Raw genomic sequence first — 55547 nt, 5'->3', positions numbered from 1 at the left:
ACTGACGGACGATGAGCACAGGCAACGAAATTGCGCGCAGCGATTCCGAAGATCCATGCGACGTGCAGATCTTCTCCGCGCGGCTGACGCCGCACCGCTCGCTGAACCGCACCGGCTTTCTCGCCGTGATGCTGTTCCTGAGCGTCGTGAGCTTCGTCACCGGCTTGGCTTTCCTGATGATGGGCGCCTGGCCGGTGTTCGGTTTTTTCGGCCTCGACGTGCTGGTGATCTGGTGGGCCTTCAAGGTCAATTTCCGCGCAGCGCGGGCCAGCGAGGAGATCGTGGTTACACCATCGGAACTTCGGGTGCGGCGCGTCAGCCATCGTGGCCAGGTTGCCGAATGGACATTCAATCCGCTCTGGGTCCGGCTCGACCAGGAGGTCGACGAGGAATACGGCATCGAGCACCTCTATCTGATCTCGCGCGGCCGCCGGCTGCTTATCGCCGGCTTCCTCGGGCCTGAGGAAAAAGCAAGCTTTTACAATGCATTGGTTGGAGCCTTGAACGCCGCCCGGCGTGGCCCGACATATAATCCGGTGACCTGAGCACAGTCGGAAATCGGGTGGTTTCGAGCCAACCCTTCTCCTACATTTGCGCTCATGATGACCCTCGCGATACACGACCAGCGCCTGGCCAAGCCGGGCACCCAGAACGCCGCGTTGCGCGACTATGATTCGGTGCGCCGGGCGATCGCCTTCATCTCGGCGAACTGGCGCGCGCAGCCGACCATCGAGGCGATGGCGGATGCCGCCGGCGTCACGCCAGACGAGCTGCACCATCTGTTCCGCCGCTGGGCCTCGATCACGCCGAAGGCCTTCATGCAGGCGCTCACCCTCGACCACGCCAAGAACCTGCTCAGGGATTCCGCCAGCATCCTCGACGCGGCGCTCGACTCAGGCCTGTCGGGGCCGGGCCGGCTGCACGATCTCTTCGTCACCCACGAAGCGATGTCACCGGGCGAATGGAAGAACGGCGGTGCCGGCCTCACCCTGCGCTACGGCTTCCATTCCTCGCCGTTCGGCACCGCGATCGTGATCGCCACCGATCGCGGCCTGTCAGGTCTTGCGTTCGCCGATCACGGCGAGGAGCAGATCGCACTCGCCGACATGACGCGGCGCTGGCCGAACGCCACTTATGTGGAAGATCACGAAGGCACCGCACCACTCGCAGCGCGCGTCTTCGACCCCAAGCTGTGGCGGCCGGACCAGCCGCTGCGCGTGGTCCTGATCGGCACCGATTTCGAGGTGCGGGTGTGGGAGACGCTGTTGAAAATTCCGATGGGACGCGCGGTGTCCTATTCCGACATCGCCTGCAACATCAAGAGTCCGAAGGCCTCGCGCGCCGTCGGCGCTGCCGTCGGCAAGAACCCGGTCTCCTTCGTCGTGCCCTGCCATCGCGCGCTCGGCAAGAGCGGCACGCTCACCGGCTATCATTGGGGCATCACCCGCAAGCAGGCGATGCTGGGTTGGGAAGCCGGGCAGCTGGGGATACAGTAGTTCTTCTGCCTCTCCCCGCACGCGGGGAGAGGGAGAAATCAGCCCGCCAGATCGAGCTTCGAGGCTACCGTCGAATCCGCGTTGAGCCGGTAGATGATCGGCACGCCGGTGGCGAGCTCGCGCTTGAGGATGCCTTCGGGCGAGAGCTTCTCCAGCACCATGATCAGCGCGCGCAGCGAGTTGCCATGGGCGGCGACCAGCGTGCGCTTGCCGTTGAGCACGGCGGGCAGGATCTCCTGCACGTAGTACGGCAGCGCGCGCGCGAGCGTATCCTTCAGGCTTTCGCCGCCCGGCGGCGGCACGTCGTAGGAACGACGCCAGATCAGCACCTGGTCCTCGCCCCATTTCTTGCGCGCATCGTCCTTGTTGAGACCGGAGAGATCGCCGTAATCGCGCTCGTTCAACGCGAGGTTCTTCGAGGTCGGCAGACCGGTCTGGCCGAGCTCGGCGAGGATGAGATCCAGCGTGTGCTGCGCGCGCGTCAGGACCGAGGTGAAGGCGACGTCGAACACGAGACCCTGTGCCTTCAGCTTGCGGCCGGCTTCCTTGGCTTCGTTCACACCGAGCTCTGTGAGATCAGGGTCCTTCCAACCCGTGAACAGGTTCTTCAGATTCCATTCGCTCTGGCCGTGGCGCACGAGCACGAGAAGACGTTCGCTCATTGACTGCTTTCCGTTAGGTTCGCTCAGATGTCGGAGAGGCCGAGCACGTCGGCCATGGAGTAGTGCCCTGGCTTTTTGCCGTGCGCCCACAGCGACGCCTTCAGCGCGCCATGGGCGAAGAGCATGCGGTCCTCGGCCTGATGCGACAGAGTCAGGCGCTCGAACGGGCCGAGGAAGCTGACGCTGTGATCGCCGGCCACGGTGCCGCCGCGCAAGGACGCGAAGCCGATATTGCCCGGCCTGCGCGCGCCGGTGATGCCGTCGCGCCCGCGCTCGGAATGGTCGTCGAGGGTGACACCGCGGCCGCTGGCTGCGGCCTGGCCCAGCATCAGCGCTGTGCCCGAGGGCGCGTCGACCTTCATGCGATGATGGGTTTCGACGATCTCGATATCGAAGCTCTGGTCGAGCGCCTTGGCGACGCGCTTGACCACGGCGGCGAGCAGATTGACGCCGAGGCTCATATTGCCCGATTGCACCACGACGGCGCGATTGGTGACGCTCTTGATCACGGCGTTGTCGGAGCCGGACAGCCCGGTCGTGCCGATGACGTGGACGATGCCGCGCTCGGCGGCAATCGCGACATTGGCGATGGTCGCCGCCGGGACGGTGAAATCGAGGATGCCGTCGGCATCCTTGGACATTGCCCAGAGATCGGCGGAGAGCTTGATGCCGTTGGCCGGCAGGCCTGCGAGCACGCCGGCATCCTTGCCGAGCAGCTCGGAGCCCGGCGCCTCCAGCGCGCCCGCCAGCACCGCGCCCTTGCTCTCGGCAATCGCCCGCGTCAGCGCCCGGCCCATCCGGCCTCCGGCTCCTGCAACAATCAAGCGCATGTCGGACATGGTGCGATCCTTTCCATGGCCCTAATACCGGTCGCGGGCGGTTTGAGCAACCGATGGAACTGCCGGGATGCGCGGACGAGGAGTTTTAGCGACGGGCGGCCAATTGCCGTCCCTCCGCAGACCAAAGGAAAACATCAGATCAACGCGATTGAACCGGGAGTTCCCAGAGTTCTCTCAAGACGACCTGGCCGGCCTGCTCAACGGTATATTCCGCCTTGTAGGTGCCCGGATCCCAGCCATTGGCGGGGCGCTTTCGACCCGTGAATAGAAAAGCTTGCGCTTTATTGTGCTCGACGGGCGCGGCGTTGTTCTCGGCAATCATCTTGCCGGACGGACTGCTGACGACGAGTCGCTGAAGGTCGCCTGATTTCAAACCGATGACACGGACAAAAGCGACAATTGCTGCCGATGTCGCCGATGGCAATTCCGCATCCATTCTTCCATCCTCGATGAATTCCATCGTCACCGGGGCACTCGCAAAACCCGTGTTCAGAACGGCCCGTTCTTGATAGCGGAGCCGCGCCTGTAGTGCGGGATCCCAGAGCATCTCTCCTCCACCGCACGACTCCGCGCTCGAGCCGTAAGCGAAAGGATCTATGATCGAACCGTTGTGCCGGACCGTGAAGTGGAGGTGAGGATATTCGGTCAGACCCGATAGACCTACTCGACCGAGCGGCTGCCCTCGTGTGACGGAATCGCCGGGCTTCACCCGAAGACTGCCCGTTGCCAGATGACAATATTGCGTCTCCCAATGGTCTTCGTGTTCGATCAAAGCGCCATTGCCACATTCGACATCACGAACAGCCTCGCGCGCGGACTTGTGAAACGCACCGTCCGGCAGATTTTCCCGCGTTCGAACAACGCGTCCGCTTGCGGAGGCGAGAACGTCAACGCCAATCCGTTGGGCCTGCAGCGAGGGGAGCCGAAAGTCAGTTCCGTTGTGCCCATCGTATGTCAGCGTGCCACACTTGTAGTCCCTTGCTGCCGGAGATGAGTCTCGATCCGTATAATTCTGAATGTAGCACGTCTTGCCGGGCTCGCAGGCGATCGGCATCCCCAGTTGGATGCTTTCGGCAAGGGCATTTCCAGGGACTGCGAGCACAAGGACCACAATCACAGGCGAAAGAAGAAAAGAGATTGCTGCGAGCGGACAGGTTGGTTTCATCATGAACGCTTCGAACATCGATCTTGAAGTCGTCGATAAGGCCTCTCCAAGTATTGCACCTATCCGCTCAACCGAGAGGCGGACCCAAGACCGCGGACCGACTTCTCGCGCAGGCCCGAGCCGAACGGCGATTGCGTGAGATGATGAAGCACAAAGAACTCGGATTGCCGGTTGATTCCCAATTTGAGCATTATGCGCTTGGTGTAGGTTCTCACAGTTGCTTCGGTTAGCCGGAGGTCAGCACCGATCTTTCGCGGACACTTGCCTTGAAGGATCCGAGTGACAATCCGCTCCTCCGCGCAATTCAAACCAAAAGCTTCGGCAATCCGGCGCGCTCCCGATACCTCGTCGAATTGCGGCACGATGACAAGCGCTTTTCGGGGATCAAAAGGCGGCGGCGCAGCTCCGATTCTGGCAAAGGCAAACCGCTCGCGCTCGGTTGAAAGAGCCACGGTTGTATCCAGCCACTCCCGATCGGCGCGCGAACTCAATGATTCGCGTATCGCCTCCCTCAAAGCGGCCGTCACCGAACTGTTATGCCCGGCCAACTTGTCTCCATTCACCTTGAGGAGTTCGCCCTTGGCCATCAGCGATTGCGCGCTGCCGTTGATTTCGTGAACGCGAAGCCCTTCGTCAACGATGAGGGCAGGAAATGCCAAGACTCCAAGCCAGGCCGCCGCATCTTGTTGGCGTTGCTGTGATCGCGCAAGATCGTGCGCAGTCTCCCAGATCGCACGCACCGCGCGCACCAGGCATGGAACCTCAGCCCGGGTGAGTCCCGCTTGACGCCATCCCGCGACAAAGACGACGGTTACGCCGTCGCAAGCGGCGAACCTCCCTATCACAGAATGACCTTTCAAATCCGGCTCGGGTCCGATCAGCTTTCGCACGAAAGTCGTACGCATATGGACGGGTTCGAGCAGCGTACAACCTGTACTAGCGCCCTTGCGAGCAATTCGCGCTACCATGGCCGCACACGAATGATCGATGGTCGCTTGCCCGATCCGCGCCTGTAGCAGTTGTTGACCGGAAGCTCGATGCGTCGCCGCTGCAACATAGCAGCTGCGGCATTCGAGGAGCTTTGCAATCCCCCGACCAAAATACTCCATCGTAAGGTGGCCGACGCTCTGGTCGGCAGGCTTCGCAAATTGCTCGACCAGACCCTCGGCATCGATCGTCGAGCGTGTGCTGTCGGTGCGGTAGAAACTAACTTTGTTCTGCCAATGGGGCAGTACCTTGCCATCCTCGTGCAAGCACTCCTCCCGCAATATCGATGCAGCCGGCTTTACGCCAGCAGCCTAACTCTCTCTGAAAGCGCGGTGGATGCGCAGCACCATAGGCTGCAGCAAATACTCCGCAAAGGTTCTTTCTCCCGTCTCGACGAACACCTCGACGGGCATTCCGGGCAATAACGACGAAAGGTAGTGTGCTGTCTGCGTTGTGGTACCTAGCTCGAGTTCCGCCATATAGGTGGCCGCGCCCGTCTTCGGATCATTCAGAGCATCTGCGGCAACTGCAACGACCTTCGCATCCAGCATCGGTATTCGCCGGATGTTCAACGCGAGGACGCGCACACGTGCGCTCTGCCCCACGTAAACCTCTTGCCGATCCGTCGGCTTCAGCGTTGCCTCGATGACAAGCCGATCTTGGAGGGGGACGATTTCCAGAAGAGTTTCTCTAGGTGCAAGCACGGCACTGAGGTCCCTGCTGTTGAGGCCGACGACTTTTCCACTTTCGGGTGCACGCAACTCGGATCGAACAAGCTGATCGCGCAACGCGGCAATTCGATGTCGAAGATCGCCAATCTCTTCGCTGGTGGCATGCAACTGCTTGGCGATGTCCTGCTTCTGATTCAACTCCAACTGCCGACGCCTATCGTCCAATTCGGCGATCTTTGTTCGTGCCTGCGAGATTGATGCTGCATTGCGGGCCATTTGCCCTTCCGTTTCAGCCTGACTTCGTTGCAGAGCCAGTAAACGCGGCTTGCGCGCGAGGCCCTTCGCGAGCAAGGCGCTCGTGTCCGCGATTTCTTCCTTCAGAAGGGCAAGTTGCTGCTCTGCCCCATTCGTGTCGCCCTGCAGGCCACGAATAGTATCCTCCGATTGCAACATCTGCTGATCGATCTGCTTTCGCTCACCCTCGATCGCGGTCAACCGCGCCGCAAATTCCGCTTGCTGGGTTTGGACGGCAACGCCCGCGGCCGCAGCAGAGCTCGTTCGCAGTTCGTCCGGAAATCGTATTGCTTTTCTGCCGGCCTGTTCAGCGGTCAATCGCGCTTCCATCGCCAGGTCCGCGAATAATTTCGTTTCAAGCGAGCCGAGCATCGCCTCGATCTGCGTGGTGTCGAGCCGCGCAATAACTTGACCAGCCTGGACATGATCATTTTCTCTGACCAGGATGGACTTTATGATACCTCCCTCGAGATGCTGCACAGCTTTGCGCTTCGAGTGCACTTTGATGAAGCCGGACGCCACGACGGCGCTGCGGAGCGGAACGGTGGTCGCCCAGACGCCGATGCAGCAGAACTGCAGAATGAGCAACACACACCCCCACGTCACGATGCGCCTCATGTCGGAGCGTGGTTCGCTGAATGCTGCCCACCGATCGCCGGTCACCACTTGGCGGGGCATTACGATGTTGCGACCATGGTCTTGCGACGTCATCGGCCTGCTCCTCCGGTTCGAAGCACGCGGGACTCTGCTTCGCGGTGGAGGTCGTTCGGCTTTGGGATCGGTGTGACGTCAGATAGACGGAGCGGCAGAACCGTGCCGGGCGGACCAAACGCGAGCTGCATGCCATCTCTGAGCAGCAGTACGGCATCGGCGATCGTCAGGAGGCGCGGCCTGTGCGTCACGATGACCAGCGTTGCGCCTCGCGCCTTGACTTGCAAAGCCGCAGAGCAGAGCGCTTCCTCGCCCTCCGGGTCGAGGTTGGCATTCGGCTCGTCCAGCAGCATCAACTTGCGGTCGCCGTAGAAGGCTCGCGCAAGACCAATCCGCTGGCGCTGGCCACCTGAGAGCTTGCTGCCGTCGCGCCCGATCTCGGTCTGATAGCCAGATTGCAGGGACAGGATCATGTCATGCGCTTGCGCGAGCATCGCTGCCGCGGTGATGTCTTCGTCGCGCGCGCTTTCGTCGAATCCGGCGATCGCTTCTGCCACGGTGCCGCCAACGAGCTGCACGTCCTGGGGAAGATATCCGACGAACTTGCCGAGTTGATCGGAATCCCAATTGTGGAGTGCGGCGCGATCCAGTCGGATTGTGCCGCTACTCGGCGGCTCGAGAGCCGCCATCAGCCGCAGCAGGGTCGATTTTCCAGCACCCGTTGGACCTATGACAACCACAATTTGTGAGGGTCGGCACTCAAAGCTTATACCTGCGAGAATGGGGCGTTTGGCTCCAGCGGGCCGGTAAGCCACGCGATCGATGACCAGCCAGCCGGACGGCATCGGAAGCAAGGTCTTTCTGTTCCGCGCCAACACCGGCGCGGCGGCGGCCTGGACCTGCGTCCAAGCCTCCTGCGCGGATGCGAGCGCGCGCCATGCCGAGATCAGGCTTTCCATGGGCTGGAGAGTGCGTGCGACCAGGAGTGAACTGGCAATCAGGCTGCCCGACAGCACCTCATTTTGAAGCACCAGCCAAGCGCCCGCTCCGATCGCGGCAATCTGCAGGACCGTTCTGACCATGCGCGCGGCAGCGCCAATCGCATAGACACGTTCACTGGCTCGTACAACGGGCGACAGTGCGTGATCGTTGAGCCGCATGAATTCGCGAACTGCGCCGAGAGTCCACCCCATCGCGCGCACGAGACTGGCATTTCGGACGATCCCATCCAGGGTGGCCTGCGTCCGCAAGGCGGCGCCCGAGGCGTCGGCCATTTCAGTGCGCGCGATCCGCCAGCTGATGATGCCCATCACCAGCAGAATTGCCGTCCCGACCAGAGCGATGGCGCCGTACCAGGCGTGGAGGAAGAATAGAATGAGAATGAAAGCAGGGAGGAAAGGCGCATCGATGAGCGTTGTAACGGTGCCGCTTGACAGAAAGTTCCTTAGCTCGCGGACTTTGACAAGATCGTGCGTCTTCCCGTCGCCGCGACTTGCCGAGTCCACGATGGTGCCTTCGAGAACAATTGGTGCGACGCACCGCTCGAAGCCAACTGCGAACCGACTGAGGAGTCGGTTACGCAAGATATCGAAAGCGGCGCTAAAGACGAGAGCCACTGCAGCGATCATCGTAAGACCGACGAGCGTTTCAACGCTACCGCTGCTGATCACTCGATCGAACACCTCGATCGAATAGAACGGAACGACCAGAAGAAGCAGGTTCACCGAGATGCTGAAGGCCACGACCCACACGATTGCGGACCGCCCCGGAATCAATCCGAGCAGCGATCTCTTACCAGTCGCGGGGCTCTCAGGCGGACGCAAATACATGACCGGCAGGCAATGTTACCGACTGACTAATACAGATTGCAGAAATGCAACGGGCGGGGCGGACCGGTAGCCGCCCCGCCGAACGCGCCTCACACCACTTCGATGACCGTGGCTCCCGCAGCCACATTGATGTCGTCGATCGTCGTGAACGGCGTAGCGCCTCCCGTGACGCCGTCGAGTTGAATCGTTCCGAAGCCGAAGTCGAGCACGGTATTGGTGCCATCGTCGTCGACGACGATCGAGTTCGGATCGAATCCCGGTGCAGCATCAACTTGTATCAGGTCACCATCGGTGAGACTGAGATCCGTTATCTCGTCATTGCCGAAGTTGGTGGCGGTGTTGTCACCGAAATTATAGGTATCGGCGCCCGCACCACCTGTCAGCACGTCGTCTCCCGTACCCCCGTTGAGGACGTCGTTGCCGTTACCGCCATTCAGCTCGTCATCGCCTGCGCCGCCGGCGAGCGTATCGTTGCCATTTCCGCCCGCGAGCGTGTCGGCTCCGTCTCCGCCGTTTAGCGTATCGTTGTTGTCGCCGCCGGCAAGCGTATCGTCGCCCGCGTCGCCGTTCAGCGTATCATTGCCCGTGCCGCCGCTGAGCTCGTCCGCGCCGTCACCACCATTCACAGTGTCATCCCCGGCTCCGCCCGACATGGTGTCGTCTCCGGCGTCGCCGAACATCGTGTCGTTACCGGCACCGCCATCCATAAGGTCGGCTCCGGCGTTTCCATGCATGGTGTCGTTGCCAGCATCGCCGTTCAGCGTGTCATTGCCAGCGCCTCCATTCAAGACGTCGTCATCTGCGCCGCCGTTCAGCGTGTCGTTTCCGAGGCCGCCGTTCAGCGTGTCATTGCCCTCGTTGCCGTTGAGGACATCGTCGCCGATACCTCCGTTCAACGTGTCGTTTCCGAGACCGCCGTTCAGGGTGTCATTGCCGGCATCGCCACTCAGCGTGTCATTGCCCGCGTCTCCCGAAAGGGTGTCGGCTCCAGCGCCGCCGTGGATGGCATCATCGCCATCTCCGCCGCTTATGGAATCGTCGCCTGCGTCGCCAAAGAGCTGATCGTTGCCCAGGCCACCATCAATCGTGTCATTGCCTGCGTTGCCGTGGATCGTGTCGAGGCCAGCATTGCCCGAAAGATTGTCGTCTCCGGCACCGCCGCTGATGGTATCGTCACCGTCGCCACCGGTGATCGTATCCACACCAGCGTTGCCATTCAGAGTATCGTTGCCAGCGCCGCCATCGATGTTGTCGTCACCCGCGCCTCCGCTCACGAGGTCGTTGCCGTCCAACCCTGTGATCGTATCGTTGCCTGCCAGCCCGTTGATTTCGTCGTCAGCTGCTGTTCCAGGAATAATGTCGTCGCCTGCCGTTCCGTTGATGAGTGCCATGACTTCCGCTCCTTGATTCAAGGTTTTCGTGATGCGGGGTAGGCTGATCTCCGATGAGGGACGTGGTGCCTTGCTTGGGCTGACCTCCCATCGTCCCTGTTGTACAGTTCAAGCAAAGCAACCTTGAATGAAGATTGGGCAGCGTCGCAATCCCCATTTGGGGACAAAAGAATCGTTGCGAAGATGCTGAGTGATTGGCGCCACGGGGCAGGTGCAAGGCGAATCTCCCCTTCAGGCAAGGTCCTGGAACCGCTCGGCAGCACCCGGCGGGGATTTGCCCCGCCGCCGATCTCGCCACAATTTGGCGAGCCGGCGGCTCAGGCGAGGACGGTCGCTGATCAGGTGCCTACACTGACGAGTAGCAGATGACCGCGGCGTTCCCTTTTACGACGGCTGCGGGCCGTCATAGCCTTCGATGATGATGAGGTCGGCGACCGAGTGCGGCTGGCGCACCTTGATGTTCGCCTGGTACTCCGGCGAGTTGTAGCACGCGAGCGCGGTCTCGTAGTCCGGAAATTCGATCACGACGTTGCGGGTGCGGCTGGCGCCTTCGACGGTGGTGAACTTCCCGGCGCGAACGACGAAGCGGCCGCCCCATTTCTTGAAGATCGGACCGTTGGCGACGGCGTAGGGCTTGTAGCCCTCGTCACTGCTCACATCGACACGCCCGATCCAGTAGCCCTTTGCCATTGTTCTCTCCCTTGTTGATTAGCTGAGCGCTTGCACGATCTCGGCCTGGATTGCATCGGCCGCCGCCTTGGGATCGGACGCATCGAGTATCGGCCGTCCGACGACGAGATAGTCGGCGCCCGCAGCGATCGCACGCGCCGGCGTCATGACGCGCTTCTGGTCGCCGGTCGGTGCGCCCGCCGGACGGATCCCAGGCGTGACGATGCTCATCTGATGGCCGACGATCTTGCGCAAGGCACCCACCTCTTCCGGCGAGCAGACGAGTCCATCGATGCCGAGCACCTGGGCCTGCTGCGCGCGCGCTTCGACCAGCTCGGAAACGCCGAGCCGATACCCGGCCGCGTGCAGATCGTCGTCGTTGTACGAGGTCAGCACTGTGACCGCGAGAATCTTCAAGCTCGATCCGCCACGCCCTATGACCGCCGCCTTCATGGTCTGCGGATAAGCGTGGACGGTGAGGAAAGTCGCCCCGAGCTTGGCGACACTCTCGACACCGCGCATCACGGTGTTGCCGATGTCGTGCATCTTGAGATCAGCAAACACCTTCTTGCCCCTGTCGGCGAGCTTGCCGATCAGCGGCAGGCCGCCGGCATAGGCGAGCTGATAGCCGATCTTGTAGAACGTGACGCTGTCCCCGAGCCTTGCGACCATCGCCTCCGCAGCCTCCGGGCTCGAAACATCGAGCGGAACGATCAGGCGGTCCTTGGGGGCGATCTCGGCTGGCGTCATATCACCTCACATCATGCGTTGGGAAACGTCGATCAACTGCGCTACCAGCTCCTTCAACGCGGCGGTATCGCCCTCATTCTTCAGTCTGTCCATATCGTCATAGGCCTGGTCGGCAAAGGCGAGCGTGAGCTGGCTGGCAATCACATTGGCGTGGCAGGAGGCGAGAATCAGCCGCAAGGCCTGGAGCGCCCGGGCCGCGCCAAGGCGGCTCTGCGAAGCGCCGGCGAGCGCGAAGACGCGATTGCGGAACACCTGCCCGCGCGCTTCGTGCAGCTCGTGCACGCGGCTGACCCAGTCGATCGCGTTCTTGAGCAGCGGCGGCACCGAGGCGTTGTATTCGGGCGAGACGATGAGCACGCCGTGATGGGCGCCGATCATGCGCTTGAGATTGATCGCGTGCTTGGGAACGCCGGATTTGGCCTGGAGATCGCCGTCATAGATCGGCAGCGGGAAGTCAGCGAGCGAGATGCGGGTGACGTCGACGCCGGCCCGGGCGAATTCATAGGCGGCGACCGCGGCCAGCTTCGCATTATGCGAGCCGGTGCGCAGCGAGCCGGGAATGATCAGGATTTTGGGCGCGGACATCCAATCCCATGCGTTCGGCGAAACGGGCCCGCCGCGCAAAAGGAAGAGCCGGCGGAATTAGTCCTTGCGATACACCCAGACGCGAGCCGGCGGAAGGTTCATCCAGATCCGTTCCGAAGCCTCTGTGGACACGCCGGGCAGCGATTTCGGGATCGGCGGCACCACCGCATAGGTGAACTGGATGAACGGCGCACCGGGCGCGAGCGCGTTGAAGGCGTCACGGATGAGCCGCAGCCGCGTCAGCATCGGTTTTGTGACGAGCGGCAGGCCCGAGACTACTGCGCTGGCCGGCGCGCTCAAGACATTCCAGAGCGTGTCGCGAAGGCGATAGGCATCGCCCTGCACCACCTTGGCTTGTGGGTAGCGGTCGCGCAGCAGCGCGCAGAATCCGGGATTGTATTCGACGAGGACGAGACGCTTCTGATCCACGCCGCGCTCGATCAAGGCCGAGGTGATGGCGCCGGTCCCGGGCCCGAGCTCGACCACGGGCGCGTCCGAATCGACATCGACGTAATGGGCCATGGTCCGGGCCAGCAGCTTGCCCGACGGCATCACAGCGCCCATGTGCAGCGGCTTTTCGATCCACGATCTGAGAAAGCGCACCTCGTCGTCAAGACGAGGCTTCTTCAACGCACGCGCGGACGATGGCAATGGCATGTCGGGACCGGACGGGACCGCGGGAGCGGCGTGTCAGAAAATGGTCATAAAGACGTATAGGCCGAAGGCGGCACGGTCAAGCCGAGTCAACTCGCCCGATTACCGAAGAAATCCTTGACCTTGGCGAAGAAGCCATCGGATTCCGGCTGGGTGTTGCCGGAGGAAAGCTTTTCAAACTCGGCCAACAATTCCTGCTGCTTCTTGGTGAGGTTCTGCGGCGTCTCGACCACGACCTGGACATACATGTCGCCGGTCTGGCGGGAGCGGAGCACCGGCATGCCTTTTGATGCAATGCGAAATCGGCGGCCCGACTGGGTTCCGGCCGGCACCTTCACCTTGGCCTTGCTCTTCTCGATCGTCGGCACCTCGAATTCGCCTCCGAGAGCGGCGGTGACCATCGAGATCGGCACACGGCAATGCAGATCGGCACCGTCGCGCTGGAAGAACTGATGCTGGGCCAGCGAGAGGAAGATGTAGAGGTCGCCGGGCGGGCCGCCGCGGACCCCGGCCTCTCCCTCGCCGGCGAGCCTGATCCGTGTGCCATCCTCGACGCCTTGCGGAATGTTGACTGACAGCGTGCGCTCGCGGGTGACCCGGCCCTGGCCAGCGCAGGCCGGGCAGGCGTCCTCGATCATCTGACCGCGCCCCTGGCAGCCGGGACAGGTCCGCTCCAGCGTGAAGAAGCCCTGCGACTGCCGCACGCGGCCGGCGCCGCCGCAGGTCGAGCAGGTCTTCGGCTTGGTGCCGGCCTTGGCACCGATGCCCGAACAGGCCTCGCAGGTGACCGAGACCGGAATCTCGATCTGCGCGGTCTTTCCGCCGAACGCTTCCTCGAGGGTGATTTCCATGTTGTAGCGCAGGTCGGCCCCACGCTCGCGGCCGCCGCGACCGCGCTGGCCGGCCATGCCGAACAGGTCTTCGAAAATGTCGGAGAACGAGGAGGCGAAGCCCGCGCCGAAACCGGCACCGCCGCCGAAACCGCCGCCCTGCTCGAAGGCGGCGTGGCCGTAACGGTCATAGGCGGCGCGCTTGTCCTTGTCCTTCAGGACCTCGTAGGCCTCGTTGATTTCCTTGAACTTGACTTCGCTGGTCTCATCCCCGGGATTGCGATCGGGATGGAATTTCATCGCCAGCTTGCGGAACGACGATTTCAGCTTGCCTTCGTCGGCGTCGCGTTCGACTTCCAGGGTCTCGTAGTAGCAGCGCTTGGTGGACGTGGACATGATGAGCTCGGTCTATCCAATCGCGATTCAAGTTGGCGCGAAACAACGCTGACACATGGCGATATAGGCGCCCCTCGACCTTGCGGCAGAGGGCAGCATGGCAGCGCTGAGAATAACGGCTGGGAATTGATCGATCGTAGCGGGAGCGTGCCCCGGCGACCTCGACACGACAGCCTCCCCCGCGAAGGGGGAGGCCGAAGAAGCGTGTGGGGTCCAAGCCGCCCGCATCATCACCCTCTCGGGGTTCAGGCGGACTTCTTGTTGTTCTTGTCGTCGTCGACCTCGGTGAACTCCGCATCGACGACGTCGTCCTTGGCCGCATCCTTCTTGGCGTCGGCCTCGGCCTGCTGCTTGTACATGGCCTCGCCGAGCTTCATCGAAGCCTGCGCCAGCGTCTGCGTCTTGGCCTTGATCGCCTCGGCATCGTCGCCCTTCAGCGCTTCCTTGAGGTCGCTGACGGCATCCTCGATGGCGCGGCGCTCGCTCTCGGCGACCTTCGAACCGTGCTCCGCCAGCGCCTTCTCGGTCGAATGCACCAGGCCATCGGCCTCGTTCTTGGCGGTCACGGCCTCGCGGCGCTTCTTGTCCGCCTCGGCATTGGCCTCGGCGTCCTTGACCATCTTCTCGATGTCGGCTTCCGACAGACCACCCGAGGCCTGGATGCGGATCTGCTGCTCCTTGCCCGTGGCCTTGTCCTTGGCCGAGACGTTGACGATGCCGTTGGCGTCGATGTCGAAGGTCACCTCGATCTGCGGCATGCCGCGCGGAGCCGGCGGGATGCCCATCAGGTCGAACTGGCCGAGCATCTTGTTGTCGGCCGCCATTTCACGCTCGCCCTGGAAGACGCGGATGGTGACGGCATTCTGATTGTCTTCAGCCGTCGAGAACACCTGGCTCTTCTTGGTCGGGATCGTGGTGTTGCGGTCGATGATGCGGGTGAACACGCCGCCCAGCGTCTCGATGCCCAGCGACAGCGGGGTCACGTCGAGCAGCAGCACGTCCTTGACGTCGCCCTGGAGCACGCCGGCCTGGATCGCGGCGCCGATCGCCACGACTTCGTCCGGGTTGACGCCCTTGTGCGGCTCCTTGCCGAACAGCTGCTTCACGACTTCCTGGACCTTCGGCATGCGCGACATGCCGCCGACCAGAACGACTTCGCCGATTTCACCGGCGGTGACGCCGGCATCCTTCAGCGCCTTGCGGCAGGGCTCGACGGTCTTCTGGATGAGGTCGTCGACCAGCGCCTCGAACTTGGCGCGGGTGAGCTTCATCGTCAGATGCTTCGGACCGGTCTGGTCCGCGGTGATGAACGGCAGGTTGATCTCGGTCTGCGTCGTCGAGGACAGTTCGATCTTGGCCTTTTCAGCGGCTTCCTTCAGGCGCTGCAACGCGAGCTTGTCGTTGCGCAGGTTGATGCCCTGCTCCTTCTGGAACTCATCGGCCAGATAACCCACGAGGCGCATGTCGAAGTCTTCGCCGCCGAGGAAGGTGTCGCCGTTGGTCGACTTCACCTCGAACACGCCGTCGCCGATCTCGAGAATGGAGATATCGAAGGTGCCGCCGCCGAGGTCGTACACGGCGATGGTGCCGGCCTTGGTCTTGTCGAGGCCATAGGCGAGCGCGGCCGCGGTCGGCTCGTTGATGATGCGCAGCACTTCGAGGCCCGCAATCTTGCCGGCGTCCTTGGTCGCCTGGCGCTGGGCGTCGTTGAAGTAGGCGGGAACGGTGATGACGGCCTGGTCGACCTTCTGGCCGAGATGGGCTTCCGCGGTCTCCTTCATCTTCTGCAAGATGAACGCCGAGACCTGCGAGGGCGAATAGGTCTGGCCGTCGGCCTCGACCCAGGCGTCGCCGTTGGAGGCTTTCACGATCTTGTACGGGACGAGCTTCTTGTCCTTCTCGACCATCGGGTCGTCGTAGCGGCGGCCGATGAGGCGCTTCACTGCGAAGAAGGTGCGCTCGGGATTGGTGACGGCCTGGCGCTTGGCCGGCTGGCCGACGAGGCGCTCGCCGTCGTCAGTCACGGCGACGATCGAAGGCGTCGTGCGCATGCCTTCGGAATTCTCGATGACTTTGGCGTTCTTGCCATCCATTACGGCGACGCACGAATTCGTGGTGCCGAGATCGATCCCAATGACCTTTCCCATGGTCCTGATACCCTTCTTTTTGCGGCAGGTTGGCTGGGCCCAGAAGGCACCCGAACCGAAACCCCCTAAGATCAAACATCCGCGATATTGCGATGATTGAGGCTCATATAGGAGGGGGGGAGGAGCCCGCAAGGACCGAAGCTACGTTTCTGCCGCGAAAACATTGGGTTTTGGAAGATGATGTCCGGGCCCCACCGCCCTTGCGGGAGAGGAATTATTAACAGGTTCGGGCTTCGGCAAGCCTCCGTTACCGCAACGGGCCCGCCCTGTTGCGGCAAGGCCAAACCCGCTAAAAGGCGGACCGGCCGGACAGCCGGCGCCACTGCTTCACGCGACAAAGCGGCCCGGTGGCCGACCATCGAACGGCCTCAATGTGAACCAATCAGAGTGCCCATGAAGCTGATCCGCCCCCTCGCCGCGCTCGCCCTCCTCGCCGCCTCCGCGTGTCCGGCCTTCGCCGCCGACGCCGTCTTCCCCCCGGGCTTGCGTCTCGGCATGGTGCCGTTGATCGGCCTCAGCACGGCCAAGACCTTTCCGGGCTTCGAGAGCGAGGATGGCAGCGTCAAGGTGCTGGTCACCGAGCTGCCGCCGGCGGCCTATGGCGAGGTCGCGAGCGCCTTCAATTCCAATCCCGCCGGGACCAACGGCGTCACGCAGGACAAGATCGAGACCCCCGCGGGCCTCGCCTATTTCACCACCGAAAGCGGCAAGGCCGGCGATACCCCGGTGAAGCGCTATTCGATGATCGTGCCCGGCGCCGGCTTCTCCGGCTATGTCGCGGTGCAGATCCCGGAGAATGCGACCAAGATCTACACGGATGAAGCGGTGCGGCAGATGTTTGCGAGCACCGTCACCCGCAGGCAGGTCTCGGCTGAAGAGCAGATCGCGCTGATGCCGTTCAAGATCACCGATCTCGCCGACTTCAAGGACATCCGAACGCTCGCGCCGGGCAGCAGCATCATCCTCGCCGACGGCGATGAGAGCACGGGTTACGAGTCGAAGCCGTTCATGATTCTCGGCGTGATCGGCGCCACCCCGCAAGCCGCCGACGACCGCGCCCGCTTCGCCCAGGAGGCGGCGCTCCAGATTCCCGGCGTGCGCGAGTCGCGCATCACCATGTCCGAGCCGATTCGCATCAACGGCCAGCAGGGCTTCGAGACCCGGATCGACGGCGTCAGTGGCAAGGACAAGATCCCCGTGACCGTGGTGCAGTGGATCCGCTTCTCGACTGGCGGCGCATCATTGCGCATCATCGCCAGCGCCCCACGCGACCAGTGGCTGCCCGCCTTCACCCGCTTCCGCGCCGTCCGCGACGGCATCCAGCCGAAGGGCTAGCCTGCATCCGCAAGCGCAACGCGCGTCCTTCCTCGCTCGAGGAGTACGCTTGTTCGCGCACGCCTCGGAGGGTGAAGGTCGAGCCGCAACTGCGGGGGCCTACATGGTTCGAGACGGCGCTTGGCGCCTCCTCACCATCAGGTTCGATCAGTTCGGCGCGCTGTTCGATTCATTGTTGTTGGCGGCGGGGGCTGCCTTCGCACCGCCCTTGGCGACACCGACCAGCGCCGGGCGCAGCACGCGCTCGCCGATGGTGTAGCCGGCCTGCATGACCTGCACCACGGTGCCCGAGGGCACCGACGCGTCAGGCACTTCGTACATAGCCTGGTGGAAGTTCGGGTCGAACTTCTGACCCTGCGGATCGAGCTTCTTCACGCCATGCTTCTCGAGCGCGCTGTGCAGCGAGCGTTCGGTCAACTCGACACCCTCGATCAGCGCCGTAAGGCCGGGATCGGCCGCGGCACGCGCTTCCGCCGGAACGGCATCGAGCGCGCGCTGGAGATTGTCGGCGATGTCGAGCACATCGCGAGCAAAGCCGGTGATGCCATAGAGCCTCGCGTCGGCGACCTCCTTGCTGGTGCGCTTGCGCAGATTCTCCATCTCGGCCAGCGTCCGCAGCATGCGGTCGCGCGCCTCGGCGGCTTCCTTCTGCAACGTCTCGGCCGAGCCGGGCTCGGGATCGTCAGGCATGATGTAGGGCTTTGACACCACGGGCTCGCCGGTCGCTGCAGCCGTGTCTTGAGGTTGCCGGTCTTGCTCGGTCATCGGCTCTAATCTCGAACTCGTTTCCAGGGATTGTTGGCCCGGATATCGTGCCTAAGCTCGCGAAAATCAAGCGCCCGTGATCGGCGGAAACGCCGGTCAGCCCCCCAGAAGGCGGCTGACGATACGGGCAGCGTAGTCCACGGTCGTGATCACGCGGGCATAATTCAGCCGCGTCGGGCCGATCACACCGAGAACGCCGACGATGTGGCCGGCGGCATCCCGATAGGGCGAGATGATGGTGGAGGACCCCGACAGCGAGAACAGCTTGTTCTCGCTGCCGATGAAGATGCGCACGCCCTCCGCCGTCTCGGCGCGGCCGAGCAGGTCGATCACGCCGCGCTTGGTCTCGAGATCGTCGAACAACAGGCGAACGCGCTCCAGATCCTCCAGCGCATGCAGATCTTCAAGCAGATTGGCATGGCCGCGGACGATCAGCTGGCGATCCTCGTTCTCGCCGCCGGACCAGCTGGCGATGCCGGCCGAGATCACCTTTTGCGTCAGCTGATCGAGCTCGGCACGGGCCTCTCCAAGTGCCGTCTCGAGCTCGAGCCGCGCCTCGGCCAGCGTGCGGCCGCGGATCCGCGCATTGAGGAAATTGCCGGCTTCGGTGAGCGCAGAGGAGGGAACTCCAGGCGGCAGCGTCAGCACGCGGTTTTCGACCTGGCCGTCCTCGCCGACGAGGATCACCAGAGCCTTCTCCGGTTCCAGCCGGACGAATTCGATGTGCTTTAGCCGCGCATTGGATTTTGGCGTCAACACCACAGCGGCGGCCCGGGTCAGGCCGGAAAGCCGCATCAGGGCCTGGTCCAGCGCCGCCTCGACCGACTGCGCCTCGCCCACCGAGGCGAGCTGGCTCTGGATCGACTGCCGCTCAGCCTCGTTGAGGTCACCGACCTGCATCAGGGCATCGACGAAGAAGCGCAGGCCGAGTTCCGTCGGCAACCGGCCGGCGGAGGTGTGCGGGGCATAGATCAGGCCGAGCTGCTCCAGATCGGCCATGACGTTACGGACCGACGCCGGCGACAGCGGCATGGCGATCAGGCGGGAAATGTTGCGCGAGCCGACAGGCTCGCCGGTCGTCAGATAGCTTTCGACAATTTGACGAAAAATGTCGCGGGAACGCTCGTTGAGCTGGGCAAGGCCTGCGCGCGGCGCGATCAGATGGATCGGATCGTGATGGGCCACAGACGGTAACTCCTCTCAGATACTCGTAATTTGTCTATCCCGGGCGCTTCTGACAAGCGTGGCGTTTGCGGCCGCGAAATCAGCGGGTGAAAAAACCTTGCCGCCCATCCCCGCCCCACCTACAAGCACCGCGAGCAGCCTTTTCCCGTGAGTTTTGGAGGATTTCCCATGCGGCCAAGCCGCCGTGCGCCTGACGAATTGCGCCCCGTGACGCTGGAGCGCGGCGTGGTGAAATATGCGGAAGGTTCCTGCCTGGTGAAATTCGGCGACACGCACGTGCTGGTCACCGCCACGCTGGAGGACCGCCTGCCGCCGTGGCTGAAGGGCCAGGGCCGCGGCTGGGTCACCGCCGAATACGGCATGCTGCCGCGCGCCACGTCGGAACGGACCCGCCGCGAGGCCTCCGCCGGCAAGCAGAGCGGCCGCACCGTCGAGATCCAGCGCCTGATCGGCCGCTCGCTTCGCACCATCATCAATCTCGAGGCGCTCGGCGAGCGCCAGATCACGGTCGATTGCGACGTGCTCCAGGCCGACGGCGGCACGCGCACGGCATCGATCACGGGCGCCTGGGTCGCCCTCGCCGACTGCGTCAACTGGATGAAGGCGCGGAACATGGTCAAGGCCAACGTGCTGCGCGACAACGTCGCCGCGATCTCCTGCGGCATCTACAACGGCACGCCGGTGCTCGATCTCGACTATGCCGAGGATTCCGAGGCCGAGACCGACGCCAATTTCGTCATGACCGGCGACGGCCGCATCATCGAGGTGCAGGGCACCGCGGAACGCGAGCCGTTCACGGAAGCCGAGCTCCTGGCGCTGATGGCGCTGGCCCGCAAGGGTGTCGCGCGCCTGGTGGACTTGCAGAAACTGGCTGTGGCGTAGTCAATAGGCCATGCACCGCCGAATCACGGACAAGCTGGTCATCGCGACCCACAATCCCGGCAAGCTCGCCGAGATGCGGGAGCTGCTTGCGCCGTACGGCATCGAAGCGGTGTCGGCGGGAGCGCTCGGCCTGTCCGAGCCGGAGGAAACCGGCAGCGATTTCCGCAGCAACGCCGCCATCAAGGCGATCGCGGCGGCGCAGGCGACCGGGCTTGCCGCCTTCGCCGATGATTCCGGCATCGTCGTCGATGCGCTCGACGGCGCGCCCGGCATCTACAGCGCGCGCTGGGCCGGCCCCTCCAAGGATTTCAACGCGGCGATGGCGCAGATCGAGCGCCTGTTGCAGGAGCGTGGCGCCAGCACGCCGGACAAGCGCAAGGCGCACTTCGTCTCCGCGCTGTGCGTCGCCTGGCCCGACGATCATCTCGAAGAGGTCGAGGCGCGCGTCGACGGCACGCTGGTCTGGCCGCCGCGCGGGACTGCCGGCTTCGGCTACGACCCGATGTTCCTGCCCGATGGCCACACCCGCACCTTCGGCGAGATGGAGAGCATCGAGAAGCACGGCCTGCCGCCGCTTGGCCTCGGCCTGTCGCACCGCGCCCGCGCCTTCGTGAAACTGGCGGAGATCTGCCTTGAGCCGCGCTAGAGCGTTTTCGAGCGAAGTGGACACCGGTTCGCGCCGGGAAAACGCGTCAAAACAAGAATCCGAAGCCTTCGGCGTCTACGTGCACTGGCCGTTCTGCCTGTCGAAGTGCCCCTATTGCGACTTCAACAGCCACGTTCGACACGCCGCGATCGACGAGGCGCGCTTCGCTTCGGCCTTTGCGCGCGAGATCGCTGCGACCGCCGCGCGCGTCCCCGGACGTGAGGTCACCTCGATCTTCCTCGGTGGCGGCACGCCGTCCCTGATGCAGCCCGCAACCGTCGGCGCCGTGCTCGATGCGATCGGCAAGCACTGGTCCGTCGCGGGCGACGTCGAAGTCACGCTGGAAGCGAACCCGACCAGCGTCGAAGCCACGCGCTTCGCCGGCTATCGCACCGCCGGCGTCAACCGCGTCTCGCTCGGCGTGCAGGCGCTCGACGATGCCTCGCTGAAGGCGCTCGGCCGCATGCACAGCGCGCGCGAGGCACTCGATGCCGTCGCCATCGCCCGCCGCTCGTTCGACCGCTATTCGTTCGACCTGATCTACGCCCGTCCCGACCAGACGCCGGCGATGTGGGCCGACGAGCTGCGTCTTGCGATCGATGAAGCGGCCGAGCATCTGTCACTCTATCAATTGACGATCGAGGAAGGCACGCCGTTCTTCGGCCTGCACCAGGCCGGCAAATTGAAGACGCCGGATGAAGCGGTTGCGCGCGCTCTTTATGATGTCACGCAGGAGACCTGCGACAGGCTGGGTCTGCCCGCCTACGAGATCTCCAATCACGCCCGGCGCGGCGCCGAGTGTCGGCACAATCTGGTGTACTGGCGCGGCGAGGAATATGCCGGCATCGGCCCCGGCGCGCACGGCCGCCTCGATATCGATGGCGTGCGCCACGCCACCGCCACCGAGAAGCGTCCGGAGGCCTGGCTGCTGCGCGTCGAGACCGACGGCCACGGCGTCGTCACCGACGAGCTCCTCAACAGCGAGGAGCGCGCCGACGAATTCCTGCTGATGGGATTGCGCCTTGCCGAGGGCATCGACCCCGAGCGGTACAAGGCACTCGCGGGCCGCCCGCTCGACCCCCGCCGCATCGCGCTCTTGCGCGAGGAAGGCGCGATCACGGTGGACCCGACGGGCCGCCTGCGCGTGACCAACAGCGGCTTCCCGGTGCTGGATGCGGTGGTCGCGGATCTCGCGGCCTGAGTCGGAACCAAAACCGCGCTGCGCTCCCTCGCCCGCTTGCAAGCGGGAGGTGAACCGTCACGCCCCAAAACTCTTCGGCGAGCCCGCGACCGCGACGCCGCCACCCTGCGTCACCTTCATCACCGCGAGACCCCGTTCATTCGTGCCGTCGGCGCGGAAGCGGAACAGGCCGTCGATGCCGGCAAAGCCGGAAGGGTTCGTGAGCACGTCGGACGAGAAGCGCGTGGGACCTTGCGTGCGCGCGAGCGCTGCGACCAGGGCGACCGCGTCATAGGCGAGCGTGGCGGTCCGCACCGGATCGCCGCCATATTTGGTGCGATAGCGGCCGGAGAAGGCGCGGAAGCCGGCCGGATCGGGCGCGGCGTAAAGGCCGCCTTGCAGGTTCGGACTGGCATAGACGCGCGGATTGTCCCACAGGCCGGTGCCGAGCAGCTGGATGTTGCGCAGATTCGCGCCTGCGGCCGTCATCGCATCCGCCACTGAGACCACCGCATCGCCGTCATCGGCAATGAACAGCGCATCCGCGCCGCCGAGCTGCTGCGCCACGGTGCGAGCCGGCGTGGCGCGATCGGCGCCGTATTTCTCGAAGGCGATGATGCGCCCGCCGCGCCGCGGCACCGCGGCCTTCACCGCCGCTTCGACGACATTGCCATAGGCATTGTCGGGCACCAGCACGGCGACGGAGCGCTTTCCGATGCTGGCGGAATATTCGACGATGCGGTTGACGTCGGACTCCGGCAGGAACGAGAGCAGATAGACGCCGCGGCCGGCGATGCTGGAATCGGTCGAGAAGGCGATGACGGAAATGCCGCGCGTGCGCGCGACCTGCGCCACCGCCGGCACCGACTGCGCGAACAGCGGCCCGAGGATGATCTCGGCGCCTTCGTCGACCGCCTGCTGGGCGCCGGTTTGCGCGCCTTGCGGGCTGCCATTGTCGTCCTTGATCAGGAGCTGGATGTTCGGATTCTGGAACTCGGCCAGCGCCATCTCGGCGGCGTTGCGCATGGATTGCGCGGCAAGGCCGGCATTGCCGGCGGCCGAAAGCGGCAGAATCAGACCGACCTTCACGCCGCCGGTGCCGGCGGTCGTGGCCTGTTGCTGGGGACCTGCCGGCTGAGCCGGCGGTGCGGAGCTCGAGAACGGGTTGGAGAACTGGCTGAGACTTTGCTGCACGCCGGCGCAGGCCGACAGCACGGGCGCACCGAGCAGCAGGCCGAGCGCACTCCGGCGGGTCGCCCCCGACGATCGGAACACCGGAACCGGAGAGTTTGGATGACGCGGGCCCACCATGGCAGCTTCTCTTCTGACTGGCCGTCGCCGGCCCGTCACGACATTCCTTCCGCGACACAGGCCGCGGATTCAGGCATATAGTCGGCAAACAGTTAACCAAAACAAAAGGATAACAGCCGCTTAACGCGACCGCCTTCCCGTTCCGGCAGCCGTTCGCCGTCGCTCTTCCAGCATCAAGGCGGCGTTTCCGTCGTGAATATGGCGCGAAGGCCCCTCATTCCCACTCAAGGTGATCCCGGCCGATCACATTCCCGTCCGTTCCTCGCCCCCCATCTGGGCACGATCTTGGGCACGATCTTTTTCGACCAGAAGGTTCCCAGCCCTGCGGATCGTGCCTAAGTTGACTTCATTATGCGCGCAAAGCCGGCCCCGATAAATACGCCTGAAGCTCAAGACACCGCCTCGCGCGGTTTCTCCATCGATGCCCATCGGCTCGCGGCGCCGAAGGCTGCGCCGGGTCTCTATCTGGTCGCGACACCCATTGGCAATCTCGGCGACATCACCCTGCGGGCGCTTCAGACGCTCGCCGGCGTCGATATCATCGCCTGCGAGGACACCCGCATCACGCGCCGCTTGACCGAGCGCTATGCGATCGCAGCAGCGCTCAAGCAATATCACGAGCACAATGCGGAAGCGGCGCGCCCGAAGCTTCTGGAGGCGCTGGCGCAAGGCGGCTCGGTCGCGCTGGTGTCGGACGCCGGTACGCCGCTGATCTCCGATCCCGGCTTCAAGCTGGTGCGCGAGGTCTGCGCCGCCGGCCATCCGGTGTATGCGCTGCCGGGCCCGTCCTCGGTGCTGGCAGCGCTGTCGGTCGCCGCGCTGCCGACCGACCGCTTCTTCTTCGAGGGTTTCCTGCCGGCGAAATCCGCGGCGCGCCGCGCGCGCCTCGCCGAGCTTGCGCGCATCGACGCGACGCTGGTGATGTTCGAATCGGGCAACCGTATGCAGGCCACCTTGGACGATCTCGCGGAGATCATGGGCGCACGCGAGGCCGCGGTCTGCCGCGAGCTGACGAAGCTGCACGAGGAGGTCAGGCGTGCGCCGCTCGCCGAGCTCGCGCGGCAGGCCGACGCACCGGAGACGCGCGGCGAGTTCGTTCTGGTGATCGGCCCGCCCGCAGCGGACGCCGACGTGCTGGCATCGGACGCGCTCGACGGGCTCTTGCGCGAGCAGCTTGCCGCGAACAGCGTCAAGGATGCCGTGGCGCATGCGGTCGCACTGTCGGGCCGGCCGCGCCGCGAGGTCTATGCCCGTGCGCTGGAGCTCGCAAAGGATCTGCGAGGCGGCGATGGCGAAGACTGAGATCCCTAGGGAGCCGAAGGTCGCCTCGCCCGAGCGCGTCGCCGCGTTCCGCACCGGCATTTCCGCGGAGAGCCGCGCCGCGGCCTATCTGATGGCCAAGGGCTATCGCATCCTCGCCAAGCGCTACCGCACCCCGCATGGCGAGATCGACATCGTGGCGCGCCGCCGCAACCTGATCGCTTTCGTCGAGGTCAAGGCGCGGGCGAGCCTGGATGACGCCGCTTTCGCCGTGACGCCGCGCCAGCAGCAGCGCATCATCGACGCCGCACAAGGCTGGCTCGTAGCGCATCCCGAGCATGCCGAATTCGAATTGCGATTCGACGCCATGCTGATTGCGCCGCGCTCGCTTCCGCGCCATGTGTTGGCGGCATTCGACGCCTCGACCTGAAAGGCAGACCATGAAACTCAATGTCGCCGTCCAGATGGATCCCATCGCCCGCATCAACATCAAGGGCGATTCCACCTTTGCGCTGCTTCTGGAAGCGCAGAAGCGCGGCCATGGCCTGTCCTATTACACGCCCGACAAGCTCTCGATGGTCGGCGAAGAGCTGGTCGCGCCGGTTCAGCTCCTGACCGTGCGCGACGAGCCCGGCGACCACTTCACCTTGGGCGAGCCCAGGCGCGAAGCGCTGAACGGCTTTGACGTGGTGCTGCTCCGCCAGGACCCGCCGTTCGACCTCGCCTACATCACCTCGACGCATTTCCTGGAGCGCATCCATCCGAAGACGCTGGTGGTCAACGATCCCGCCTCGGTGCGCAACGCACCGGAAAAGCTGTTCGTGATGAACTTTCCGCAGCTGATGCCGCCGACGCTGATCTCGCGCGACCTGGACGAGATCAACGCGTTTCGCGACAGGCACGGCGCCGTCGTCATGAAGCCGCTGCACGGCCATGGCGGCGCGGCGGTGTTCCGCGTGATGCCGCAGGACATGAATTTCGGGTCGCTGTTCGACATGTTCTCGGTGACGTTCAGGGAGCCCTGGGTGATCCAGCAATTCATCCCCGAGGTGAAGCACGGCGACAAGCGCATCATCCTGGTCGACGGCGAGTTCGCCGGCGCGGTGAACCGCGTGCCGGCCGCCGACGACCTCCGCTCAAACATGGTGCGCGGCGGCGCGGCCCAGGAGACGGAGCTCACCCCGCGCGAGCGCGAGATCTGCGCCACCGTCGGCCCGGCGTTGCGCGCGCGCGGCCTCCTGTTCGTCGGCATCGACGTCATCAACGGCAACCTCACCGAGATCAACGTCACCTCGCCGACCGGCATCCGCGCCATCGCGCGGCTCGGCGGCCCTGACGTCGCAGCGAGGATCTGGAACGTGATCGAGCAGAAGCGGAAGAAGTAACGCTTTGCAACGATTGCGTTGGGGAGCGCACGAACTCTCCTCAACGTCGTCCCGGCGAACGCCGGGACGACACCGATGTTGCGGGGAGCGTGGCTGCGATCCGTTGGCACCCATCACGCGCGCATCGCTAACCACGCGTTCACCATGAAGCCGCCCGCGTTCGTTCGAGCGCAGGGGCGCGCTTACGTGAAACTACGGAGCCGCTGGCGGATCGAATAACGCCACGTTCACCATCTGCCGAAAACCAGCATCGCGGCCGGTCATCGCATTCGGCCTCGCAACACCCCTTATACTTTTGCTCCCTACTCATCGACGCGGGGGAACACGCAAGGTGCGGTTCGAGTGCCCCGCGTAAGAGTAGAGGCGCATGAACACCGCACGCATCGTCGTTCTCGTCATCGCGCTGGGCGCCGGCGGCGTCGCTGCGTATCTGGCGAGCGGCTTCGACAACAAGCCCGCGCCTGCCCTTCCCGTCGCCGAGAAGCTGCCGACGGTCGAGGTGCTCGTCGCGAAGAACGATATCCAGCTCGGCCAGGCCGTAAAGCCCGACGACCTGCAATGGCAGGCCTGGCCGGCCGCCACTGCCAGCAGCGCCTTCATCCGCCGCGACGGCAGGCCCGACGCGCAGACCCAGATCGCCGGCTCGATCGCACGCGTGCCGTTGATGCAGGGCGAGCCGATCCGCGAGCAGAAGCTGGTCAGGGCCGAAGGCTCCGGCTTCATGGCCGCGATCCTGCCGTCCGGGATGCGCGCCGTCTCCACCGAGATTTCAGCCGAAACGGGAGCCGGCGGCTTCATCCTTCCGAATGACCGCGTCGACATCGTCCTGACCCGCCGCCTGAAGAATCCCGACGGCAACAACGACGGCCCGACCGGCGGCAACGACCTCGTCCTGTCCGAGGTGATTCTCATGAACATCCGCGTGCTCGCGATCGACCAGGCGCCGAAGGAAAAGGACGGCCAGAACGCCGTGATCGGCAAGACCGTCACGCTCGAGCTCAGGCCCGACCAGGTCGCAGTACTTTCGGCCGCACGCCAGGGCGGCACGCTGACGCTCGCGCTGCGCAGCATCGTCGATGCCAATGCCATCGACGGCACGCCCGAGGACCAGGCGATCAGGCGCCCGGGCGGCGTGAACGTGATTCGTTACGGCGTGCAGGCACGACAACTGACGTCACAGAAGTGATGGGGATAGCATGAGCTACGGGGGCGATCGGACGGGCCTGCGCATTCGGGGGAAGCGCGCGCGCTCGTTCCTGGCGGGGACGATGTTGATGCTGGGGCTGCTCGCAGCCTCCGAGGCCGTCAGCGCCGCGGATGCGCCGGTCGGCGACCAGACGCCGATGCAAGCGCCTGAGCTCGGCGTGTCGCCGGTCTCGACGGTTACGCCCGCGAGAACGCGATTCCTGTCGCTCGGCGTCGGCAAGTCGGTCGTCATCGACCTGCCGCGCGAGGTCAAGGACGTGCTCGTGGCCGATCCCAAGATCGCCAACGCGGTGATCCGCTCGGCGCAGCGCGCCTATATCATCGGCGGCCAGGTCGGCCAGACCAACGTCGTGTTCTTCACCGCCGACGGCCAGCAGGTCGCCTCCTACGACATCGCCGTGAAGCGCGATCTCAACGGCATGCGCGCGGCGCTGCGCCAGTCCTTGCCGGGCGTGCAGATCGAAGGCGTCGGCGACAGCGTGATGCTGACCGGCTCGGTGTCGAGCCCGGTCGAGGCCCAGCAGGCCGGCGACGTCGCCGCCAAGCTCGTCGGCGGCTCGGACAAGATCGTCAACAACATCGTCGTGCGCGGCCGCGACCAGGTGATGCTCAAGGTCGTGGTCGGCGAAGTGCGCCGCGACATCGTCAAGCAGCTCGGCGTCGATCTCAGCGCCAGCCTGAATGCCGGCACCGCGGTGGTGAATTTCAACAACTCCAACCCGTTCTCGGTCTCCGGCGGCCCGCTCGTCAGCAGCAACGGGCTCGGTGTCACGGGACTCGCGAAAGGCGTGGCCACGGTCAACGCCACGATGCGCGCGATGGAAAGCGCCGGCGTGATGCGGACCCTGGCCGAGCCCAGCCTGACGGCGATCTCCGGCGAGTCCGCCACTTTCATCGCCGGCGGCGAATTCCCGATCCCTGCGGGCTACTCCTGCGATCCGGTCACCCATGTCTGCACCACCCAGATCACCTACAAGAAATTCGGCATCTCCCTGAACTTCACGCCGGTCGTGCTCAGCGAGGGACGTATCAGCCTGCGCGTGATGACCGAAGTCTCGGAGCTGTCGAGTCAGAACGCCATCTCCGTGACGCAAGCGGTGTCCGCGGGCCAGACCAGCTCGATCACCATCCCGTCGATCCAGACCCGCCGCGCCGAGACCACGCTGGAGATTCCCTCGGGCGGCTCGATGGCGATGGCCGGCCTGATCCAGCAGCAGACCAAGCAGGCGATCAACGGCCTGCCCGGCGTCGACCAGCTGCCGATCATCGGCGCGCTGTTCCGCAGCCAGGACTTCGTCAACAACGAGACCGAGCTGATGGTGATCGTGACGCCCTATGTGGTGCGCGCGGTCGCCCAGAAGGAATTGTCGCGGCCCGACGACGGCTTTGCGCCGGCCTCGGATGCGCAGACGGCGCTGCTCGGCCGCATGAACCGCCTCTACGGCATCGCGCGCCGCGTCGATCCGATCGGCGGCACGCCGGGTGATTTCGGCTTCATCATCGACTGAGACGAACGCGCGGCGTGGGGATCGGTGCAGGAATTGGGGCAGCAGGGGATGAGGCGATGACGAAGACGACAGCCAATCGACGTCGCAATCTGCGCGTGGTGCTGGCACTGGCGGGGATCTCCGTCATGCTGGGCGCCTGCAACACCACCGGCGAGATCGTCACCCAGACGGTGCCGACCGATTATCGCCAGCGTCACCCGATCGCAGTGCAGGAGGGCAAGCGCTCGATCGTGATCTTCGTCGGCAAGGCGAGAGGCGGCCTCTCGCCGGCGCAGCATTCGGACGTCGCGGGCATCGCGCGGGACTGGACGCGCGAAGGCACCGGCTCCGTCATCGTGGACGTGCCTGTCGACACCGCCAATTCGCGCGCGGCAGCCGCGACCTACCAGGAGATCCGGTCCGTGCTCGCGTCCGGCGGCGTGCCGTCGCGTGCCATCGTCCAGCATCCCTATCGCTCTGAGGATCCCGGGCTGCTGCCCACCATCCGCCTGAGTTACTCGAAAATCGCGGCGGTCGCCGGCCCCTGCGGACTGTGGCCGGAAGACATCGGCCCCTCGATCCTCGATCCCGGCTACAACGAGAACCGGCCCTATTTCAATCTGGGCTGCGCCAGCCAGCGCAATCTCGCGGCCATGATCGACAACCCGGCCGATCTCGAGCAGCCGCGCGCCGAAACGCCGGCCTATACCGCACGGCGCAACATCGCGTTCGAACGCTATCGCAAGGGCACGACGACCGCGACTCCCTACCCCGAATCCGACAAGGCCAAACTCAGCGACACCGGCAAATGACAAGCTTCGACCACGAAGAAGCGGACGATCCGCGGCACCCCGAGGAACACATTGCACCGGTTCCTCGCATTTCCGTGCAAGCCTTTTGCGAGACCGAGCAGACGCTCAAGGCGGTGTCCGCGGCGGGCGAGGATCGCCGGCTCGCCAAGGCCCACCTCACCGTCAAGGACGGCGGCCTCGCCGCGGCCATCGAGGTCTACGAATCGATGCCGACGCCGAACGTGATCGTCATCGAGTCCGACGGCACGCGCGACATCCTCGAGGGCCTGGACGACCTCGCCGGCGTCTGCGATCCCGGCACCCGCGTGGTCGTGATCGGCAGCCCCAGCGACACCGCGCCCTATCGCGAGCTGGTGCGCCGCGGCGTCAACGACTACGTGGTCGGCCCGGTCGAAACCCTCGACGTCGTCCGCTCGATCTGCAGCCTGTTCTCGGCCTCCGAAGCCATCATCACCGGCCGCGTCATCGCCGTGGTCGGCGCCAAGGGCGGCGTCGGTGCGTCCACCGTCGCGCACAATGTGGCCTGGACCATCGCCCGAGACCTCGCGCTCGATTCCGTCGTGATCGATCTCGACCTCGCCTTCGGCACGGCGGGCCTCGACTACAACCAGGATCCGATACAGGGCATCGCCAATGCGGTGCTGTCGCAGGACCGGCCGGACACGGCACTGATGGAGCGCCTGCTCGCCAAATGCACCGATCGCCTCAGCCTGCTGGCGGCGCCGGCTACGCTCGACCGCGTCTACGATTTCGGTGCCGAAGCTTTCGATGCGGTGTTCGACACGCTGCGCATGACCACGCCCTGCATCGTGCTCGACGTTCCCCATCAATGGTCCGGCTGGACGCGGCGCGCGCTGGTGAACGCCGACGACATCGTGATCGTGGCCGAGCCCGATCTCGCCAACTTGCGCAACACCAAGAACATGCTGACCGTGCTGACAGCGGCACGCCCCAACGATCGCCCGCCGCTGTACTGCCTCAACCAGGTCGGCATGCACAAGCGCGCGGAGATCGATGTCAAGGCGTTCGCCAAGACGATGGAGAGCCAGCCGATCGCGGTGATCCCGTTCGATTCGAAGCTGTTCTCGACCGCAGCCAACAACGGCCAGATGATCGCCGAGGTCTCCAGGACCCACCGCACCACCCTTCTGTTCCAGAACCTGGCGAACCGCCTCGCCGGCCGCGGCGAGGTGAAGAAGCCGAAGCGCTCGCTGCTCGAGCCGCTGTTGAAGAAGCTCAAGGGCAGGCCGGGGCGCGGGTCAGCCCCGCATCGCAAGGCGTCGTAGCGGCAGGCGCCTTTTCGCGCGAAGCGGATCCCGGTTCGCGTCACGACGCGTCGAAACAGGAACCTGGAAAGGGCGGCTACTTGTCCGCCCGCTGCTGCTTCTTCGCCAGCAGCTGCCGCAGCGCCGCGACCTTTTCCGCCGCCTGATCGGGCGGCAAATCGGCCTTCACGAGTATTTCGGCTTCGGACTCGCGGCCCTGCAATCCCAGCACGAGCGCGAGATTGGCGCGGACCCGCGCATCGTTCTGATTGCCCTGGTAAGCGCGGCCGAGCACCTGTTCGGCCTTCGGCAGATTGTTTTGCAGCATATAGGACAGACCGAGATTGGACAGCACGGTCGGCTCGTTCGGCACGATCTTCAACGCCGCGGCGTAATATTGCTGCGCCTCCTCGTTGCGGCCGAGCTGATCGAGCGCGGCGCCCTGCGCCGACAGGATGCGCCAGTCCGGATCCTCAGGCGAATGCGCGCGGCCGAGGACGTCGAAGGCTTGCTGGAAATTGCCGTTGTCGGCGAGCGCTCGGCCATAGCCGGCGAGCAGCGCCTTGTTGCTGGGATGGCCGAGCACGGCCTGCTCCAGCACTGCGACGGCCTGTGCGCGCTGACCGGTCTCGCGCAGCGCCTTGCCGTAGGCGAGCGCAACGCCGGGATCGCCGGGCCTGGCGCGATAGCGCTCGCGCAAGGCGGCCATATCCGGCTTGGCGTCAGCTTTGCTGGCCGGTTCCGATCTGACGCCGAGCGCGCCGGTCACGTCTTCGATGCCGGCGGTCTGGCAGCCGCCGAGGCCGAGCACCAGGAACGCGGGAAGCAGGAATCTCGCCGGTGAGGCGAGCAACGAACGCTTGGACATACTCTGATCACTCGGCAACTGATCAGAGATGCTGACCCATTAACGCTAAAGTCCCGTTAAAGAGCGCGGCCCTTGCGGCCTAGTCGACGAACTCGGCGCCGAACTCGCAGCCGATGCGCCAGCGCAGGCGACATTGGCGGGAATAGTCGGGCGCGAAGATGATGGTGAATTCCGGCGGCACTTCCAAGAATTCCGCCACCACTTTCACACCGCCGTCCGAAATATCCGTGATCGTGCAGTCCCGCGGCAGCGAGCCCGCGCCAAGATGAATCTTGGCGAGCCGGCTGCATACCCGACGTTCGCTTCTCCGGCGATTTGCAAGCATCTTGCTTCTTCACTTGTTAGATCACGGCCCATCCCGCAGCCTCAGAAGTAATGGACATTCGTTGGAATGTGCTGAGGACAGAAGGGAGCTTTTGAGACGTAGTCTCCGTGTCGCGTTTACGACTGGTTAGGACTGGCGCGGCGCCGGGGAATGTTCCCGTATTGTTCTTGCGCAGGCGGCCGCGCTCTGCTACCCCTAATTGCGCGAAAGGGGCAGGCTGGTTCGAGCATGGTTCAGCGGGTTTCTACCGTCGCCTTTGAGGGGATCGAGGCCCGCGCGGTCGACGTGCAGGTGCAGGTCGCCCCCGGCCTGCCGGCCTTCGCCATTGTCGGCCTGCCGGACAAGGCGGTGTCCGAGGCGCGCGAACGGGTGCGCTCGGCGCTGATCGCCTCGGGACTGGCGCTGCCGGCGCGGCGGATCATCGTCAATCTGGCGCCGGCCGACGTCCCGAAGGAAGGCAGCCATTACGACCTGCCGATCGCGCTCGGGCTGATGGCGGCGATCGGCGCGATCCCGCCGGATGCGCTGACCGGCTTCACCGTTCTCGGCGAGCTCGGCCTCGACGGCTCGATCGCCCCAGTGGCCGGCGTTCTTCCCGCCGCGATCGGCGCCAATATGCGCGAGGAAGGGCTGATCTGCCCGGCGGCCTGCGGCTCCGAAGCGGCCTGGGCGAGCCCCGACATCCAGATCATCGCAGCGAGTTCGCTGATCCAGATCGCCAATCACTTCAAGGGCACGCAGGTGCTGTCGCGGCCCTCGCCGAAGGTGCACGAGGCCGCCGCCTCCACGCTCGACCTGCGCGACATCAAGGGCCAGGAAAGCGCCAAGCGCGCGCTGGAGATCGCGGCCGCTGGCGGGCATCATTTGCTCATGGTCGGTGCGCCCGGCGCCGGCAAATCGATGCTGGCCGCGCGCCTGCCCTCGATCCTGCCGCCGTTGTCGCCGGGCGAGCTGCTCGAGGTCTCGATGATCGCGTCCGTCGCCGGCGAGATCGAGGGCGGTGCGCTGACGGCGCGGCGCCCGTTCCGCTCGCCGCATCATTCCGCCAGCATGGCCGCGCTCACCGGCGGCGGCATGCGCGCCAGGCCCGGCGAGATCTCGCTGGCGCATCAGGGCGTGCTGTTCCTCGACGAGCTGCCGGAGTTCGATCCGCGCGTGCTGGATTCGCTGCGCCAGCCGCTGGAGAACGGCGAGGTCGCGGTGTCGCGCGCCAATCACCGCGTCACCTACCCTGCCCGCTTCATGCTGGTCGCGGCGATGAATCCCTGCCGCTGCGGCAATGCGTTCGAGCCCGGCTATGCCTGCAAGCGCGGCCGCATCGACCGCTGCACCGGCGACTACCAGGCGCGCATCTCCGGTCCCCTCATGGACCGCATCGATCTGCGCATCGAGGTGCCGGCCGTGACCGCGGCGGACCTGATCCTGCCGCCGCCGGCGGAGGGATCGGCCGAGGTCGCCGCACGCGTGGCGGCGGCGCGCGACATCCAGCTCGCGCGCTATGCGGATGCCGGCCTGCCAAAGGTCCGCACCAATGCCGAGGCGCCCGCCTCCGTGCTGGAGGAAATCGCAAAGCCGGATGCGCAAGGCGCCAAGCTGCTGCGGGATGCCGCCGAGACCATGCGGCTGTCGGCGCGCGGCTATCACCGCGTGCTGCGGGTGGCGCGCACGCTCGCCGACCTCGACCACGCCGACAAGATCGGCCGGCTGCATCTGGCCGAAGCGCTGTCCTACCGCGCACTCGCGGAGGATGTGCGGCAGATGGCGTGATCGCGCCCTCGCATCAACCCGGCGGTAACGACTTTCCTTTACGCTCTGCAAACCATAAGGCCCGCGCGTTTCGGTTGTGAGTTCCAGAAGGGCCCGGCGAGTAGAGTGTCATGTTGCGTTTCAAGATCCTGGCCTCGGTTGTTCCCCTGCTGGCGGCTGCGGTGTTCGCCCGTGCCGAGATCGGATCGGTCTCGCATCCCTGCATCGCGCTCGGCGACACCTCGGTCGAGCTCACATCCCTGTTCTGGACCGCCAACGTGCATGTCGCCTTCACCGACGATCCCGCGCGGGCCACGGTGCGGGTCCAGATCACCGATGACGCGGACGCCGCGGACTTCACGGTGGTGGACGACGGCCTCGGCTCCGAGCCGGACTCCTGCCAGGCCAGCCCCGCGACACGGCTGATCTCGATTGCCGCGCAGCCGGTCGACGGCGGGCCGGTGGTCTATCTCTCCAGCGATGGACCGGCGGATTACCGCATCTATGTGCGCTCAAAGACGTTCTCGCAGCGCGAAGCGGCGGCCCTGATCGTGGGTGCCCGCGGCGGCCACCGCCAGCTCCAGGCCGCCTCGCTCTGAGCCGTTAACACCTCGTCAACCCTGTTTGGAGGCAGAACCAGGGCCTCAAGCTGTTCGCAAGGTCGGCGGGCCATGGTCGCACGCGGCGGCGGGGCCTCGAGCGAGAGAGTCGGGTCGGTGGTGATGGGTCGGACGTTCCGGATCAAGGTACGCATGCGCCGCTTCAAGCGGCAGCACCCCCGCATTGCCTTCGCGATCCGCTCCTTCATGATCTTCTCGGCGACCTTCGGCGGCGCCTATGGTTTCGTGTCCGGCAGCCGGTCCGAGACTTCCGGCTACGATCCCCACGCCTTTGCGATCGGCGCGAGCTTCCTGTTCGCGCTCGCCTGCCTCGGCCTTGCGACGCTGAGCATGCGCCTGCGCTTCGTGGGCAAGCGGCTGCGCACCCTCGCCGTCCACAATGAGGCGTTGATCGACCGCAATTGGGAGCTGAAGGAAGCGGAAGAGCGCGCCCGCAGCCTGTTCGAACAGCAGGGTGACCTCATCGTGCTGCGCGACACCGAGGGCCGCATCACCTTTGCCAACGACGCCTATTGCGCACTCGCAGGACAGGCGCGCAGCGCGCTGGTCGGCACGCGCTTCGATTTCGACGTGCTGGAGCAGGGCGACAATGCCCGCGAGAGCAACGGCACGCGCATCCACGACCAGAAGATCGCAACCCCGCTCGGGCCGCGCTGGATCGCCTGGCGCGAAGGCTATGTCCGGCTCGATGCCGGACAGCCCGCCGAGCTGCAGAGCGTCGGACGCGACGTCACCGACCGCACCGAGACCGAACGCGCCTTGTCCGACGCGCGCGACCAGGCCGATGCCGCCAACCGCGCCAAGTCGCGCTTCCTCGCGATGGCCTCGCACGAGATCCGAACGCCGCTCAACGGCATCATCGGCATGGGCGGCCTCCTGCTCGACACCAATCTGACGCCGGAGCAGGCGACCTATGCCAGGGCGGTGAAGACCTCGGGCGAAGCCTTGATGGCGCTGATCGAGGAATTGCTGGACTATTCCAAGATCGAAGCCGGCAAGCTCGACCTCGATCAGCGTCCCTTCGCGCTCTCGACCCTGGTCGAGGAGATCACCGAGCTGCTCGCGCCGCGCGCGCAGGCGAAGACGCTCGAGATCGCCGCCTATGTCGACGAGCGCCTGCCGCTCGAGGTGCTCGGCGACGCCGCGCGGCTGCGGCAGGTGCTGCTCAACCTCGCCGGCAACGCCATCAAGTTCACGAGCAACGGCGGCGTTGCACTGATCGTCGAGCCCGGCATCTGGCCGAACGAGATCAGCTTCCTGGTCCGCGATACCGGCATCGGCATCGCAGCCGAAGCCCAGCAGCGCATCTTCCGCGAGTTCGAGCAGGCCGACGAGCGCGTTGCCCGCACCTATGGCGGCACCGGACTCGGCCTTGCCATCAGCGAACGCATCGTCAAGCGCATGGGTGGCCGGATCACGCTCACGAGCGAGCCGGGCAGGGGCTCGACCTTCGAGGTCGCAGTGCCGCTTCCGCCGTCGCAGGCCGGCGCCGGACAGACGGCATTTCCGAGCCCCGATCTCACCGACAAGTCGATGCTCCTCGTCGCCGACGGCCTCGAGGCCTCGTTGATCGCGCGGCGCCTTGCGCGCTGGGGCGGCCAGACCTGCCTGGTTGCGGATGCGGCGGTTGCCGAAGCCCTGCTGCCGGAACGCTCCTGGCACGCGGTGTTGATCGATCGTGCGATCGGTCCTGCCATTGCCGACCATCTGGGTGACGCCGCCCGCGCGCATGCAGTGCAGCGCCTCGTGCTGCTGACGTCGAGCTCGCGCCACGAGAAGCTGTCGCCGGCCTTCACCGGCTTTCTGATGAAGCCGCTGCGGACGGCTTCGCTCGCCGCACGCCTCGCCCTGACGCCGGAGGTCATCTCGCCCGATCTCGCGCCGGAGCCGCCGGCTGCATCCGCCGGCCCAGCGCCGGCGAAGGGCCTGTCGATCCTCGTCGCCGAAGACAACGAGATCAACGCATTGTTGATGCGCTCGCTGCTGACCAAGCTCGGCCACCGCGTCGTCATCGCCGTCCACGGCGAGGCCGCGCTGGAATCCTGGCTCGCCGCCTCATCCGCCGGCACGCCCTACGATCTCGTGCTGATGGACATTCAGATGCCGCAGCTCGACGGCATCGAGGCGACGAAACGCATCCGCGCCCAAGAGGCCGCCACGGGTGGTCCCCACACGCCAATCCTGGCGCTCACCGCCAACACGCTGGTGGAGGATCGCTATGCCTGCTTCGAGGCGGGCATGAACGGATTTCTGATCAAGCCGCTCGACCGGGAGAAGCTCGACGAGGCGCTGGCCGGGCTGGCCGCATCCCGGCATCTGACCGTGGCGAATCCTGCGGGAACCTGATCCCGCCCGGCAATCGCGAATTGAAATCGAGCGAGTTGCGCGTCACCATCCTCCGGGGGCCTTTGCAAGAGAGGGTTTTGCGCATGAACGTGCTTTGCCGCCTCGCACTTATTGCTCTCCTCGCTGGAATCTCCCGACCCGCCGCAGCCGATACGCCGGAACTCATCTCCTCGCTCAAGCAAGGCGGCTACGTCCTGATCTTCCGGCACACCGCGACCGACGACAGCCAGAAGGACGTCTACCCGTTCAAGTTCGACGACATGAGCGCCCAGCGTCAGCTCAGTGACAAGGGCAGGGACATGGCGCGCCAGATCGGGGCAGCGATCAGGGAGCAGGCGATCCCGATCGGCGATGTCTACACCAGCAGGCTGAACCGCGCGGTCGAGGCCGGCAAGCTCATCTCCGGCCATGAGGTCAAGCCGGTCGATGCGCTCACGGACAGCAGCAATGCCAGCGCATCGGGAATGGCAAACCCGACCGGCGCCAATGCAAAGGCCGGACAGGCCATGCGTCAGCTCGTCGATGCGCCGCCGAAGGCAGGTACCAACACGTTCCTGGTCACCCACAAGACGAACATCGCCGATGCCTTCGGCAAGGAGGCCGGAGACGTCCAGGAAGGCGAGGCCTTCGTCTACAAGGCCAATGGCTCCGGCCCCGCCACCTTCGCGGGGCGCATCAAGCTTGCGGACTGGAACGCGAAAGCAGGCAGGTGAGGGGCCCGGCATCCAGCCGTGACTTGCCGCTCCGCCACGATGTTGTGATACGGAGGACTCGTGACGAGCGACTGAAAGGCTGGCGAATACGTGAGAACATCAGAAGACCGCTCATTCCTCATCTTGCTTGCCGCGATCTCCGTTGTGTTCGGGTGGGTGCTTTGGCCATTCTCCGGCGCATTGTTGTGGGCCATCCTGCTGGCCATCATCTTCGCACCGCTCTATCGGCGCGCCCTAAAAACCGTCCCGGGAAAGCCCAACCTCGCCGCATTGTTCACTGTCGTCGTCGTGATCGTCATGGTCCTGATCCCGGTGGCGGTCGTCATCGCTTCGCTCGTCGACCAGGGCGGGGAGCTGTATCAGCGCGTTCAGAGCGGAGAGATCAGTTTCGCTCATCCCCTGGAGAAATTGAGATCCGCACTGCCTGGCTGGGCTGCTTCGCTGTCAGATCGCCTGGCCCGCATGGATCTTTCGGCCCTGAGGGAACGCCTGTCGGGCCTGGTCGTCCCAGCCGGCCAACAGCTGGCCGGACATGCGATCAACATCGGCCAGCTGACGCTGGAGTTCGTCGCAAGCCTGCTCGTGATGCTGTACCTGCTGTTCTTCCTGCTGCGCGACGGTGAGGAGCTCAGCGCACGCATTCGCGACGCACTCCCGCTGCGCCCGAGCCAGACCGCCGAGATTCTCGATGCGTTCACCCTGGCGGTTCGCGGAACCATCAAAGGGATCGTTCTCGTCGCGCTGATACAGGGGGCGCTTGGCGGGCTCATCTTCTGGCTGCTCGGCTTGACTGCGCCGCTGCTGGCGGGCGCGCTGATGGCGCTGGTTTCGCTGCTGCCCGTGCTGGGCTCCGCCCTGATTTGGGTCCCGGCCGCGATTTATTTGCTTGTGGCGGGCGCAGTCACGAAGGGCCTCATTCTGCTCGCTTTCGGCACCTTCGTGATTGGCCTCGCCGACAATTTTCTCCGCCCGATCCTGGTCGGCCAGTCGATCCAGATGCCGAGCTATGTTGTGCTGCTTGCCACCCTGGGCGGCCTTGCGACCTTCGGAGCGAACGGCTTCGTCATCGGCCCGCTCGTCGCCGCGATGTTTCTGACGACCTGGCACATCTTCGTCGTCTCGAAGACGCAACAGGGGGTCCGAAAATGATCGTCATTCCGGGCCTCGAGCGGGCGATGGGCGCCAGCCGGGCTTGAAATCCGGCCGACCCGGAATGTTATGCAGCATAAGAGATAAACCGCGGCGCAGACAGCTTTTCGGGCGGCGCCTGGCTTCCCCGGAAGATGGTGTCTGCCTTGGCCGCGCGCTTGCAATGCGGGCACACGAAGAGATGTGCGATGACCGGCGTCGGCTCGTCCGCGAGCAGCTCGGAGCGGAACCACTTCATCTCGACATGGCAGTCGGGACAGATCGGAGCTTCGAGTTGCTCCGCAGCGCTTCTGAGACGATCAACCATGGTGCCTTTCCGCCGCTTCCAAATGAATAGCGGAATACCCCTTGTTGATCTGCAACAAAAGATACCTATCGCGCGAACCGGCCAGCGCCTCGTTCAAGGCGCCATCATAGCCGCCTCAGCGCCACGCTCTCCACCGTGTGGTCGGCGCCCTTCTTCAGGATCAGCGTCGCCCGGGGGCGGGTCGGCAGGATGTTGTCCTCGAGATTGGCGAGGTTGGTGCGTTCCCAGATCGCGATCGCGGTGGCGGTGGCTTCCTCGTCCGACAGCAGCGCATAGCGGTTGAAGTAGGATCTTGGATTGGTGAATGCGGTATCGCGTAGCGCCAGGAAGCGCTTGATGTACCATTGCCGCAGCGCCGCTTCGTCGGCGTCGATGTAGACCGAGAAGTCGAAGAAGTCGGACACGACAGGCACCGCCTTGCCGTCACGCGGCAGCTTGCCGGTCTGCAGCACGTTGACGCCCTCGACGATCAGGATGTCGGGCTGGTCGATCTCGGCCCACTGGTTCGGCACGATGTCGTAGGTCAGATGCGAATAGACCGGCGCGCGCACGTGGCGGCGGCCGGCCTTGATGTCGGAGAGAAAGCTGAGCAAAAGCGGCAGATCGTAGCTCTCCGGAAAACCCTTCTTCTGCATCATGCCGTGCCGCTCGAGCACCGCGTTGGGATAGAGAAATCCGTCAGTGGTGATCAGTTCGACCTTCGGCCGCGGCGACCAGCGCGCCAGCAGCGCCTGAAGAACGCGTGCCGTGGTGGATTTCCCGACCGCAACCGAGCCGGCGACGCCGATGATGTAGGGGACCTTGCGATCCCTGATGTTGAGGAACTGGCGCTCTGCGTAATACAGGCGCTGCATGGCGTCGACATAGATCGACAAAAGGCGCGACAGCGGCAGATAAATGTCCTCGACTTCCTGGAGATCGAGGCGGTCGTGCAGCGAGCGCAGCCGGTCGAATTCACCCGGCTCGAGCGTCATCGGCGTATCGTCGCGGAGGCGCGCCCACTGCTCGCGCGTATAGACGCGATACGGATTATACTGCTGCTCGGGTGCGCGGATATCCATAACGCCGCCTTTCCGTTGCCCTAGAGCATGATCCGGAAAAGCGTGAGCGGTTTTCCGAAACGATCATGCTCAAACAATAACCTCAATCGCTTTTGCGCGACGCCTTTTCTTCCAACCCTGACATCGAGGTCCGCTTGCCCAGAGCGGCCTCGACCTCTTCCAGCTTTATGCCGCGAGCCTTCAAGAGCACAAGGAAATGATAGAGCAGATCGGCACTTTCAGCGATCAGATGCGCGCGATCGTTTTCGACTGCAGCGATTACGGTTTCGACTGCTTCCTCGCCGAACTTCTTGGCGCAATGCTCGGCGCCCTTGTCGAGGAGCTTGCGGGTATAGGATGCTTCGCCACCGGAGGCCGCGCGGGCGTCGATGGTCTCGGCCAGATCGTGGATCGTGAAACGCGGCATCGGACTTTACTCAGAAACACACAGGACCATGAACGGCCATCCCGTCCGCCAATCTAGCATTCTTATGGACCGGAGTCGTCAGGCATCGAGGCGCATCGGCAGTCCGCGCCGCGCCATGTGCTCCTTGGCTTCGCGGATGGTGAATTCCCCGAAATGGAAGATCGAGGCGGCCAGCACGGCCGTGGCGTGCCCGTCGCGGATACCGTCGACGAGATGGTCGAGATTGCCGACGCCGCCCGAGGCGATCACGGGAACGGGAATACTGTCGGCGATCGCACGGGTCAGCGGAATGTCGAAACCCTGCCTGGTGCCGTCGCGATCCATCGAGGTGAGCAGGATTTCACCGGCCCCGAGCGAGACCACTTCCTGAGCATATTCGATCGCATCGATGCCGGTGGAGTTGCGCCCGCCATGGGTGAAAATCTCCCAGCGGTCGCCGCCCGGGCGCTTGACGCGCTTGGCGTCGATCGCGACCACCACGCACTGCTCTCCGAATTTTTCGGCAGCTTCCTTGACGAACTCGCGCCGCGCCACCGCGGCGCTGTTGATCGAGACCTTGTCGGCACCGGCGCGCAGCAGCGTCTTGATGTCGTTGACCTCGCGCACGCCGCCGCCGACGGTTACCGGCATGAAGCAGGCTTCCGCCGTGCGCCGGACCACGTCCAGCATGATGCCACGGTTCTCATGGGTCGCGGTGATGTCGAGGAAAGTGAGCTCGTCGGCGCCGGCGGCGTCATAGGCGATCGCGGCCTCGACGGGATCGCCGGCATCCCTGAGATCGACGAAGTTGACGCCCTTGACGACTCGGCCGTCCTTGACGTCGAGGCAGGGGATCACGCGCACCTTGAACATCTGTCGGCTCCTACGCGCGCGCGTTGCGGATCAAAGTGAGGGCGGCGGCGGGATCGAGCCGGCCGTCGTAGAGCGCACGGCCGGCGATCGCACCGGCGAGCTTTTTTGCCCGCGGCGCCAGCATCGCCTTGACGTCCTCGATCGAGGCGAGGCCGCCGGAAGCGATCACGGGAATGGAGATGGCGTCGGCCAGCGCAATGGTCGCCTCGAGGTTCAGACCCTTGAGCAGGCCGTCGCGCGCGATGTCGGTGAAGATGATGGCGGCGACGCCGGCATCCTCGAAACGCTTTGCGATCTCGAGCACGGTGACCTGCGAGGTCTCGGCCCAGCCTTCGACCGCGACCTTGCCGTCACGCGCGTCGAGCCCGACTGCGACGCGGCCGGGGAATGTCTTCGCAGCCGACTTCACCAGCTCGGGATCGCGCACCGCGGCGGTGCCGATGATGACGCGGGTGATGCCCTTGTCGAGCCAGGCTTCGACGGTGGCGAGATCGCGGATGCCGCCGCCGAGCTGCACCGGGATCTTGATCGTCTTCAGCATCGCCTCGACGGCCTGCGCGTTGACAGGCTTGCCGGCGAAGGCGCCGTCGAGATCGACGACGTGGAGATACTCGAAACCCTGCTCCGCAAAGCTCTGCGCCTGCGCGGCTGGATTGAGGTTGAACACGGTCGCGCGCGCCATGTCGCCTTGCTCGAGGCGCACGCACTGGCCGTTCTTGAGGTCGATCGCGGGAAAGAGAATCACGGCTTCCATCGCAAAAAGTTCGAGATCAGGGCCAAACCAAAGCGCTGGCTCTTCTCGGGGTGGAATTGGGTCCCGATCGCGGTGTCCTTCGCCACGATCGCGGTGACTGGCCCACCGTAATCGGCGCGTGCAAGCACGTCCGCCTCGTTGGCGGCATTGAGGTGGTAGGAGTGCACGAAATAGGCATGCTGGCCCTTTGGGCCGAGCGGCAGCTTGTTCAGCACCGGATGTTCCTGCAGCACGCCGAGTGTATTCCAGCCCATGTGCGGGATCTTGAGGTTTTCGTCGCGCGGCGTGATCTTCTCGACGTCGCCGCCGATCCAGTTCAGGCCTTCGGTGATAACGTGTTCCTTGCCGCGGCTCGCCATCAGCTGCATGCCGACGCAGATGCCGAAGAACGGCCGCGCCTTGACGCGCACCGCCTCGGTGATCGCCTCGACCATGCCGTTGACCGCATCGAGCCCGCGACGGCAATCGGCGAAGGCGCCGACGCCCGGCAGCACCAGGCGGTCAGCCTCGTAGGCCTGGTCCGGATCACTGGTGACGAAGACCTTTTGCGGGCTCTCCAGGCTGCGCGCAGCGCGCTCGAACGCCTTGGCGGCGGAATGCAGATTGCCGGAACCGTAATCGATGATGGCGACGCTCATCTTGACCCTCCCGGTTCTGGAAACAATCCAATGATGCCGCCGGCCGGAATCGGCGGCGGGTTCGAGAACTGCTGGCCCGGCACGCCGCGGGTCGGCGGCGGACCGCCGCGATCGACGGCCCATTGATCGTTGACGATGCCGTGCTGCTTCTGGCTCCAGCGCTCGAAGAAGCGGCGCTCGGCGGTGTCACCGTTGTCGGCAACCACCACGTCGAGCTGCCGCCATTTGCCGCGCGACAACGTCCAGCGGCGCAGGCTCGAGGCCTCGAAACCCATCAGCAGCGCGACGACGAGATTGGCAAAGACGATCGAGCTGCGGCCGACACCGAGGCTGGACAGCCCCGCGCTGAACGCGGCCGTGAACAGCACCCAGCCGATCAGCGCCAGCCACAACCGATTCCACAGCAGCCAGAACGGGCCGAAGACCATTGCCCAGAAATGGAAGCCGTCGCGCACGAAGACGAACTTGTCGGTCGCGCGCAGATCGGCTCCTGCGGGTGAGGGAGCGTGAACTGTGTAGACAGGCATGGTGATGCCCCGTTCTTCGAATTCAGTGATGCCGCCGGCAGCGTTTTGCCACCGAGACGAAGATGTCAGCCGCCGAGCGAGCCCTTGGTGGACGGGATTTCGCCCGCCGCCTTCGGATCGATCGCGACCGCCGCCCGCAGCGCCCGCGCCAGACCCTTGAAGCAGGACTCGGCGATATGGTGGCTGTTATCGCCATATAGGGTCTCGACGTGGAGAGTCACGCCGGCGTTGATGGCGAAGGCCTGGAACCACTCGCGCACCAGCTCGGTGTCGAACTCGCCGATCTTGTCGCGGGGAAACTCGACCTTGAACACTAGGAACGGGCGGCCCGAGATGTCGATGACCACGCGCGAGAGCGTCTCGTCCATGGGCATGTGCACGCCGGCATAGCGGGTGATGCCCGCCATGTTGCCGAGCGCCTGCCTGACCGCCTGGCCCAGCGCGATGCCGGTGTCTTCGGTGGTATGGTGATGATCAATGTGCAGGTCGCCCACCGCCTTGACCGTGAGGTCGATGCGGGAATGGCGGGCGAGGAGATCGAGCATATGGTCGAAAAAGCCGATGCCGGTCGCGATATTGGACACGCCGGTGCCATCGAGGTTCACGGAGGCCTCGATGTCGGTTTCCTTGGTCTTGCGCTTGATCGTCGCGGTGCGCATTGAAAGCTGGCTTTCATCCTAGCTAGGGAGCCGAAAACGGCGGTCTTTTAACAGCCAAATGACGCCTTCGCTACTGCGGGAACGCTCGGGCAGGCCAACACTTCCGCCTATGGTGAGCGGAATCTAGGGCCGGAACGGCCCGTTGTGCCCTTAGCCACGACCGCCTAAATCAAGCCGGACAACGAGGATCATCCATGCAGGCTTCCCAGAATAGCTCGCCGGTCTGGCACGGCACCACGATCTTGACGGTCCGCAAGGGCGGCAAGGTGGTGGTCGGCGGCGACGGCCAGGTCTCGATCGGCCAGACCGTGATCAAGTCCAACGCCAAGAAGGTCCGCAAGCTCGGCAAGGGCGACGTCATCGGTGGCTTTGCCGGCGCGACGGCCGACGCCTTCACACTGTTCGAGCGGCTGGAAGCCAAACTCGAGCAATATCCGGGACAGCTGACCCGGGCCGCGGTCGAGCTCGCCAAGGACTGGCGCACCGACCGCTACCTAAGGCGGCTGGAGGCCATGATGATCGTCGCCGACAAGGACGTCTCCCTGGTGCTGACAGGCACCGGCGACGTGCTCGAGCCCGAGGCCGGCGTGATGGCGATCGGCTCCGGCGGCAACTATGCCCTTGCGGCGGCACGGGCCCTGCTCGACACCGACAAGGACGCCGAGACCATCGTCCGCCGCTCCCTCGACATCGCTGCCGACATCTGCGTCTACACCAACCGCAATTTGACCATTGAGAGCCTGGCGACTGGCTAGGCGATGCCGACCGCCTATGCCTTCCGCCCGATGACCAGGGCCGACCTGCCGCTGATCCGGCGATGGCTGGGTGAGGCGCATGTCAGGGAGTGGTGGGGCGATCCGGACGAGCAGTTTGCGCTGGTGAGCGGTGACCTCATCGAGCCCGCCATGGACCAGTTCATCGTGTTGGCCGGCGACAAGCCATTCGGCTATCTTCAATGCTACCGCCTGACCGCCTGGAATACGGGCTTCGGGCCGCAACCGGAGGGCACGCGTGGGATCGACCAGTTCATCGGAGAAAGCGGCATGATCGGACGCGGCCACGGTTCGGCGTTCATCCGCGCGTTCGTCGACGAGCAGCTGCGGCAGGGCTTGCCGCGCATGGTCACCGATCCGGATCCGCTCAACGCACGCGCGATCCGCGCTTACGAGAAGGCGGGATTCATCCGCGACCGCATGGTGGAGACGCCTGATGGTCCGGCACTGCTGATGGTGCGCGAACCGTGACGCTGGTGCAGGCGCGCGAGAGCAAGGTCGCGGTCCCGCCGTTCGCCTGGGCCGGCATCGCGCTGCTGCTGCTGGCGCTGCAGGCCTCGATCCTGTTCGCGATGGGGCGCGTGCCGATCTGCACCTGCGGCACCATCAAGCTCTGGCATGGCGTGGTGAACAGCTCAGAGAATTCGCAGCACATCGCCGACTGGTACAGTTTTTCGCACGTGCTGCACGGCTTCCTGTTCTACGGCCTGACCTGGCTGCTGTTCGCTCGATCGCCGTTCCTGACCCTGTCGTGGCCCGTCCGGCTGATCATCGCGATGCTGATCGAGGGCGCCTGGGAGATCGTCGAGAACTCGCCGTTCATCATCGAGCGCTATCGCGCCGGCACGATCTCGCTGGATTATTACGGCGACAGCATCGTCAATTCGGTTTCGGACACGCTGTTCATGGTGCTGGGGTTCCTCGCCGCGCGCGTGCTGCCCGCCCCGGTCACTGTCCTGCTCGGCCTCGCCTTCGAGATCGTGCTGGCACTCCATATTCGCGACAATCTGACGCTCAACATCCTGATGCTGATTCATCCGATCGAGGGCGTGAAACAATGGCAATCGGGCCCGCCGATCATCTGACGGCCAAAAAAGCGGCTTGTCCCGGCGTGCATCTGACCCTAGCTAAGCACACATGACAGACTTCTCTCCCCGCGAAATCGTTTCCGAACTCGACCGTTTCATCGTCGGCCAGGGCGACGCCAAGCGCGCCGTCTCGATCGCGCTGCGCAACCGCTGGCGCCGCCAGCAGCTGTCCGGCTCCTTGCGCGAGGAGGTTCTGCCGAAGAACATCCTGATGATCGGCCCCACCGGGGTCGGCAAGACGGAAATCGCGCGACGGCTCGCCAAGCTCGCGAACGCGCCGTTCCTGAAGGTGGAAGCGACGAAGTTCACCGAGGTCGGCTATGTCGGCCGCGACGTCGAGCAGATCGTGCGCGACCTCGTCGAGGTCGCGATCGCCCAGGTGCGCGAGAAGAAGCGCAAGGACGTGCACGCGCGCGCCCAGCTCGCCGCCGAGGAGCGCGTGCTCGATGCGCTGGTCGGCGCCAATGCGAGCTCGGCGACGCGCGAATCCTTCCGCAAGAAGCTGCGCGCCGGCGAGCTCAACGACAAGGAAATCGAGATCGAGACGCAATCGTCCGGCGGCGGTATGCCGATGTTCGAGATCCCGGGCATGCCGGGTGCGCAGATGGGTGCGATCTCGCTCGGCGACATCTTCGGCAAGTTGGGGGGCCGCAGCAAGACGCGGCGGCTGACGGTCGAGGGCTCGCATGAGATCCTCGTCAACGAGGAATCCGACAAGCTGCTGGACACCGAGCAGCTGACGCTGGAGGCGATCAGCGCGGTCGAGAACAACGGCATCGTGTTCCTCGACGAGATCGACAAGATCTGCGCCCGCGACGGCCGCGTCGGCGGCGACGTCTCGCGCGAGGGCGTGCAGCGCGATCTGTTGCCGCTGATCGAAGGCACCACGGTCTCGACCAAGCACGGCGCGGTCAAGACCGATCACATCCTGTTCATCGCATCGGGCGCCTTCCACGTCGCAAAACCGTCCGACCTGTTGCCGGAATTGCAGGGCCGCCTGCCGATCCGCGTCGAATTGCAGGCGCTGACCCGCGACGACATGCGCCGCATCCTGACCGAGCCAGAGGCCTCGCTGATCAAGCAATATGTCGCGCTGATGCAGACCGAGGGCGTGACACTCGACATCACCGACGGCGCGATCGACGCGCTCGCCGACGTCGCGGTTGCCGTCAACTCTACGGTCGAGAACATCGGCGCGCGGCGGCTCCAGACCGTGATGGAGCGGGTGCTGGACGAGATCTCCTTCACCGCCCCCGACCGCAGCGGCGAGACGATCAAGGTGGATGCGGATTTCGTGCAGAAGCACGTCGGGGATCTCGCCAAGAACGCGGATCTGAGCCGGTTCATTTTGTAATTTTGATTCAGTCCGCTATCTATCCGCGGTCGTCCCTGCGAAAGCAGGGACCCATAACCACCAGCGGTCCTTGTTGAAGCAGATGGCGGCTCCGATCCCGGCACAAACGACTGCCTGTGGTTATGGGTCCCGGGTCGCGCTTCGCTTGCCCGGGGCGACAGCGGAGGTTGCTCTCACCAGTTCGGGTGGGGCGTGACCGGGCGCATCCTGCAAAATCCCTGGCGTCTGCTGCTCGCGATCAACGCGGCGGTCATCATTGGCGTCTTCGTCCACAAGATCCAGCTGCCGCCTTACGTCCCCTACATTCACCTCCTCGTCGACTATCATTTCGGCTTCATCAAGCGCGCGCTGATCGGAGCGGTCGTCGCCCTCTTCACCGACAAGGTGCCGGTCTGGCTGGTGTTCGCGCTCGGCGGGGCGACGTGGCTGGCGACATCAGCGCTTTACGCAAGACTGTTCCAGAAGACCTTCGGCTTCACCACGAGGACGCTGCCGCTGTTCGTCTTCACCGCGGGCTCCCCGTTCTTCCTGAAGAACTTCATGCACACGCTCGGCCATTTCGACATCTACGGCTGCGCGCTGGCGATCATCCTGCTGCTGATGCCCGCGGGCTCGCTGCTGTTCGTTGCCACGGCCGCGCTGTTCTCGATCGTCCTCGTGCTGATCCATCACATTCATCTCTTGATGTATGTGCCGACGATCATCACCATCGTCGTGCTCAGGCACTACCTGACCTACGGCAGCAACCGCAGCAACGTCGCTTTCGGCGCCGTTGCCGTGCTCATCATCTCCGCACTGTTCTTCGCGGCGCAATTCCTGGGAACGATGCCGATCCCCGAAGCGGATTTCGTGGCCTATCTGAAGAGCCGGATGGCCGATCCTGCGCGGACCGACCTGCTGCAATTTGCCTACATCTGGTACCAGCCGCTGGCGAAGGAGGTTGCCGACACCTGGGGCCGCCTGCCGCACAACATTCTCGGCGTGCCCGTGTTCGTCCTGCTGATCTGGCTGCACACGCCGTTGTGGCGCTATCTTGCGCGCCTGATCGGCGCACTCGCCAGCGAAACGCACCGCCGCCTCGTCGTCGCGGCGCTGATTGGAGTCAGCCTCGCCTACGTCGTGATGTTCGCGATGGTGTTCGACTATTCGCGCTGGATCTCGAACTGGGCGGTCTGCATGTTCCTGATCCTGCATGCGGTGAAGATGCTGCCGGCCAAGCAGGAGGCTGCGCTGATTCCGGCGGAGGATCAGAAGACAAACGTCTGCGGCTTGATCCTGACCCTGATCCCACGCGTCGGAATCGTGCGGCCGTTCTAAGACCTCGCCCGCCTGATCCGTACATACAGCGCGCCCTCGCCGCCATGACCGATGGCGGCCTCTTCGAAGCCGACGACGAAGGCGCGGAATTCGGGCAGGCTGAGCCATTCCGGCACCTGGCGGCGGAGAACGCCGCTTTCGCCGCCGCTGCGGCCCTTGCCGGTGATGACGAGCACGAAGGTCAGGCCGTCCTGATGGGCGCGGTGCAGGAAGCCGGCCAGCGCGCGATGGGCGCGCATCTGGGTCATGCCGTGCAGGTCGAGCCGCGCCTCGATCTCGCTGCGACCGCGCGACAGTTTTGTCCGCTCGCGCTTGCCAAGCGGCGCGAGGGGCGGAATGGACGGCTTCGCCACGCGCGGCGCCGGCGTGGCGGCGATGGGCCGCGGCGATGACGCCGGTCGCGTGGCAGTCACGGCCGGTGACGATTCAGCGCGCGGCGCGGCATGCGCCTTCGGCGCGCGGTACTTCCTCAGCGGCTTGACATGCTTCGAAACGAGGTCCCACAGCTCGCGCTCCTCCTCGCTCAGCGCACGGCGGCGCGGCGAGGGGCGAGGCTCCAGCACGGGCGGACGGGACGATCGTTTCATTGCTGCCGATGAGGACGATTCTTCACCGGTCGACGCGGCTCAGCGGCAGGGTCGATCGCGGGACGCGGCACCGGTAGCGGAACGGGGCCGGCGATGGCAACCGTTTCGTTCTTGCCTTGCGCCGCTGCGGCAACAGGCGTGCCCGTCTTTGCCGGGTCGGTTTGCGGAAACAGCTTTGCGATCTTCTCCGAGGGCCTGGGGTCCGGTATCGGCAACTTCGCGGCGCGCGGGCCGGGATCGAGGCTCTTCGGCACCAGCATCACGAAACGCATGGGATGGCGCAGCCGCCCGGAGACACGGCCGGCCTCCTGGCCGGCGCCGAAAAACAGATCGGCGCGTGCGGGGCCGATGATGGCCGAACCGGTGTCCTGCGCGATCATCAGCCGGTGAAACGGCGTCTTGGCGCGTTCGGACTCGATCGGCAGCTCGCCCTCGATGAAGAACGGCGTGCCGTAGACATGCAGCGATTTGTCGACCGCGATCGAGCGGCCGGCGGTCAGCGGAATGCCTTGCGCGCCCACCGCCTCGTCCTTGTCGGAGAGGTTGACCTCGCGGAAGAAGATATAGGCACGGTTCGCGCGGCGCAGCTCCTTGGCGCCATCGGGATTCTGCGCCATCCACTCCCTGATCTTCTGCATCGACATCTCCTCTTTCGGGATGATGCCGCGCTCGATCAGGATGCGGCCGACGGCCGTATAGGGGTAGCCGTTATAGGCGTCGTAATTGAGCCGAACCGAGCTGCCGTCCTCGAACTTGATCCGTGCCGATCCCTGGATCTGGGCGAACAGAAGATCGGTCGGATCCTTGAGCCAGGCGATCTCCAGTCCGCGGCCGGCGATCTTGCCGTCCTCGATCTCGCCGCGGTCGTAATAGGGCACGAGCTTGCGGCGGCCGATCTTGCGATAGACCGGGCCCTTGTTGGGCAGGCTGAGCGAATCCTGCTTGTAGCCGCGCACGAACAGATTCGACGGACGGCGATAGACCGGCACGTTGTAGACATCGGTTTGCGTGCGCGACCCCTCCAGCACCGGCTCGTAATAGCCGGTGACGAAACCGTCGGGCTCGCCGAGGCGCGAGATCCGCAGCGGCGTGAAATTCTCCTCGAAGAAGGTCTTCGCCTTGGCGTCGTCGGCGAGATCGAGCGTCTTGGCAGCCCGGCAAGGCTCGCTCAGCGATGTGCCCAAGGCCTTAGGTTCGAAGGCCTTAGGTTCGAAGGCCTTGGGTTCGAAGACCTTGGGCTCGGCCGCGCCGTTCTGCGCATTGACCGGCCGGCAGCTGGCGCGGAACGTCTTGTAGGCGGCAAGATGATTGTCGTCGTCCCAGCCCTTCACGTCGGCCCAGGCCAGCGGCAGATATTGCGCGCCGGGAATTTCGAACGGCAGGGAGAGCTGCGGATAGGGCAAGGCCCGCGGCGGGGCGGCCGGCAATTGCCGGGCGTGATGATGATGGCTGCGATGGTGGCGCCGCGCCGCCTCGGCACCGAGCGAAAACGACGAGAGCACGACGGCGCACGCGCAAAGCGCCGTCGCGCTGTTCTTCAGAAAGACCTTAGTTCGCGCTTCCGGTGCCAACCAGCTTCCAGTTCGGATCGCGAGAGGAGATGTCGCGGGCGAAAGTCCAAATGTCGGTGATGTCGGCGACCGTATCGGCGCTGCCGTCGACGATGTTGCCGGCCTTGTCGCGGGTGGCCGAGATCATCTGCGAAACGAAGCGCACGGTGAGCTGGGCGGTGCGGTCGCGCAGCTCGGCGCCGACGAGTTCGGCCTTGTCGATCGAGACGAAGCGCGTCTCGGTCTTCTGCTCGTTCTTCTCGCGTTCCTTGATCGCGGCATCGAAACTGTCATAGACGTCCGACGATAACAGATCGCGCAGCGCGCGGCGGTCGCCATTGGCGAAGGCCAGCACGATCATCTCGTAGGCGCCGCGGGCGCCCGAGATGAAATGGCGCGGATCGAAAGTGGAATCCTTCTCGAGGATGGCATCGAGGCCCTGCGCCAGCGCAGTGCCGGGTTCGGTCAGCCCCTTCCAGCGATCGGAGGGCGGGGTCGGTTCGGCCGTCGGCGCCAGCGGGGCCTGGTCGATCACCTTGCCCGGCACGGTCACGACGTTGTTGTCCTGGGCACCTCCCAGCGCATTGCGGGCGGCGGTGCGGTCGAACGGCGGCCGCTCGTTGCCCGTGCGCTGCCCCAGCACGCTACGCAGTCTCAGAAAGATGAAGACTGCCAGCGCCAGGAATATGATGGTGTAGATGTCCACGTCGTATTCGCTTTCTGGTCTTTTCAGGGGTCGTTGCCGGGAAAATCAATCCGGCCAGTAGACCGTTCCCTACGGAAACGGCAAGTCTACATCACCATTTTGGATCCGCGTCCGGTCCGTGGGATGTAGGCACGAAATCTTGCCCGGCCAATGGCGCCTTTTGGCACAGTGCCAAGTGTAGCGCGTTTTATGCTTAAGGGGAAACCCGATCCTGCCCGGAAATGGCGCAGCTTCAATCGTTTAGGGCCCGTTTTCGCGAAAAGGGCAGGATCAGGCGCCAAAGCGCGGGCGCGGCCCGAATCCCCGATCCGGGACCGTTCGTCCTTGTGGAACGAGGTGGCCCTATGTTAGCCAACCGCCGCGAAATTCAGCCCCAATCGGGTAAGGAGAGACTTTCATGACCAACGGTAACGGCACCCCTCCCGAGGCGGCCCAGGCTCCCCAGCTCAACGTGCTGGCGCAATATACCAAGGACCTCTCGTTCGAAAATCCCAACGCGCCGAGCTCGCTCCAGCAGCAGGGCCAGCCGCCGCAGATCAATATCCAGATCAATGTCAACGCCAACAATCTCAGCGAACAGGAGTTCGAGGTGACGTTGTCGGTCGAGGGCAAGGCCGAGACTGCAGGCAAGGTGATGTTCTCGTTCGAGCTCGCCTATGCCGGCGTGTTCCGGATCATCAATGTGCCGAAGGAGAACCTGCACCCGCTGGTCATGATCGAGTGCCCGCGCCTGTTGTTCCCGTTTGCCCGCGAGATCATCGCAACTGCGGTGCGCGACGGCGGGTTCCCGCCCCTGATGCTGGATCCGGTCGACTTCGTCGGTCTGTATCGCCAGAACATGGAGCGGCAAATGGCCGCCCAGGGTCAAGCCGGTCAGGCCTGACCGACTGCCACGGGGGCTGGAGCGGGCAGGTACTCGTTCCAGATCGCCTTGTCGCCGAGTGTCGCGATGAAGGCCCGATGGGCCTCTCGCTCGGCCTCCGAAATCCGCGGCGCGAGCGGCACCAGGCGCTGCCGCCGCGGCGCATCGCCGGCCGCATTGACGCGGATTTCCTGGGTGTCAGAAGCCAGCAACAGCTGCGACTGCCGCGCCCCGACCAGATCGACATAGACCTCAGCCAGCAGCTCGGCGTCCAGCAGCGCGCCGTGCTTGGTGCGGCGTGAATTGTCGATCGCATAGCGCGAGCAGAGATCGTCGAGCCGGTTCGACACGCCGGGATGCTTGCGGCGCGCCAGCAGCAGCGTGTCCACCAGCCGCTCGCGCGGGATCGCGGCGCGCTTGATGCGGTCAAGCTCGGCATTGATGAAGCCGATGTCGAACGAGGCGTTGTGGATCACCAGCGGGGCGTCGCCAATGAACGCCAGAAATTCATCGGCGACCTCGTGGAACAATGGCTTCGTCGCCAGGAATTCGGACGACAATCCGTGCACCGCGAACGCTTCCGCCGGCATGTCCCGTTCAGGGTTGATGTAGACGTGAAAGGTCTGTCCCGTCGGCATGCGGTTCAGGATCTCGACGCAGCCGATTTCGACGAGTCTGTCGCCACGGAGCGGATCGAGGCCGGTCGTTTCGGTGTCGAGGACGATTTCGCGCATGTCTTGAGAGCCGTGTGAGACGGCGAATCAGGCTCGCCGCTGCGGCATCTTAACGACCTCGGCCAGGATGTGCGCGATTTGCGCCCGCACCGGCTCAAGTCCGTGTGACGTATCCACTACGAAATCGGCGCGTTTGCGCTTCTCGGCGTCGGGCATCTGCTTGGCAATGATGGCGTCGAGTTTTGCCTCGTCCATCGTGCCCCGCGCCAGCACCCGCTCGCGCTGCAGTTCCGGGGAGGTCGAGACCACGACCACGGCATCGACCCGCTTCTCGCCACCGGTCTCGAACAGCAACGGGATGTCGAGCACGACGACCGGCGCCTTGGCGGCCTCGGCATCGGCGAAGAATTTCTGCCGGGAGGCGCCCAGCATCGGATGAACGATCTGCTCGAGCTGCTTGATCGCGGCAGGATCGTGCACCACGCGCGCCGACAGTTTTGTGCGGTCGACCTTGCCGTCGACGGTGGTGCCAGGGAAGGCAGCCTCGATCGCGGGGGCTGCCTCGCCTTCATAGAGCTGATGCACGGCGGCATCGGCGTCGTAAACGGGAACGCCAGCCTCCGCGAACAATTTGGCGGTGGTGGATTTGCCCATCCCGATCGAGCCGGTCAGTCCGAGGATCCGCATCAGCACCCAGCCTTTCGCATCTACACCGCAATTAGCTGCTCGCTCCGCAGGTACGCAAGCAGCGGCAGCAGCGGCAGGCCGAGAATCGTGAAATGATCGCCCTCGATGCGCTCGAACAGATGGACGCCGAGGCCCTCGAGCTGATAGGCGCCCACGCTGGTCGTGACGGCATCGCCGGCGGCGTCGAGATAAGCCGAAAGCTCGGCCTCGGTCATCTCTCGCATGGTCATGCGGGCGACCGAGACGTCCTCGAAAACGATCTTGCCGTCACGCGCCACGACCACCGCGGAATTCAGCTCATGGCTCTTGCCGGCGAGATCGCGCAACTGCGCCAACGCCTGCGCGCGACCGGCAGGCTTGTTGAAGAGACGCATCCCGAGAGCCAGTGTCTGATCGGCGCCGATCACGTAGCTTCCTGGACGAGCGGCCGAAACCGCCCTGGCCTTTTCTCGGGCCAACAACAGGGCGATCTCGCGCGGGTTTGATAGTCTTGAGGCGGCTTGAATGCCGCGCTCGTCGATATCGGCCGTCACGGCCTCGAATTCGAGCCCGGCATTGGCCAGCAGCATTTTGCGCGCGCTGCTTTGTGAGGCCAGGACCAGCGGGGATGTGCCGCACCACGGAGCCATGGCGAAAGACTATTCCGACGGCCGGTTGCGTTGGCGATCGCTATACAGCTTCATGATCGCCGCCGCGGTTTCCTCGATCGAGCGGCGCGTGACGTCCAGCAGCGGCCAGTCGTGCTTGGCACTGAGCTTGCGCGCGAACGCGACCTCCTCGGTGACCGACTGCTTGTCGGTATAGGTGTCGCTGCCGCTGCCGGATTCAGCGCCCATGGAGAGCAGGCGATTCTGGCGGATCTGAATCAGGCGTTCGGGCGTCGCGTGCAGGCTGACGACCAGCGGCCGCGTCAGCGTCTCCAGTTGCGAGGGCACCGGAATGCCCGGAACCAGCGGCACGTTGGCGGTGCGGATGCCGCGATTGGCGAGATAGATCGAGGTCGGCGTCTTCGACGTCCGGGATACGCCGACCAGGACCACGTCGGCCTCGTTGAGACCTTCGACGTGCTGACCATCGTCATGAATCATCGTGTAGTTCAACGCGTCGATGCGCTTGAAATATTCCGCATTGAGGACGTGCTGGGCGCCGACGCGGCCGGTGGTCGCTGCTCCCAGATAGGCTTCGAACAGCTGCATCACCGGCCCGATGATCGACAGGCTGGGAACATTGATCTGCTTGCACTTGCCCTCGAGCCTGGCGACCAGATCCTTTTCGAGCAGCGTGAACAGCACGATCCCCGGCGCTTCCTCGATCTCATCGAGCACGCGGTCGAGCTGCTTCTGGCTGCGCACCAGCGGATAGACGTGCTCGACCGGCGTCACGTTGGCGTATTGGGCCGCGACCGCGCGCGCCACGGTGATGAGCGTCTCACCGGTGGAGTCGGAGACCAGATGCAGATGGAAATAATTGTTCGAGGTCGGCACAAAAACTCTTTGTATGAGGGCGGGGCGGTTTGTGGATTTCTGTGGAGCTTAACCCCTTGGAAAGGGATGTGCGACACCAGGGGCGGGACAACGGCCAATTTTCTTCACACCGCTGCCCGTCAGGACAACTCCGCAGCCCTGCGATGGGGCAAGCGGGATTGCGCGGACAATCCTCTTGATAAGCTGCCGACGGACAAGCGCAAGCCTTTGAGTCCGGGCGGCTTATCCGAACGGCTCGCGGTCGCGCAGGATATGTTGATGGATGTGAACAAGCGCGCGTGAAGTGGCGGACGGAATTGTGTGAGTCCAATCCACGGTCACTAAGACTCAAACCTTAAGATTCTAAAAGTTTTAGGTTTAGAAGAGCCGAGCACGCGGATATGTGTGTGCACCCAAATCTATGAATGAATTCTTACCGAACTCGTTCCATCCACTGTTCGGTGAGACAGGGCGCATTCGAGCGATATGGATGCCGGCTCGCGTCTGGAAACACGCAAAGCAAGACAGGGAAGGCTGCCGGCATGTATGAGTGGATCAAGGCGCTGCACGTGATCGCCGTCATCTCCTGGATGGCCGGCATGCTCTATCTGCCGCGGCTGTTCGTTTATCATTGCGAAGCCGAGGTCGGCTCGAAGCAATCGGAAACGTTCAAGATCATGGAACGCCGGCTGCTCAAGGCGATCATCAACCCGGCCATGATCGTGACCTGGCTGGCCGGTCTCTATCTCGCGTGGTCCGGCCATTGGTTCGCGTCGCCCT

General features: G+C 64.7%; 59 protein-coding genes (1 of these 59 cut by a window edge). 26 read left to right on the top strand and 33 right to left on the bottom strand.

Translation table 11 applies throughout. The features are described from left to right. Positions 1–11 precede the first annotated feature (11 nt). Together EHH60_RS24920 and EHH60_RS24915 are read left to right on the top strand one after the other, a co-directional pair. Positions 12–545, top strand: coding sequence for a DUF2244 domain-containing protein (locus EHH60_RS24920; RefSeq protein ID WP_124162045.1), 534 nt, complete (start codon positions 12–14; stop codon positions 543–545). Positions 546–599: 54 nt separating this feature from the next. After that, complete coding sequence (locus tag EHH60_RS24915) at positions 600–1496, top strand: methylated-DNA--[protein]-cysteine S-methyltransferase (protein WP_124162044.1); 897 nt, start codon at positions 600–602, stop codon at positions 1494–1496. 38 nt (positions 1497–1534) lie between these two features. On the opposite strand, the gene EHH60_RS24910 is transcribed toward EHH60_RS24915, so the two are convergent. The 13 genes from EHH60_RS24910 to dnaK all read right to left on the bottom strand — a co-directional run bounded on the left by EHH60_RS24910 (position 1535) and on the right by dnaK (position 16016). Then, positions 1535–2158, bottom strand: coding sequence for a 2,3-bisphosphoglycerate-dependent phosphoglycerate mutase (locus EHH60_RS24910; RefSeq protein ID WP_061023579.1), 624 nt, complete (start codon positions 2156–2158; stop codon positions 1535–1537). A 23-nt stretch (positions 2159–2181) separates the two neighbouring features. Further along, positions 2182–2997 (bottom strand): 4-hydroxy-tetrahydrodipicolinate reductase, encoded by an 816-nt coding sequence (gene dapB, locus EHH60_RS24905; RefSeq protein WP_124162043.1) that lies wholly within the window; start codon positions 2995–2997, stop codon positions 2182–2184. 139 nt (positions 2998–3136) lie between these two features. Continuing rightward, positions 3137–4180: a M23 family metallopeptidase gene (locus EHH60_RS24900; protein ID WP_245454576.1), complete on the bottom strand. Its 1044-nt coding sequence runs from the start codon at positions 4178–4180 to the stop codon at positions 3137–3139. 41 nt (positions 4181–4221) lie between these two features. Further along, positions 4222–5415: a helix-turn-helix transcriptional regulator gene (locus tag EHH60_RS24895; RefSeq protein ID WP_124162042.1), complete on the bottom strand. Its 1194-nt coding sequence runs from the start codon at positions 5413–5415 to the stop codon at positions 4222–4224. Between the two features lie 45 nt (positions 5416–5460). Then, positions 5461–6825, bottom strand: a complete 1365-nt coding sequence (locus EHH60_RS24890) for an HlyD family type I secretion periplasmic adaptor subunit (protein WP_245454575.1) — start codon at positions 6823–6825, stop codon at positions 5461–5463. Further along, positions 6822–8507, bottom strand: a complete 1686-nt coding sequence (locus tag EHH60_RS24885) for a type I secretion system permease/ATPase (protein WP_245454574.1) — start codon at positions 8505–8507, stop codon at positions 6822–6824. The genes EHH60_RS24890 and EHH60_RS24885 overlap by 4 nt, the downstream gene beginning before the upstream one ends. A gap of 176 nt (positions 8508–8683) precedes the next feature. Beyond that, positions 8684–9985 (bottom strand): calcium-binding protein, encoded by a 1302-nt coding sequence (locus tag EHH60_RS38585; protein WP_199751952.1) that lies wholly within the window; start codon positions 9983–9985, stop codon positions 8684–8686. Positions 9986–10369: 384 nt separating this feature from the next. Beyond that, a complete protein-coding gene (locus EHH60_RS24875) occupies positions 10370–10675 on the bottom strand; it encodes a DUF1330 domain-containing protein (RefSeq protein ID WP_124162040.1) in 306 nt (101 codons plus the stop codon). A gap of 18 nt (positions 10676–10693) precedes the next feature. Further along, a complete protein-coding gene (gene pyrF / locus EHH60_RS24870; protein WP_124162039.1) occupies positions 10694–11404 on the bottom strand; it encodes an orotidine-5'-phosphate decarboxylase in 711 nt (236 codons plus the stop codon). Between the two features lie 6 nt (positions 11405–11410). Next, a complete protein-coding gene (locus tag EHH60_RS24865; RefSeq protein ID WP_124162038.1) occupies positions 11411–11989 on the bottom strand; it encodes an NADPH-dependent FMN reductase in 579 nt (192 codons plus the stop codon). A gap of 57 nt (positions 11990–12046) precedes the next feature. Beyond that, the gene (locus EHH60_RS24860) at positions 12047–12646 is read right to left on the bottom strand and encodes a class I SAM-dependent methyltransferase (protein WP_124162037.1); all 600 of its coding nucleotides are present in this window, start codon (positions 12644–12646) and stop codon (positions 12047–12049) included. An 86-nt stretch (positions 12647–12732) separates the two neighbouring features. Beyond that, on the bottom strand, positions 12733–13869 hold the full coding sequence (dnaJ, locus tag EHH60_RS24855; protein ID WP_124162036.1) for a molecular chaperone DnaJ: 1137 nt from the start codon (positions 13867–13869) through the stop codon (positions 12733–12735). 245 nt (positions 13870–14114) lie between these two features. Continuing rightward, a complete protein-coding gene (gene dnaK / locus EHH60_RS24845; RefSeq protein WP_025033017.1) occupies positions 14115–16016 on the bottom strand; it encodes a molecular chaperone DnaK in 1902 nt (633 codons plus the stop codon). A 393-nt stretch (positions 16017–16409) separates the two neighbouring features. Between dnaK and EHH60_RS24840 the strand changes: the two genes are divergently transcribed. Further along, a complete protein-coding gene (locus EHH60_RS24840) occupies positions 16410–17351 on the top strand; it encodes a hypothetical protein (RefSeq protein WP_199751949.1) in 942 nt (313 codons plus the stop codon). A 147-nt stretch (positions 17352–17498) separates the two neighbouring features. Here the strand turns inward: EHH60_RS24840 and grpE are convergent, their stop codons facing one another. Then, positions 17499–18116, bottom strand: coding sequence for a nucleotide exchange factor GrpE (gene grpE, locus EHH60_RS24835; protein ID WP_124162034.1), 618 nt, complete (start codon positions 18114–18116; stop codon positions 17499–17501). 96 nt (positions 18117–18212) lie between these two features. Beyond that, a complete protein-coding gene (hrcA, locus tag EHH60_RS24830; RefSeq protein ID WP_124162033.1) occupies positions 18213–19301 on the bottom strand; it encodes a heat-inducible transcriptional repressor HrcA in 1089 nt (362 codons plus the stop codon). Between the two features lie 168 nt (positions 19302–19469). Between hrcA and rph the strand changes: the two genes are divergently transcribed. Genes rph through hemW form a run of 3 tightly spaced genes read left to right on the top strand, consistent with a single transcriptional unit; the run spans position 19470 to position 22030 of the window. Then, positions 19470–20183, top strand: coding sequence for a ribonuclease PH (rph, locus tag EHH60_RS24825; protein WP_028178946.1), 714 nt, complete (start codon positions 19470–19472; stop codon positions 20181–20183). A 10-nt stretch (positions 20184–20193) separates the two neighbouring features. After that, positions 20194–20829, top strand: a complete 636-nt coding sequence (gene rdgB, locus EHH60_RS24820; protein ID WP_124162032.1) for an RdgB/HAM1 family non-canonical purine NTP pyrophosphatase — start codon at positions 20194–20196, stop codon at positions 20827–20829. A 16-nt stretch (positions 20830–20845) separates the two neighbouring features. Further along, positions 20846–22030, top strand: coding sequence for a radical SAM family heme chaperone HemW (gene hemW, locus EHH60_RS24815; RefSeq protein ID WP_124162065.1), 1185 nt, complete (start codon positions 20846–20848; stop codon positions 22028–22030). A 57-nt stretch (positions 22031–22087) separates the two neighbouring features. Here the strand turns inward: hemW and EHH60_RS24810 are convergent, their stop codons facing one another. Then, positions 22088–23320 carry a penicillin-binding protein activator gene (locus EHH60_RS24810; RefSeq protein ID WP_124162031.1) on the bottom strand — a complete coding sequence of 411 codons (1233 nt, stop codon included), beginning with the start codon at positions 23318–23320 and terminating at the stop codon, positions 22088–22090. A 351-nt stretch (positions 23321–23671) separates the two neighbouring features. Between EHH60_RS24810 and rsmI the strand changes: the two genes are divergently transcribed. From rsmI to EHH60_RS24775, 7 genes are all read left to right on the top strand, one after another. Continuing rightward, positions 23672–24622 carry a 16S rRNA (cytidine(1402)-2'-O)-methyltransferase gene (gene rsmI, locus EHH60_RS24805; protein ID WP_124162030.1) on the top strand — a complete coding sequence of 317 codons (951 nt, stop codon included), beginning with the start codon at positions 23672–23674 and terminating at the stop codon, positions 24620–24622. Continuing rightward, positions 24609–25010: a YraN family protein gene (locus EHH60_RS24800; protein WP_028178952.1), complete on the top strand. Its 402-nt coding sequence runs from the start codon at positions 24609–24611 to the stop codon at positions 25008–25010. The genes rsmI and EHH60_RS24800 overlap by 14 nt, the downstream gene beginning before the upstream one ends. Positions 25011–25020: 10 nt before the next feature. After that, entirely contained in the window at positions 25021–25965 is a 945-nt protein-coding gene (gene gshB, locus EHH60_RS24795; protein WP_124162029.1) for a glutathione synthase, read from the top strand. 367 nt (positions 25966–26332) lie between these two features. Beyond that, positions 26333–27151 carry a Flp pilus assembly protein CpaB gene (cpaB, locus tag EHH60_RS24790; RefSeq protein ID WP_124162028.1) on the top strand — a complete coding sequence of 273 codons (819 nt, stop codon included), beginning with the start codon at positions 26333–26335 and terminating at the stop codon, positions 27149–27151. Positions 27152–27161: 10 nt separating this feature from the next. Next, positions 27162–28679, top strand: coding sequence for a type II and III secretion system protein family protein (locus EHH60_RS24785; protein ID WP_124162027.1), 1518 nt, complete (start codon positions 27162–27164; stop codon positions 28677–28679). 56 nt (positions 28680–28735) lie between these two features. Then, on the top strand, positions 28736–29470 hold the full coding sequence (locus EHH60_RS24780) for a CpaD family pilus assembly protein (protein ID WP_124162026.1): 735 nt from the start codon (positions 28736–28738) through the stop codon (positions 29468–29470). Then, the gene (locus tag EHH60_RS24775; RefSeq protein WP_124162025.1) at positions 29467–30756 is read left to right on the top strand and encodes a CpaE/TadZ family protein; all 1290 of its coding nucleotides are present in this window, start codon (positions 29467–29469) and stop codon (positions 30754–30756) included. Before EHH60_RS24780 ends, EHH60_RS24775 begins: the two co-directional genes overlap by 4 nt. A 76-nt stretch (positions 30757–30832) precedes the next feature. Here the strand turns inward: EHH60_RS24775 and EHH60_RS24770 are convergent, their stop codons facing one another. Together EHH60_RS24770 and EHH60_RS24765 are read right to left on the bottom strand one after the other, a co-directional pair. After that, positions 30833–31603, bottom strand: a complete 771-nt coding sequence (locus EHH60_RS24770; RefSeq protein WP_124162024.1) for a tetratricopeptide repeat protein — start codon at positions 31601–31603, stop codon at positions 30833–30835. Positions 31604–31682: 79 nt separating this feature from the next. Then, positions 31683–31928: a PilZ domain-containing protein gene (locus EHH60_RS24765; protein ID WP_124162023.1), complete on the bottom strand. Its 246-nt coding sequence runs from the start codon at positions 31926–31928 to the stop codon at positions 31683–31685. Between the two features lie 228 nt (positions 31929–32156). Here EHH60_RS24765 and EHH60_RS24760 point away from each other — a divergent pair, with 228 nt between their 5' ends. From EHH60_RS24760 to EHH60_RS24740, 5 genes are all read left to right on the top strand, one after another. Further along, a complete protein-coding gene (locus EHH60_RS24760; protein ID WP_124162022.1) occupies positions 32157–33695 on the top strand; it encodes a YifB family Mg chelatase-like AAA ATPase in 1539 nt (512 codons plus the stop codon). 110 nt (positions 33696–33805) lie between these two features. Then, positions 33806–34273, top strand: a complete 468-nt coding sequence (locus EHH60_RS24755; protein WP_124162021.1) for a hypothetical protein — start codon at positions 33806–33808, stop codon at positions 34271–34273. A gap of 123 nt (positions 34274–34396) precedes the next feature. Continuing rightward, positions 34397–36640: a PAS domain-containing hybrid sensor histidine kinase/response regulator gene (locus EHH60_RS24750; RefSeq protein WP_199751946.1), complete on the top strand. Its 2244-nt coding sequence runs from the start codon at positions 34397–34399 to the stop codon at positions 36638–36640. Between the two features lie 83 nt (positions 36641–36723). Continuing rightward, entirely contained in the window at positions 36724–37353 is a 630-nt protein-coding gene (locus EHH60_RS24745) for a histidine phosphatase family protein (RefSeq protein ID WP_124162020.1), read from the top strand. A 123-nt stretch (positions 37354–37476) separates the two neighbouring features. Beyond that, positions 37477–38502 carry an AI-2E family transporter gene (locus EHH60_RS24740; RefSeq protein ID WP_349629082.1) on the top strand — a complete coding sequence of 342 codons (1026 nt, stop codon included), beginning with the start codon at positions 37477–37479 and terminating at the stop codon, positions 38500–38502. A gap of 67 nt (positions 38503–38569) precedes the next feature. Here EHH60_RS24740 and EHH60_RS24735 read toward each other — a convergent pair whose 3' ends face one another. The 8 genes from EHH60_RS24735 to hisB form a co-directional block, all read right to left on the bottom strand. Continuing rightward, positions 38570–38809: a hypothetical protein gene (locus EHH60_RS24735; RefSeq protein WP_124162018.1), complete on the bottom strand. Its 240-nt coding sequence runs from the start codon at positions 38807–38809 to the stop codon at positions 38570–38572. Between the two features lie 104 nt (positions 38810–38913). After that, a complete protein-coding gene (gene coaA, locus EHH60_RS24730; protein WP_061880030.1) occupies positions 38914–39870 on the bottom strand; it encodes a type I pantothenate kinase in 957 nt (318 codons plus the stop codon). An 82-nt stretch (positions 39871–39952) separates the two neighbouring features. Beyond that, the gene (locus tag EHH60_RS24725; protein ID WP_124162017.1) at positions 39953–40276 is read right to left on the bottom strand and encodes a phosphoribosyl-ATP diphosphatase; all 324 of its coding nucleotides are present in this window, start codon (positions 40274–40276) and stop codon (positions 39953–39955) included. A 78-nt stretch (positions 40277–40354) separates the two neighbouring features. Continuing rightward, positions 40355–41128, bottom strand: coding sequence for an imidazole glycerol phosphate synthase subunit HisF (gene hisF / locus EHH60_RS24720; RefSeq protein WP_061023640.1), 774 nt, complete (start codon positions 41126–41128; stop codon positions 40355–40357). Positions 41129–41138: 10 nt separating this feature from the next. Then, positions 41139–41882 carry a 1-(5-phosphoribosyl)-5-[(5-phosphoribosylamino)methylideneamino]imidazole-4-carboxamide isomerase gene (hisA, locus tag EHH60_RS24715; RefSeq protein WP_199751943.1) on the bottom strand — a complete coding sequence of 248 codons (744 nt, stop codon included), beginning with the start codon at positions 41880–41882 and terminating at the stop codon, positions 41139–41141. Beyond that, entirely contained in the window at positions 41870–42520 is a 651-nt protein-coding gene (hisH, locus tag EHH60_RS24710; protein ID WP_124162016.1) for an imidazole glycerol phosphate synthase subunit HisH, read from the bottom strand. Before hisH ends, hisA begins: the two co-directional genes overlap by 13 nt. Further along, on the bottom strand, positions 42517–43047 hold the full coding sequence (locus EHH60_RS24705) for a DUF2628 domain-containing protein (protein ID WP_124162015.1): 531 nt from the start codon (positions 43045–43047) through the stop codon (positions 42517–42519). The genes hisH and EHH60_RS24705 overlap by 4 nt, the downstream gene beginning before the upstream one ends. Positions 43048–43112: 65 nt before the next feature. Next, the gene (gene hisB / locus EHH60_RS24700) at positions 43113–43706 is read right to left on the bottom strand and encodes an imidazoleglycerol-phosphate dehydratase HisB (RefSeq protein ID WP_124162014.1); all 594 of its coding nucleotides are present in this window, start codon (positions 43704–43706) and stop codon (positions 43113–43115) included. A 194-nt stretch (positions 43707–43900) separates the two neighbouring features. Here hisB and hslV point away from each other — a divergent pair, with 194 nt between their 5' ends. The 5 genes from hslV (at position 43901) to EHH60_RS24675 (ending at position 48238) form a co-directional block, all read left to right on the top strand. Beyond that, positions 43901–44461, top strand: coding sequence for an ATP-dependent protease subunit HslV (gene hslV, locus EHH60_RS24695; RefSeq protein WP_124162013.1), 561 nt, complete (start codon positions 43901–43903; stop codon positions 44459–44461). A 3-nt stretch (positions 44462–44464) separates the two neighbouring features. Continuing rightward, a complete protein-coding gene (locus EHH60_RS24690; RefSeq protein WP_124162012.1) occupies positions 44465–44950 on the top strand; it encodes a GNAT family N-acetyltransferase in 486 nt (161 codons plus the stop codon). 2 nt (positions 44951–44952) lie between these two features. Beyond that, complete coding sequence (locus EHH60_RS24685; RefSeq protein WP_502697421.1) at positions 44953–45564, top strand: DUF2585 domain-containing protein; 612 nt, start codon at positions 44953–44955, stop codon at positions 45562–45564. A 52-nt stretch (positions 45565–45616) separates the two neighbouring features. Further along, entirely contained in the window at positions 45617–46921 is a 1305-nt protein-coding gene (gene hslU / locus EHH60_RS24680; RefSeq protein ID WP_124162010.1) for an ATP-dependent protease ATPase subunit HslU, read from the top strand. Between the two features lie 192 nt (positions 46922–47113). Continuing rightward, entirely contained in the window at positions 47114–48238 is a 1125-nt protein-coding gene (locus EHH60_RS24675) for a hypothetical protein (protein ID WP_124162009.1), read from the top strand. Here the strand turns inward: EHH60_RS24675 and EHH60_RS24670 are convergent. The 3 genes from EHH60_RS24670 to EHH60_RS24660 are packed head-to-tail and all read right to left on the bottom strand — an operon-like array spanning position 48235 to position 51081. Further along, complete coding sequence (locus tag EHH60_RS24670) at positions 48235–48825, bottom strand: Smr/MutS family protein (protein WP_124162008.1); 591 nt, start codon at positions 48823–48825, stop codon at positions 48235–48237. The genes EHH60_RS24675 and EHH60_RS24670 overlap by 4 nt on opposite strands. Further along, positions 48822–50396 (bottom strand): murein transglycosylase A, encoded by a 1575-nt coding sequence (gene mltA / locus EHH60_RS24665; RefSeq protein WP_199751928.1) that lies wholly within the window; start codon positions 50394–50396, stop codon positions 48822–48824. Before mltA ends, EHH60_RS24670 begins: the two co-directional genes overlap by 4 nt. Then, complete coding sequence (locus tag EHH60_RS24660; protein WP_124162006.1) at positions 50374–51081, bottom strand: Tim44/TimA family putative adaptor protein; 708 nt, start codon at positions 51079–51081, stop codon at positions 50374–50376. The genes mltA and EHH60_RS24660 overlap by 23 nt, the downstream gene beginning before the upstream one ends. A gap of 397 nt (positions 51082–51478) precedes the next feature. Between EHH60_RS24660 and secB the strand changes: the two genes are divergently transcribed. After that, complete coding sequence (gene secB / locus EHH60_RS24655; RefSeq protein WP_124162005.1) at positions 51479–51964, top strand: protein-export chaperone SecB; 486 nt, start codon at positions 51479–51481, stop codon at positions 51962–51964. On the opposite strand, the gene dnaQ is transcribed toward secB, so the two are convergent. Genes dnaQ through EHH60_RS24635 form a run of 4 tightly spaced genes read right to left on the bottom strand, consistent with a single transcriptional unit; the run spans position 51955 to position 54788 of the window. Beyond that, complete coding sequence (dnaQ, locus tag EHH60_RS24650; protein WP_124162004.1) at positions 51955–52677, bottom strand: DNA polymerase III subunit epsilon; 723 nt, start codon at positions 52675–52677, stop codon at positions 51955–51957. The genes secB and dnaQ overlap by 10 nt on opposite strands. A gap of 27 nt (positions 52678–52704) precedes the next feature. Continuing rightward, positions 52705–53304 (bottom strand): dephospho-CoA kinase, encoded by a 600-nt coding sequence (coaE, locus tag EHH60_RS24645; RefSeq protein ID WP_124162062.1) that lies wholly within the window; start codon positions 53302–53304, stop codon positions 52705–52707. A gap of 20 nt (positions 53305–53324) precedes the next feature. After that, positions 53325–53933: a Maf family protein gene (locus EHH60_RS24640; RefSeq protein WP_124162003.1), complete on the bottom strand. Its 609-nt coding sequence runs from the start codon at positions 53931–53933 to the stop codon at positions 53325–53327. Positions 53934–53942: 9 nt separating this feature from the next. Next, positions 53943–54788 (bottom strand): pyruvate, water dikinase regulatory protein, encoded by an 846-nt coding sequence (locus tag EHH60_RS24635; protein WP_124162002.1) that lies wholly within the window; start codon positions 54786–54788, stop codon positions 53943–53945. Between the two features lie 66 nt (positions 54789–54854). Between EHH60_RS24635 and EHH60_RS24630 the strand changes: the two genes are divergently transcribed. Together EHH60_RS24630 and hemJ are read left to right on the top strand one after the other, a co-directional pair. Continuing rightward, a complete protein-coding gene (locus tag EHH60_RS24630) occupies positions 54855–55070 on the top strand; it encodes a hypothetical protein (RefSeq protein ID WP_124162001.1) in 216 nt (71 codons plus the stop codon). Positions 55071–55309: 239 nt separating this feature from the next. Continuing rightward, a protein-coding gene (gene hemJ, locus EHH60_RS24625) for a protoporphyrinogen oxidase HemJ (RefSeq protein WP_124162000.1) crosses the window boundary here: on the top strand, positions 55310–55547 show its 5' portion. 185 nt of this gene lie beyond the right edge of the window; only the first 238 of its 423 coding nucleotides appear in the window; it begins with the start codon at positions 55310–55312; its stop codon lies off the right edge, out of view.

Origin of the sequence: Bradyrhizobium sp. RP6 (assembly GCF_003837805.1) — a bacterium.
Lineage (GTDB): Bacteria > Pseudomonadota > Alphaproteobacteria > Rhizobiales > Xanthobacteraceae > Bradyrhizobium.
This window is presented reverse-complemented; position numbering and strand designations above follow the sequence as displayed.

Coding starts and splice junctions, on each gene's coding strand:
- EHH60_RS24920 (WP_124162045.1), top strand. CDS start 12: ATGAGCACAGGCAACGAAATTGCGCGCAGCGATTCCGAAGATCCATGC.
- EHH60_RS24915 (WP_124162044.1), top strand. CDS start 600: ATGATGACCCTCGCGATACACGACCAGCGCCTGGCCAAGCCGGGCACC.
- EHH60_RS24910 (WP_061023579.1), bottom strand. CDS start 2,158: ATGAGCGAACGTCTTCTCGTGCTCGTGCGCCACGGCCAGAGCGAATGG.
- dapB (WP_124162043.1), bottom strand. CDS start 2,997: ATGTCCGACATGCGCTTGATTGTTGCAGGAGCCGGAGGCCGGATGGGC.
- EHH60_RS24900 (WP_245454576.1), bottom strand. CDS start 4,180: ATGTTCGAAGCGTTCATGATGAAACCAACCTGTCCGCTCGCAGCAATC.
- EHH60_RS24890 (WP_245454575.1), bottom strand. CDS start 6,825: ATGACGTCGCAAGACCATGGTCGCAACATCGTAATGCCCCGCCAAGTG.
- EHH60_RS38585 (WP_199751952.1), bottom strand. CDS start 9,985: ATGGCACTCATCAACGGAACGGCAGGCGACGACATTATTCCTGGAACA.
- EHH60_RS24875 (WP_124162040.1), bottom strand. CDS start 10,675: ATGGCAAAGGGCTACTGGATCGGGCGTGTCGATGTGAGCAGTGACGAG.
- pyrF (WP_124162039.1), bottom strand. CDS start 11,404: ATGACGCCAGCCGAGATCGCCCCCAAGGACCGCCTGATCGTTCCGCTC.
- EHH60_RS24865 (WP_124162038.1), bottom strand. CDS start 11,989: ATGTCCGCGCCCAAAATCCTGATCATTCCCGGCTCGCTGCGCACCGGC.
- EHH60_RS24860 (WP_124162037.1), bottom strand. CDS start 12,646: ATGCCATTGCCATCGTCCGCGCGTGCGTTGAAGAAGCCTCGTCTTGAC.
- dnaJ (WP_124162036.1), bottom strand. CDS start 13,869: ATGTCCACGTCCACCAAGCGCTGCTACTACGAGACCCTGGAAGTCGAA.
- dnaK (WP_025033017.1), bottom strand. CDS start 16,016: ATGGGAAAGGTCATTGGGATCGATCTCGGCACCACGAATTCGTGCGTC.
- EHH60_RS24840 (WP_199751949.1), top strand. CDS start 16,410: ATGAAGCTGATCCGCCCCCTCGCCGCGCTCGCCCTCCTCGCCGCCTCC.
- grpE (WP_124162034.1), bottom strand. CDS start 18,116: ATGACCGAGCAAGACCGGCAACCTCAAGACACGGCTGCAGCGACCGGC.
- rph (WP_028178946.1), top strand. CDS start 19,470: ATGCGGCCAAGCCGCCGTGCGCCTGACGAATTGCGCCCCGTGACGCTG.
- rdgB (WP_124162032.1), top strand. CDS start 20,194: ATGCACCGCCGAATCACGGACAAGCTGGTCATCGCGACCCACAATCCC.
- EHH60_RS24810 (WP_124162031.1), bottom strand. CDS start 23,320: ATGGTGGGCCCGCGTCATCCAAACTCTCCGGTTCCGGTGTTCCGATCG.
- rsmI (WP_124162030.1), top strand. CDS start 23,672: ATGCGCGCAAAGCCGGCCCCGATAAATACGCCTGAAGCTCAAGACACC.
- EHH60_RS24800 (WP_028178952.1), top strand. CDS start 24,609: ATGGCGAAGACTGAGATCCCTAGGGAGCCGAAGGTCGCCTCGCCCGAG.
- gshB (WP_124162029.1), top strand. CDS start 25,021: ATGAAACTCAATGTCGCCGTCCAGATGGATCCCATCGCCCGCATCAAC.
- cpaB (WP_124162028.1), top strand. CDS start 26,333: ATGAACACCGCACGCATCGTCGTTCTCGTCATCGCGCTGGGCGCCGGC.
- EHH60_RS24785 (WP_124162027.1), top strand. CDS start 27,162: ATGAGCTACGGGGGCGATCGGACGGGCCTGCGCATTCGGGGGAAGCGC.
- EHH60_RS24780 (WP_124162026.1), top strand. CDS start 28,736: ATGACGAAGACGACAGCCAATCGACGTCGCAATCTGCGCGTGGTGCTG.
- EHH60_RS24775 (WP_124162025.1), top strand. CDS start 29,467: ATGACAAGCTTCGACCACGAAGAAGCGGACGATCCGCGGCACCCCGAG.
- EHH60_RS24770 (WP_124162024.1), bottom strand. CDS start 31,603: ATGTCCAAGCGTTCGTTGCTCGCCTCACCGGCGAGATTCCTGCTTCCC.
- EHH60_RS24765 (WP_124162023.1), bottom strand. CDS start 31,928: ATGCTTGCAAATCGCCGGAGAAGCGAACGTCGGGTATGCAGCCGGCTC.
- EHH60_RS24760 (WP_124162022.1), top strand. CDS start 32,157: ATGGTTCAGCGGGTTTCTACCGTCGCCTTTGAGGGGATCGAGGCCCGC.
- EHH60_RS24755 (WP_124162021.1), top strand. CDS start 33,806: ATGTTGCGTTTCAAGATCCTGGCCTCGGTTGTTCCCCTGCTGGCGGCT.
- EHH60_RS24750 (WP_199751946.1), top strand. CDS start 34,397: ATGGGTCGGACGTTCCGGATCAAGGTACGCATGCGCCGCTTCAAGCGG.
- EHH60_RS24745 (WP_124162020.1), top strand. CDS start 36,724: ATGAACGTGCTTTGCCGCCTCGCACTTATTGCTCTCCTCGCTGGAATC.
- EHH60_RS24735 (WP_124162018.1), bottom strand. CDS start 38,809: ATGGTTGATCGTCTCAGAAGCGCTGCGGAGCAACTCGAAGCTCCGATC.
- coaA (WP_061880030.1), bottom strand. CDS start 39,870: ATGGATATCCGCGCACCCGAGCAGCAGTATAATCCGTATCGCGTCTAT.
- EHH60_RS24725 (WP_124162017.1), bottom strand. CDS start 40,276: ATGCCGCGTTTCACGATCCACGATCTGGCCGAGACCATCGACGCCCGC.
- hisF (WP_061023640.1), bottom strand. CDS start 41,128: ATGTTCAAGGTGCGCGTGATCCCCTGCCTCGACGTCAAGGACGGCCGA.
- hisA (WP_199751943.1), bottom strand. CDS start 41,882: ATGGAAGCCGTGATTCTCTTTCCCGCGATCGACCTCAAGAACGGCCAG.
- hisH (WP_124162016.1), bottom strand. CDS start 42,520: ATGAGCGTCGCCATCATCGATTACGGTTCCGGCAATCTGCATTCCGCC.
- EHH60_RS24705 (WP_124162015.1), bottom strand. CDS start 43,047: ATGCCTGTCTACACAGTTCACGCTCCCTCACCCGCAGGAGCCGATCTG.
- hisB (WP_124162014.1), bottom strand. CDS start 43,706: ATGCGCACCGCGACGATCAAGCGCAAGACCAAGGAAACCGACATCGAG.
- hslV (WP_124162013.1), top strand. CDS start 43,901: ATGCAGGCTTCCCAGAATAGCTCGCCGGTCTGGCACGGCACCACGATC.
- EHH60_RS24690 (WP_124162012.1), top strand. CDS start 44,465: ATGCCGACCGCCTATGCCTTCCGCCCGATGACCAGGGCCGACCTGCCG.
- hslU (WP_124162010.1), top strand. CDS start 45,617: ATGACAGACTTCTCTCCCCGCGAAATCGTTTCCGAACTCGACCGTTTC.
- EHH60_RS24670 (WP_124162008.1), bottom strand. CDS start 48,825: ATGAAACGATCGTCCCGTCCGCCCGTGCTGGAGCCTCGCCCCTCGCCG.
- secB (WP_124162005.1), top strand. CDS start 51,479: ATGACCAACGGTAACGGCACCCCTCCCGAGGCGGCCCAGGCTCCCCAG.
- dnaQ (WP_124162004.1), bottom strand. CDS start 52,677: ATGCGCGAAATCGTCCTCGACACCGAAACGACCGGCCTCGATCCGCTC.
- coaE (WP_124162062.1), bottom strand. CDS start 53,304: ATGCGGATCCTCGGACTGACCGGCTCGATCGGGATGGGCAAATCCACC.
- EHH60_RS24640 (WP_124162003.1), bottom strand. CDS start 53,933: ATGGCTCCGTGGTGCGGCACATCCCCGCTGGTCCTGGCCTCACAAAGC.
- EHH60_RS24630 (WP_124162001.1), top strand. CDS start 54,855: ATGTGCGACACCAGGGGCGGGACAACGGCCAATTTTCTTCACACCGCT.